The organism is Gilliamella sp. B3464, from assembly GCF_026536145.1.
GTDB lineage: Bacteria > Pseudomonadota > Gammaproteobacteria > Enterobacterales > Orbaceae > Gilliamella.
Window position 1 is genome coordinate 1 of sequence record NZ_JAFNOQ010000003.1, and the last position, 57,671, is coordinate 57,671.

The window sequence follows — 57,671 nt, forward strand, 5'->3', positions numbered from 1 at the left end:
GGGGCCTTTTTTAAGGAAATATCATGATTAATAGAGATTTTATTAATATTAAAACCAAAAACAGATTTGACAAAGATTATCAATTGACTAAACACGAAATCCGATTTATCTACTTTGCCAATCTAATATTAATCTTTATGGGATTGGTCGCCTTGTTAATTGCTTTTTATTAATGACAATTGGGTGAATCATGCGTCAGTTGCAACAATTAGTCGAAAATAGCTACGAAGCGAGTTATTACAAAATGCTCGATAAAATCGAACAACAAGATGCTCAAGAGGAATGGATTGATAAACGTGCTGATGAGCTAATGGGCAATTTTAGTAATGAGAATGATTGGCAAATATTGGCATTACTTAAATTAAAATTAGACAACCATAGTGTTGATGCAAAGATATATCACCAATTTATTATTGATATTTGTTATTCTCAAGCACAGTTTGAATTTAAACAACATTCACTAATGTTATTAAATAAAAATGCTTATTAATGTAGCTTAATTAAATTAACAGAAAATAAATTAGATGATAAACAACTCAGTATTCATGCTAAAAAACAGAGACAGATATAAAAGAATAGGTTGATATTAAAACAGATATACAATACAGATTACATTAACTTACAATTTTCCTTATTAGCAAAAATACCAGTCTTTTATCAAACAGTTAATCTGAGCGAGATACTGAATAACAAAATAAAGTTATTAAATCATCGTTGAATTTGAAAATCTTATTTCATTATTGAGGATAATTTGTATGGTAATAAAAAACAGTCCTGAAAAGGATATAGAATCAATCTTAAATGATTCTAATGTATTTGCTCAAAAAATTAACAAATACTGCCGTAATTGCAACAATCCAACTCCTGATGGATTAGCATATTGCAACCAGAATTGTAAAAATGAATTTGAAATCAAACATCGCAATGATTTTAAAGATTAACTACCTCATTATTTATATAAATAAAAAACATTAAAATTGTGAAAAATAATGGCATTTATTCAATAGATGAATTATCAAATTAATCTATTAAAATAATACATTCAATCTTTACATTATGTTCTAAAATAATTTTTTGATCTTTTACCATAAAAGTACTTAAAAATAATAATTATAAAGAATAGCAAAACTAAAAAATAACCATAACGTTACGCAATAACAAAAAAAGTCATAACATAATTGGTAAGCTAATAAAGTAGAGCATAATTGAATAAGTAATAAATATTTTTCAATTTTAGATAAATCAATTGCTTTCAATAAAACGCCCTGAAATTGATTTAATCTTGTTTTAATAATAGATAAGACCTAGATATTATCCAAACTTAGTACACAATGATAACGAAGTATCAAAAAACATCGCCCAATGACAACGCAATAGATTTGAATTTTCTGATACAGATATGTTTATCATCACATTTAACGCAGTTTTAAACACTCTATAAATTTATAGTTATTGTCGAAGACGGACACACAAATTGACGTTTGATACTAATATCGATTCAGAGTAATTTTTTAAGATTTTAAAAAAATCTATAATATAATTTTAAATGAAATAAAAAATATAACTGAATACAGACAATAAAAAAGCCCTAACTATCAAGTCAGGGCCTAACACTGTTAACTTGTTAAGATTAAATTGATGTTATCAGTTACTTACTTTTTGTTTTATACTCATCATAATATTCCTGAGCCAGTTTACGCATTGATAAACCGATTGCGGCATATTGATACTCATTTAAATTGGCCAAGGAAGCACGCGCAGACGGATGCTGCACCGCAAATCCTTTACCTGGAAGCAATACCACTCCCGCTTCATCGGCAATTCTAAATAGCATTTCAGAAGGATTTTTATTTTTTAAGATCCATTTAGCAAACTTATCATCATAAAGTTCTCGACAAATATGTTCTAAATCAATTAGCGTATAGTAATCGACATTGTTTTCATCTGTTTTGTGTTTCAAACCTAAATGCTGATAAAGTGAAGCCGCACGGCGACGAATAATCGTCTTTAACGTCGCCTTATAACTTTGATCGGCATCCATCATTTCACATAACGCAAAAAGAACCATTTGTACTTGCTGTGGCGTTGACAAACCAGCAGTATGATTTAAGGCAACCGCTCGGCTATCTGCTACTAAGCGATCAATAAATTTGAGATTTTCAGGATCGGTAACAATTGAACTGTAACGTTTATCAAGAATCTTTCTTGTCTTACTTGGTAATGCTCTAATAGTTTTGTCGATAACATTATCATGGCTAAGCGCAATTACTCCTAAACGCCAACCTGTCGCGCCAAAATATTTAGAAAATGAATAAACTAAAATGGTATTTTTAGGGCAAATAGCAAATAAAGATTGAAAGTTATCAGCAAAAGTCCCATAAACATCATCAGTTAAAATGATCAAATCAGGGCGTTTTTTCACAATATCAGCAATAATTTTTAAGCTTTTATTATCGATTTTAACTGAAGGTGGGTTAGACGGATTAACAAGGAAAAAAGCTTTAATGGATGGATCTTCTAATTTACGTAATTCAGATTCAGGGTATTGCCAATTTAGATTTGGATCTGAATTGATTAGTACCTCAACGAGTTGATAATCATTTAAACTCGGTATTTCAAGATATGGGGTAAAAATAGGCGCGCCGATAGCTATTTTGTCCCCTTTTTCAATTAATCCATTCTCTTTCATTGAATTAAATATATAGGCCATAGCAGCTGTGCCACCTTCAACTGCAAAAAGGTCTAATTCATCACGATGTAAATACTGCGCACCCATTTGCTCAAGCACATAAGATTTTACCACTTCCTCACTTAAGGTTAACATTCGATCGGGAACGGGATAATTACATCCTAAGATGCCTTCAACCATTTCTTGCAAAAACTTATTCTCATCAAGACCTAACTGATCACGAATATAAGAAAACGCTTTACCTAAAAAAGCAACACCAGGCGTTTGGTAATTTTGTCGAATAAAATGCTCAAAACGCCCAGTTAGACCGGCTTTAATGGGAAAGCCACCTACCCCTTCATTCAAGTAAGAATAAGACATTTCTGATTCTTGAATAGCAAACACGCCTAATTGAAAAAACGCCTGACGAGGAAAAGTAGCAAGAAAATTAGGATTACCACGGCCGGCATTTAACATAACGCGATCTGCACGACTTTGTGCAAGTTTAATTAAATTATCTTTTAACTCAAAAGGACTCAAATTGGCATACTTTGAAAAGTCTGTTGTGTTTTTCATGATCTGTACCTTTACTTTTATATTCCAATTAAACAAAAGCCACAACTAATGGACCTAACAAAGTTAGGAAAACATTAGCTAAAGCATAAGTAATAGCAAAAGAATTGGTTGGTGTAGAATTTCCTGCCTTATTTAGCACTTCACCGAAAGCTGGATTAGCACTACGAGCTCCCGCCAATGCACCAGCAAATACCGCTACATTTTTATAGCCAAGGACATATTTACCAAAGTAAATAGCTAATAACATAGGCAAGACAGTAACAACCACTCCAATTAAAAATAGCGATAATCCTTGTTCTTCAATGGTATTAATTGCCTGTAAACCAGAACTTAAACCAACTACAGCAACAAAACCAGCTAAGCCAAAATCTTTCAATAATTGAATAGCACCACTTGGAATGTTACCAACAGTTTGATGAATTGAACGGTACCAACCAAATAACAAACCTGACAACAAAGCCCCACCACCAGCGCCTAATGTAATTGGGATATCGCTCACACGGATAACAATTAAACCGATAATAAGACCAACAACCAATCCTAAACCATGGAAAATCCAGTCAGTTTTTTCACTACGAGTAATCGGCGCACCAATTTTATCAACAACACGTTTAAGATCACCATCAGAGCCATAAATGGTTATCACATCGCCTAATTTTAAATAAATATCATTATTTAATGGCAATGACTCGCCATCTCGATGAATTGCAATTAGATAAATACCATGCTTTAATTGAATAACCTCTTCCGATGATAGGACTTGTGTTAAATTTTCGCCAACATAACGTGAATTACGCATCTCAACGTCTTGAGTATTCATCACAACATCCATACCCGATACTGAATTAATTTCAGTGCCAAGAAGATCACTTGCTTGAATCATTGCATCACGGTGGCCAACAACTAAAATAATATCCCTAACTTCAATAACTGTGTCTGGTGTGGCTTCAATAATTTTATTGCCACGCTTTATTTTTTCAATACTTATACCATTAACTGTTTTCTCAATTTCGCTAACATTCTGATCAATTTTATTCGTCACGCGATATAAACGACCGGTAATATCTGATAGTGCTAAATTTTGATTAGAACCTAACAATAAAGAACCATGCAATTGTTCTGCTTGTGCTTTTATAGCGTCATCAGCAATATCTTTTCCCATGATTTTTGGCAAAATATTGACACAAATAATAATGGCGCCTAAAGAACCAAAGATATAGGTTACTGCATAACCAATAGTGACATTAGCTTGCATTTTATGAAGTTCTTCAACACTTAACCCTAATTGACTTAATGCATCAGATGCGGTGCCCATAATGGCAGATTGAGTAAGACCACCAGCAGCAAGTCCCGCAGCTAGACCTTTATCTAAATTAAACACTTTAGCTAACACAACAACTGTCGCTAAACCTGCAACGGCAATAAATAACGCTAAAAAGATTTCACGCAAAGTTTTGACACCAAGCGAACGAAAAAACTGTGGTCCGCTTTCAAAACCAACCGCATAAATAAAGAGCGCGAAAAGAACCGCCTTAACGCCAGCATCAACTGTCACGCCAAAAACACTCAATGCAACGGCAACCAGTAACGAACCTGCAACACCACCCAGTTGGAATTTACCAATCCGAATAGCACCAATTAAATATCCTAAACTCAAAGAAAGAAATAAAAGAATTTCGGGTGAGTGTTGAATCCCATTTAAAATCCAGTGTGAAAGCCATTGAAACATAATAATTGTCCTCAAGTGCTAAAAAGATGAATTAAGAATGTAAGAAAAGAAATAAAAAGGGACTTAAAGAATATTCATTCAATTTTATGAATACGTTTATATATTAAACTGCTATTGCAAGAATAGAAAGTTAATTTTTATAATTGATATTATTTATAAAAAAATAACAATGCAATGTCTTATTTTTTTATAACACTACGATATTTATAAGATCTACACTTTTGCTTGTTTGCCCGTCGTTAATCGTTAGGCAACTATAACCCTATAAATACAACGAATAGAAATATTTTCTTTGATACTTTACATAAAAAAGAGAATGGGAAAAGTTTTCACTCAGTCAGTATAAACAATTAACATAATCATAATTGTTTATTTCCAAAAATGTTTTATCCGAAAAACTATTTTCAAAAAATATTATTTGAACAAATAAGTTAAATATAAATATCTTACTTTTGAAGTTTCCCTTACATATAAGGCTAACTCGTATGTAGTTTTTTACTATGCGATATATTTTTGTTGAATAATAAAAATTGTAGAAAATAAAAAGGGCTTTACAGCCCATTTCCTTGTCTAAAAAATAGTCTTTCCATACTTTTTACCACGTTTTTTGACAATTTTTCAGAGAGTTTTTGCTTACGTTGATAACTGACCGAGATAATTTTATGGGTATCTAAATGCGATAAGATAAAGTCATCACTGGTACTAATTTCGTCAACTAAACCTTTATCTTTAGCTTGAGTAGCAAACCAATGTTCGCCGGTAGCAACTTCATCTATATTGATATTAGGCCGATATTCTTTCACAAAATCCTTAAATAATAGATGCGTTTCTTCCAGCTCTTGCTTAAATTTTTGACGACCTTCATCCGTATTTTCACCAAACATCGTTAATGTACGTTTGTATTCACCTGCGGTCTGTAATTCAATATCGACATCATGCTTTTTAAGTAAACGGTTGAAGTTTGGAATTTGCGCAACCACACCAATTGAACCAACGATTGCAAAAGGTGCCGCGACTATTTTATTGGCGGTACATGCCATCATATATCCACCACTTGCTGCGACTTTATCGACAACGGCGGTGAAAGGAATATTACGTGTTCTAAAACGTAATAGTTGCGAAGCCGCTAAACCATAACCATGAACGACCCCGCCTGGGCTTTCAAGCTTAACGACAACTTCATCTTCGGGTTTAATAATGGCTAAAACCGCAGTAATTTCTTGGCGTAATTCGTCAACTTCATGTGCATCCATACTGCCATTAAACGATAACACAAATAGTTTTGGTTTGGACTTTTGCGGTGGTTCGCTTGAGGCTTCAATAGCTGAGCTATCTACAGCCGTGGTATCTACCGTTTGTTCACTGCTTTTTGTTTGTTGTTTCTTTTGTTTTATCGCTAATTTTGCTTGTTTTTTCTCATTTTTTTTCTGTTTTTTTAGATCTTTATTAAACTCTTTAGCCTCAACTTCATCCATGCTAGAGATTAACATATCATCTTTAATTTGTTCGTATTCTTCACTGATATCTTTAACAGATAGGCGTCCTGCTGCCGTTACCGATTTTCGACGTTGACTGATAATAAAAATCAGTACCGCTAAAATAGCGACTACCACTGTCACGGTCTCAGCTAAAAAAAGTGCATATTGTGAAAAAAAATTCATTTAACAATTATCCTTAGAGTGAATGTTACAATTATTATAACAATATAATAAAGGAATGTGCCGAAAATTAACAAAGATAAAATTGTTGCTTTATTCGGCAAATCAAATTATTTATACTGATAGCCTAATTTACTGTTATATGAGAATTAAAATGTCTTTACGTCCAATTACCGAAATCGCCAAGCAAGCTAATATTCCTGAGGAGTTTGTACTACCTTACGGCAAATATGTCGCAAAAATTGACTTATCACTTATAAACGCCAACCAAAATAGAGAAAATGGTAAATTAGTCCTTGTAACAGCCATTACGCCAACGCCTTTAGGTGAAGGGAAAACCGTCAATACTATTGGACTAAGTGAAGGTCTAAACTATATTGGGAAAAAAGCAATTGCTTGTATTCGTCAACCAAGTCTTGGTCCCGTTTTTGGCGTTAAAGGTGGGGCCGCCGGTGGTGGGCAAGCCGAAGTATTACCCATGGAAACCTTAAATCTACATTTGACAGGTGACATTCATGCAATTACTGCAGCTCACGATTTAGCCTCTGCTGCATTGGACTCTCGTTTATATCATGAAGATCGTTTAGGTGATGAATTTACCGCACAAACAGGGTTAGCTCGATTAAATATTGATGTCAATCGTATCGTTTGGAAACGTGTTATCGATCACAACGATCGTGCTTTACGCAATATTACTGTTGGAGTTGGTGGAGGCTTAAATGGCGTTGAAAGACGTGATGGCTTTGAAATCACAGCTGCATCAGAATTAATGGCAATTTTAGCGTTAGCTTCAGATTTACATGATATGCGCGCTCGTATTGGTCGCATAATCTTAGCTTACAATACGCAAGGCGAACCAATCACTGCCGAGCAGCTTGAAGTAGCTGGCGCAATGACTGTATTACTAAAAAATGCTATTAACCCAAATTTAATGCAAACAGTTGAGAATACGCCGGTGTTAATTCATGCAGGTCCTTTTGCTAACATTGCACATGGAAACTCCTCGGTGATTGCTGACCGCATTGCATTAAAACTTGCCGACTATGTGGTTACTGAAGCTGGATTTGGTTCTGACATGGGAATGGAAAAATTCTTTAATATCAAATATCGTCAAGCAGGTATCAAAGCCGATTGCGTGGTATTAGTGGCAACTGTTCGAAGTTTAAAATCTAACAGCGGTAAATATAATATTAAACCGGGTCAAGCAATTCCAAAAGAAATCTCTGAATCTAATGTTGAATTACTTGAAATTGGCGCCGCTAACTTAGCATGGCATATCAAAAATGCCAAAAGTTATGGGCTACAAGTCATAGTTGCGATTAACCGTTTCCCACATGATAGCGAAGAAGAACTCGCATTCTTACAAAAATATGCCGTTGAACATGGCGCATTTGCTTGTGAGGTTAGCGAAGTGTTTACTAAAGGTGGCAAGGGTGCTGAAAAATTAGCTAACCATGTAATTAAAGCGTGTGAGATGCCAAGTGAAATTAAATTACCTTACCCTAACACAATGCCACTAATTGATAAAATCCAAACTATGGTGAAAAAATACGGTGCTAACAAAGCTAACCTATCAGCTAAAGCAATCGAAAATATCAAAGAAATTGAGGCATTAAAGCTCGATCATCTACCGCTATGTATTGCTAAAACACCAATGTCAATTAGTGCTGATGCCAACTTAAAAAATGTGCCAACCAACTTTGACGTTGACATTAGCCATTTAGCAATTTCAGCAGGGGCGGGATTTATTCGTGTTTACGCAGGCAATGTGATGACTATGCCAGGGCTTGGGACTAATCCGGCTTATCGACAAATCGATATTGACAAAGATGGTAATATTGTAGGTTTAAGTTAATGCAAGAAGTGATTATGCAAACCAAACAACAATATAAAGCGTTTATTGATGAACAAAACTGTATAGGTTGTGGCAAATGCATCCGCGTCTGCCCGACAGATGCAATTGTTGGCAGCAAACAAGTATTACATACCATTTTGCCGAAGTTATGTACATCATGCAGTAATTGCATCAATACCTGCCCTACCGACTGTATTACGCTAAGTACTTTAGGTGAGGCATTAACCGAAAGTGAAGAGTTACAATTAACACAAAAAAAACAACAACGGTTAAATCACAATCAACTGGTACCACCAACGATCTTATTTCCGCGCACAATGGAAGTTAAAAACACAAGTGATACGAGTCAAAAAGATCGAAAACAATCCATTGCTGATGCAATAGCCAGAGTTAAGGCAAGAAAAAACCTCGCTAATTAGCGAGGTTTTCAATTTAAGCAGAATAAATGCTAACAACCCATTGAGCTGTTAGCATTCTCAACAATTAGTCTTTATTGTTACTTCTAAATGCGCGCTTACGATCATTTTCAGTTAAATGACGTTTACGTAAACGAATAGACAATGGCGTAACTTCGACTAACTCATCATCATCAATAAACTCTAATGCTTGTTCTAATGACATTTTCACTGGTGGTGAAAGCGTGGTTGCCTCATCAGTACCTGATGCTCGCATATTAGTTAGTTTTTTACCCGTTAAACAGTTAACAGTTAAATCATTAGAGCGTGTATGAATACCAATAATTTGACCTTCGTACACTTCGGCACCATGACCCAAGAACAACTTACCACGGTCTTGCAAGCTATAAAGTGCATACGCTAATGCTTTACCGGTACCGTTAGAAATCATCACACCATTATTACGTTGACCAATTTCGCCAGGACGAACATCATCATAATGACTAAAAGTCGAATAAAGTAAACCAGTACCTGAAGTCATGGTCATAAATTCAGTTCTAAAACCGATAAGACCGCGGCTAGGAATAACATAATCTAAACGCACACGCCCTTTACCATCAGGTAACATATTGGTTAAATCACCTTTACGCAAACCAAGTGCTTCCATCACTGAACCTTGATGTTGTTCTTCAATATCTAGCGTTACTTGTTCAAAAGGTTCTTGTTTTTTACCGTCGATTTCACGATAAATAACTTTAGGGCGCGAAACACCTAATTCATAACCTTCACGGCGCATATTTTCAATTAACACAGATAAGTGCAACTCACCGCGACCCGACACTTTAAATGCATCAGGATCAGGCGTTTCCTCAACACGAAGTGCCACATTATGAACCAGTTCTTTTCTTAAACGTTCTAAAATTTGACGAGAAGTGACAAATTTACCTTCCTTACCGGCAAAAGGTGAACTATTAACATTAAAGAACATGGTAACCGTTGGTTCATCTACGGTTAACGCAGGTAGAGCTTCAACACAACTATTATCACAAATCGTATCAGAAATACCCAATTCACCAAGACCAGTTAAAGCAATAATATCACCCGCTTCGGCAACTTCAGCTTCATAACGTTGCAAGCCTAAATGACCTAAAACTTGACCCACTTTACCAGTACGTTTGTTGCCCTCACTATCAACAATTGTTACTTGTTGATTTGGTTTGACCCGACCACGTTTAATACGACCAATCCCGATAACACCAACATAATTATTATAATCAAGTTGTGAGATTTGCATTTGGAATGGACCATCTAAATCGACTTTTGGTGGCTCAACATATTTCACAATTGCTTCAAATAATGGTGTCATGTCTTGCGCCATATGCTCATGATCAAGACCTGCAATACCCATTAATGCTGAAGCATAAACTATTGGGAAATCCAACTGTTCATCAGTTGCACCCAAATTAACAAATAGATCAAAGACTTGATCAACAACCCAATCAGGTCGTGCACCTGGACGGTCAACTTTATTAATAACAACAATTGGTTTTAACCCATAAGCAAACGCTTTTTGTGTTACAAAACGGGTTTGTGGCATAGGGCCATCCATTGCATCAACCAGCAATAATACCGAATCAACCATCGACATTACGCGTTCAACTTCACCACCAAAATCAGCATGTCCTGGGGTATCAACGATGTTAATGCGATACCCATTCCAATTAATAGCTGTATTTTTGGCTAAAATAGTAATTCCACGCTCTTTTTCAAGCGCATTTGAGTCCATTATTCGCTCGTTATCATCACCACGCAAATTATCAAGCGTGCCCGATTGTTTCAACAATTTATCAACCAATGTTGTTTTACCATGGTCAACGTGCGCAATAATGGCTATATTTCTTAAATTTTCAATCACAATTAAAATCCCAATTAGGAGACAGATTCTTTAGGCGCAATATTGTACACCTTTTTACTCGAAATGTTGATCTATATCACAAAGTTTATTTATCAGACTATTTATTGGTAAAAAATCAATAAAAATCTTATTGTTTTACACCATCTAAAACTGATGGAGCACAGACTTGCTGATAAAATTGTGCGGCAAATTCATCAACCTTTGCCCAATTGGTATATTCAATCACAGGTTTAGTCACATCAGTATCGCCCTTTCCTAACCACATAATAAAGCGAATCATATTACGATCGAACCAATTATATTGAGGATAATAAAGTGCACCAGCAAAAACCGCTTTAATGGTCGGATTCCAGGCAATTTTAGCTAAAAACTTTTTAGTATATAAATTGGTTTCTGGCGTATTTTTATTTGGCTTACGAGCCACCACATTGACACCAAAAAAACCAGATCGAATGGTATTTAATTGCTGATAATTATCATCGATAAATTGCTTCATCACTTTACTATAAAAACCATAACGTATTGAAGATCCCAACAAAACTGCCTGATATTTAGTTAAATCAATATGGCTATCAGGCAAAAGTTGAATAACATCACAGTCGCATTTATCACCAAGCTGTGTTTTTATGCGTTGCATGATTTTGAGGGTTTGCTTTTCATGCGTAGTATAAAGTAATAAAACTTTCACAACATGACTCATAACATTGCTTCCTTATCTAATAAGACATTGGCAAATTTCACTATTACTTTTTTCATGATAAAAATTAATAAATTCGGGGTGATTTCATTAAAAACTTTGATTATAGTAATAAACAAATTTACACAAAATTAAAGAAACCGGACAGATTATGACGATTTCAGTTCCAAAACTTAGTGCTATTATTTTGGCGGCAGGGAAAGGCACACGGATGTACTCCAACCTACCTAAAGTTTTACATAAAATTGGCGCTAAACCGATGTTACAACATGTTATTGACACAGTTCAACAACTAAATATCGATCAGATCAATATTGTTTATGGTCATGGAAAAGAGCAATTAGAACACGCACTCAAAAATCAACCTGTGCACCTTATTTATCAAGCAGAGCAGCTCGGTACGGGACATGCAGTACAACAAGCTATTCCTCATATTGCAGATAACCAAGACATTTTAATTTTATACGGTGATACCCCGCTCATATCACAACAAACTTTAGAAAACTTAATTACCAGCAAACCAGAACAAGGCATAGCACTATTAACGGTTATACTTGATGATCCAACAGGTTATGGCAGAATAGAACGGAAAAATGGTCAAGTCGTTGCCATTGTCGAGCAAAAAGATGCGTCACCAGAGCAACAAAAAATAAATGAAGTCAACACCGGCATAATGCTTGTTACTGGTAAACTACTTAAAAAATGGCTATCGCAAATAACCAATAACAATGCCCAAAAAGAATATTACCTAACTGATATCATTGCGCTGGCACATCAAGATGGCTACCCTATCCTGACATCTCACCCCGTGCAACAATTTGAGGTAGAAGGTGTAAATAACCGCTTACAATTAGCCACTCTAGAACGCCAATACCAGCATCAACAAGCACAAAACTTATTACTAGCGGGTGTAACATTACTCGATCCTAACCGCTTTGATTTACGCGGTACACTTACCCACGGTAAGGATGTCACCATCGACAGTAATGTTATCATTGAAGGGCAGGTAAAGTTAGGCAATAACGTCACCATTGGTGCAGGTTGTATTTTAAAAAATTGCACTATTGACGACAATTCAATCATAAGTCCTTACAGCATAATCGAAGATTCAACCATCGCACAGCAATGCACTATAGGTCCATTTGCTCGACTCAGACCCGGTTCACAGCTTGATGAACAAGCCCATGTAGGTAACTTTGTCGAACTCAAAAAAGCTCATCTAGGCAAAGCAAGCAAAGCGGGGCATTTAAGTTATCTTGGTGATAGTGAAATCGGCAACAACGTCAATATTGGCGCAGGCACCATCACCTGTAATTACGATGGCGCAAACAAATTTAAAACCATTATACAAGATGACGTATTTGTCGGCTCCGACTCTCAGCTAATTGCTCCAGTTAACATTGGTAAAGGTGTCACTATTGCTGCCGGCACAACTGTCACCACCAACGTTAAGGATAATGAATTGGTAATAAGCCGAGTAAAACAAAAACAGATTTCTGGTTGGAAACGTCCAACAAAGTTAAACAATAAGGAATAAATTATGTGTGGAATTGTGGGTGCTATCGCCAAACGTGATATTGCTGAAATATTACTGGAAGGATTAAAACGTCTGGAATACCGAGGATATGACTCAGCAGGACTTGCTATTATCTCACCAACAGGCGAACTGCAACGCGTTCGGCGTGTAGGAAAAGTACAAGCATTAAAAGATGCGGTTGAAGCCCATCCACTTAAAGGCAGTACAGGAATAGCCCATACCCGCTGGGCAACTCATGGTGAACCTGTCGAACGCAATGCCCATCCACATGTATCAGATTTTATTGCTGTTGTTCACAATGGTATCATCGAAAACTTCGAACCTTTACGTGAAAAACTCATTGCCAAAGGTTACCAATTTCGTTCAGAAACTGATACAGAGGTGATTGCCCACTTAATTCACGACATCATATCAACTGAAGGTTGCTCATTATTTGAAGCAGTACAAAAAGCCATACCTCAATTAAGAGGTGCTTACGGCACCGTTATAATGGATACACGTAATCCCGATATTTTGGTTGCGGCTCGTTCAGGCAGCCCTCTCGTGATTGGCTGTGGTGTTGGTGAAAACTTCATTGCTTCCGATCAACTTGCCTTACTGCCGGTTACACGTCAATTCATCTATTTAGAAGAAGGTGATATCGCACTAGTAACACATCGCACCGTGACCATATTAGATAAAAACTTTCGCGAAACAACGCGCCCTTGTGTTGAATCTGATGCTAGATACGATGCCGGAAGTAAAGCTGGTTTTAATCACTATATGCAAAAAGAGATTTATGAACAACCAAACGCCATTAAAAATACCCTTGAAGGTCGTATGCAACATGGCAAAGTTGACTTATCCGAACTGGGTGAAAAGGCTGAAACCATTTTAAAACACGTAGAACATGTACAAATTGTTGCATGTGGAACAGCGTATAATGCCGGCATGGTTGCGCGATATTGGTTCGAAGCTTTAGCGGGTATACCTTGCGACGTCGAAATCGCTTCAGAATTTCGTTACCGTAAGCCTGCTCGTCGCAAAAACAGCCTATTTATCACCCTATCCCAATCAGGCGAAACCGCAGACACTCTAGCAGCACTACGGTTAGCGAAAGAAAATAACTACCTAAGCACATTAGCTGTTTGTAATGTGGCGGCATCAACACTAGTACGTGAAGCAGATTTGGTACTCCTTACCAAAGCAGGGGTTGAAATTGGCGTAGCATCGACTAAAGCCTTCACGACGCAATTAACCGTACTCCTTTTATTAGTTGCCAAACTTGGGCGACTCAATGACATGGCCGAAAGCACCGAGCAAGCAATAGTCCATGCACTACAAACCTTACCAAATCGTATAGAACAAGTTTTAATGACAGAGCCAGAAATCAAAAAACTTGCGGGGCAATTTGTCGATAAGCATCATGCGCTATTTTTAGGACGTGGTGACGAATACCCAATAGCCATGGAAGCGTCCTTAAAGCTAAAAGAAATATCCTACATTCATGCCGAGGCTTACGCAGCAGGCGAGCTCAAGCACGGCCCATTAGCACTCATTGATGCAGATATGCCTGTCATCGTGATGGCACCAACGAATGAAATGCTAGAAAAATTAAAATCCAATATCGAAGAAGTTCGAGCGCGAGGCGGTCAACTATACGTATTTGCCGAACAAGAAGCAGGATTTGTCAGTGATGACACAATGCACATCATCAACCTACCACATATAGAAGAACTCACTGCGCCAATCTACTACACGGTTCCAACACAGCTACTGGCGTATCACGTAGCATTAATTAAAGGAACTGACGTCGATCAGCCAAGAAATCTGGCAAAATCGGTAACAGTAGAGTAAGTTTCGCTATATAAAATGTGAGGAATTAATGTAGGTTTTGATATCATCATCAAAACCTATGTTTCCACATTAAACAAATCAGATAAAGATTGAAAACACTTACCCAAAAAAATCTTTATAACAATTAAACCACTTTTTCCCCTGATAAAAACGCATATTTGACTGCTACAAAGCCAAAATTGAATTGGTCGTTAACCAATCAGTGAGTCATTAAAAATAACAAAATCACCAATATTCTAACTTACGATAAAAAGTAGTATTGGTCACACCATCGGGCGTTATGCAATACCCATATGTCCAATCACCGTGTTGATTATGTTTAGCAAATGTACATTTGATATTGTATGAATTCGAATTGTCAGTTTGATTATTTTTAGATTGACCATTATTCACATCATCATCAATGCTTTTACTTTTGACTCTTATCAACCAACCAGCTGGATTATAGAAATATTCACCTAAACTACACCCATCATCCCAGCATTCAGTATAACGAACAACTTTATTATTTGCGTATTCATATCGCCTTTTTAACGGTTGTTGCCAAACCGCATCATCAGTATTTTTTTCAATAAGTTGACCTGATTGATTATAGATAAGTGAACTGACATTTTGTTGCTTATCATCAACAATCGAAGTAATGTTCTGCTGTTCATTTAATTTAAACCAAAGTTTTTTATTAAGATATTTGATTGAATGAACGGAATAATCAACATCAATATTATACTGTGCATCACTGGTAATAGCTTTTTCAAAAAAACCTTGCTCATTGGCATGATAAATTGTTTTTAACGGGCCATCATTATCTTGAGCGTAAGTTGTAATTATCTGTTTTTTTATTATTTTTTCAGTAGGCATGAATTCAGGATCGGAAAAGATATTATAACTATTATTAATATGGATAGGATTAATTTCGTTTGCAAAGCACAATCCATTAAATAAAAAAAGACAACTTAAACTGATTAAAAATTTTTGCATAATTCGATTCTGATTATTTTTTGTTATTTAAATTTATAAAAATTATACAATTAATCTTAACGGTTTAGAACTATTAATCTTACAAAGATGCATTAATAAAACTTACGCTTTAAACATAGTTTACCGATACCCCTTATGGCTTCCGCAAAAATTGTGATCTTAATCACAAAAATAAAAAATAGCCCCATACAAACACTGTGACCCTGATCACATTTGTCAATTTTTTTGGATGAATCAAATAACGATATCCTTCTACAATAGCTGCATAATGATTATATCAATCAATAAGGAAAGATTTAAATTATGACAAGTGCAAACATCAAATTGAAAGTCCAAAATTTTGGGCGATTCCTAAGTAATATGGTGATGCCCAATATTGGCGCATTTATCGCTTGGGGCTTTATCACCGCGATTTTTATACCTACCGGTTGGTTTCCAAACGCGACCGTAGCTAAATTAGTTGAACCTATGATTACCTATTTATTGCCACTGTTAATTGGATATACAGGCGGTAAATTAGTCCATGGTGAACGAGGTGCGGTTGTTGGTGCAATCACAACGATGGGCGTTATAGTCGGTTCGTCAATTCCAATGTTTTTAGGTGCAATGATAGTCGGTCCACTTGGAGGATGGGTCATTAAACATTTTGATAAAGCTGTTGATGGTAAAATCAAAAGTGGATTTGAAATGTTAGTGAATAACTTTTCGGCCGGTATTATTGGCATGTTACTCGCTTTATTGTCATTTTTTGCAATTGGCCCTTCTGTTGTTGTCGCATCAAGTGTATTAGCGCAAGGTGTCGATTTTATGGTCCAGCATAATTTGTTACCATTAACTTCAATCATTGTTGAGCCAGCTAAAATATTATTTTTAAATAATGCCATTAACCATGGTGTATTTTCACCTTTAGGAATTCAACAAGCAGCTGAGCACGCTCAATCAATATTCTTTTTGATCGAAGCAAATCCTGGTCCTGGTTTAGGTTTGTTAGTTGCTTATATGTTATTTGGTAAAGGCGCGGCTAAAGGCTCAGCAAGTGGCGCGGCAATTATTCATTTCTTTGGTGGTATTCATGAAATTTACTTTCCCTATGTGTTGATGAATCCTCGCTTAATTATTGCCATGATTTTAGGTGGCATGACTGGTGTATTTACATTGACGTTATTTGGTGCTGGATTAAGTTCTCCCGCTTCACCTGGATCTATTATTGCGGTTCTTGCTGTAACACCCAAAGATTCGATTGTTGGTGTAAGTGTTTCAGTACTTGCGGCGGCGGCTGTTACTTTTGTGGTTGCATCAATTCTATTAAAAACGACTAAATCTGCAACGAAAAGTCTTGATGAAGCAAAATCCGATATGTCGGCAATGAAAAGTGAAGCAAAAGGTAATAAAAATAGTGAATTAGATTTAACTCAAGTGAAAAAAATCATTGTTGCCTGTGACGCTGGAATGGGCTCAAGCGCAATGGGTGCTGGCGTTTTACGAAAAAAAATTCAGGATGCTAATTTAGATATTAATGTCAGCAACACCGCGATTAATAATTTACCGATTGAAGTCGATATTGTTATCACTCATAAAGATCTCACCGATCGAGCCAAACAATATGCCCCTAACGCACATCACATATCATTAACTAATTTTTTAGATAGTGAATTGTATACTCAATTAGTTAATGATTTAATCCATGCTAACAATAAAAAATCATCGACTGTATCAAGCGACAACTCACAATCGTTTGGGCATAAACCCTTATTTAAGCTAAGCGAAAAAAACATTTTCCTAAACTTAACAGCCAACACCAAAGAAGAAGCGATTCGTTTTGCAGGTCAAAAACTCGTGGATAATGGATATGTAAAACCCGCTTACATCGAAGCAATGCTTGAACGTGAAAAATTAACTTCTACTTATTTAGGTGAATCGATAGCTGTACCACATGGTACTATCGAATCCAAAGATGAAGTCATTACAACAGGTATTGTATTTTGCCAATATCCATCGGGTGTTCAATTTGGTGAAGAAGAAAGTGATAAAGCCAAAATAGTCATTGGTATTGCGGCTCGCAATAATGAGCATCTAAGTGTCATTGCAAAACTAACTAATGCACTTGATGATGAAAGCATTATTGCTAAACTGGCTAGTACAAATAGTATTGAAGAAGTTTTAGCGATATTAAGCTAAAACAAGGTGTAATTCATTTATTATGAAATTACAACTAATAAATTGATTATTAAATATATTGTTAAGGGTTATTATTATGCAAGCATTACACTTTGGTGCCGGCAACATCGGCCGAGGTTTTATCGGAAAATTACTGTCAGACACAGGCATACATGTTACCTTTGCTGATGTAAATCAACAAATTATAGATGCCATTGCTGAGCGCCATGAATATCCGGTAAATGTGGTTGGCGAGCAATCGACGACAGAAATAGTTAAAAATGTCGATGCTATTAATAGTACATCAGCAGAAGTTATCGACTACATTACTAAGGTCGATTTAATTACGACAGCGGTTGGCCCACAAATTTTAACAAGAATTGCCCCTGCTGTTGCCCAAGGTATTATTGCCCGACACCAACAAGGTCAGACAAAACCACTCAATATCATTGCTTGTGAAAACATGGTACGCGGTACTAGCCAATTTAAGCAAGAAATTGTTAAAGCCCTACCTCAGCACCTACATCAATGGGTAAATAGTCATATTGGTTTTGTGGATTCTGCTGTTGATCGCATAGTACCGCCTGCAACATCAAAAACAGGCGATATACTCGAAGTTACCGTTGAAACTTTTTCTGAATGGATTGTGGACGAAACCCAGTTTGTTGGCACCATTCCATCAATTAACGGAATGCAACCAGTTGATAATTTGATGGCTTTTGTCGAACGCAAACTATTTACGCTAAATACGGGACATGCTATTACCGCTTACTTAGGCTTTTATAATAATATTAGCACCATTCGTGATGCAATTTTAGATGAACGAATTCGGTTAATTGTTCGCGGAGCAATGGAAGAAAGTGGTTTAGTATTAATCAAACGTTATAATTTTGATGAACAAAAACATATGGCGTATATCGAAAAAATCTTAACCCGTTTTGAAAACCCTTATTTACACGATGATACTGCTCGAGTAGGACGCCAACCAATACGCAAATTGGGTGCCGGCGATCGTTTAATTAAACCGCTTCTTGGAACCGTTGAATATCAAGTTAAAAATACGAATTTACTTATTGGTATTGCAGCAGCACTTAACTACCGTAACAACGATGATGAACAAGCAGTCGAGTTGGCCAAACTTATCCTAGAAAAAGGTGTGAAACAAGCTTTTTCCGAGCTCTCAGGTATTGATGCTAATAATCCTATTGTTAAGCAGATTGAAGAAATTTATACTGCAATGCAAAATCATCAATTTATTTAACTTCTAATGCCCGAATCGATATTACAAGAAGATACGATACTTGAAAAACTTAACCAGCAAGCTGATATTTACAACTTGCTGGTAGTTGCAATTAAATTAATTAATGACAGTGTTAATCAATTGATTCTAAAGGTTTTTCGTAAAGAGCCGCATGCTATAAAATTTGTGATCCCCTCGTTAGTGGGTAAAAATGGACCGCTTAATGATACCTCTGTATGCTTAAAACTACTGTATGCTTTAGGCATTATCAGCCGTGAAGATTATGAAGACATAGAACTATTAATTGCCATTTTAGAAGAACTTGAACAAGATGATAAAAGCTACTCCTACCTAGATGATGAAATTCTAGGACCAATTAGCTTATTACATGACATGGTACTGCCACCTAATTGGGCATCACAACACGAAAAGGCCAAGCAATCGGGTATTGTTGACACCTTAAAATCGTCCATGTTTCACAATCGCTATCAACAAATGATTCGTTCAGCATTAATCATCGCGATCACAGATTTGACACTTCGAATTGTTAATAAACAAAAAATTGATTATTTCCCATAAATTTTGCAGTGATTTGACTTAATTTACCTGAAAAAGTAATGCGTTTTAATCATGGCTTTTGTTATTACATTCAATGTTGGCTAAAAGCTTATAACTAACGATTTAATTGAGTGATTATTTTTTTCATAAAATTATCGATTATTTAGTCATTTTATTATTCTATTTGAGCTTTATTTCCCTCAGTTACTATTAGTCGGTATAATGCCTACAATTTTATTGTTAAGTGGATTATGCATGAAAACATTATTTGCCAGTACTTCACGAGGTCTGGAAGAGTTATTAAAAAAAGAGTTGGAACAAATTGGCGCTAGCGAGTGTAAAATTGTGCAATCGGGCGTCTATTTTAATGCTGACGAAACAACATTATATCAATCGTTATTATGGTCTCGTTTAGCATCACGTATTTTATTACCTATTGCCGAATTTGATATTTATAGCGATTTAGATCTTTATTCGTGTGTAGTTAATATTAAATGGACGGATATTTTTGCGGTCGATAACTCGTTTGTGATTAATTTTATTGGCGTAAATGATTTTATTCGCAATAGTCAATATGGTGCCTTAAAGATTAAAGATGCCATAGTTGACCATTTTACAAGACATACTAATGAGCGACCTAATGTAGCTAAGCAAGATCCTGATATTCGTCTTTATGCTTATCTTAATAAAAATCGCGTTACACTTTCTTTAGATTTAAGTGGTGACAGTTTACACCAGCGAGGCTACCGCCAACAAACTGGGCAAGCACCGTTAAAAGAGAGTTTAGCTGCGGCAATCATTATGCGCTCTGGCTGGCAAAACGATGAACCATTAATCGATCCTATGTGTGGATCGGGCACACTTCTAATCGAAGCGGCAATGATCGCATCAAAAATTCCACCAGGATTATACCGTAAACAATGGGGATTTTTTGCTTGGAAAGGATTCAACCCAACACGCTGGAATGAACTACTTTTTGCCGCTAAACACAATGTTTGCAAAAGCACGACCCCATTTATCGGTTACGATAATAATTCGGTTGTTCTTCAGCGCGCTGAACAAAATGCAATTCAAGCGGGAGTAGGTGAATTAATTACTTTTGCTATGCAAGATGTCACTCAACTCACTAACCCTTTGCCTACAGCGCCTACAGGGATGATTATTAGTAACCCACCTTATGGAGAACGCTTAGAAAGCGAACCTGCACTTATTGCCTTACATACGGCATTAGGTCAACGAATTAAACAAAACTTTGGTGGGTGGCGATTATCATTATTCAGTGGTGCACCACAATTATTAGATTGCTTACAGATGCGCGCCGATAAACAGTTTAAAGCCAAAAATGGACCTTTAGATTGTGTGCAAAAAAATTATGTTATTGCTAAACGAGATAATTCACAATCACTCAATTCACCAACTTTACCAGCTTTGGATTTCACTAATCGATTACGTAAAAATAAACAAAAACTGGAAAAATGGGCGGCACAACAACAGTTAGAATGTTACCGTCTGTATGACGCTGATTTGCCGGAATATAATGTTGCAATCGATCGATATAAAGATAAAGTCGTGATTCAAGAATATGCTGCGCCGAAAACTATTGAAGAACAAAAAGCCAGACAACGTTTGTTTGATACTATCAACGCCACGATGTCAGTACTTGAACTTAATGCCGATCAATTAGTGTTAAAAACCCGTGAAAAACAGAAAGGTAAACAGCAATACCAAAAACTTGCACAAAAACAAGATTACTTTTTAGTGCATGAATATGCTATTAACCAACGTCGTACCCAATTTTGGGTCAATGTCACTGATTACTTAGATACGGGTCTATTTTTAGATCATCGTTTAGCACGTAAAATGATTGGCGAAATGAGTGAAGGTAAAGATTTTCTCAACCTATTTGCTTATACAGGCAGTGCAAGTGTTTATGCTGGGCTTGGCAACGCTAAATCAACAACTACAGTTGACATGTCTCGCACCTACTTAGAATGGGCGGATCGTAACTTAAAACAAAATGGTTTAACAGGTAAAAAGCATCGTTTAATTCAAGCTGACTGCTTGCTTTATTTAGCACAAAGTGAAGAACAATTTGACTTAATTTTTATCGATCCACCAACGTTTTCAAATTCAAAAAGAATGCATGATACGTTTGATGTGCAGCGTGATCACCTAAAATTGATGACTGATTTAAAACGCTTATTACGACCTAACGGCACGATTGTTTTTTCCAATAATAAACGCGGATTTAAAATGGATGCTGACGGCATGCTAAAATTAGGACTGACCTATCAAGACATTACCGACAAGACCCAGTCGCTAGATTTTAAACGTAACAAACATATACATTGCTGTTTTATTGTTAGACATAAAAAATAAAATATTCCGGAAGGTGACAAATTTAGGATGCAGTCTAATCTGCATCTCTTTACTTAAAATTTTTAAAACGTGAATGTGAAAATTTACGACTTTACAATGTGTTAATTACAGAATAACGGTCTAAAAATTAAAACTAAACGTGGAAGTTCGATACAATGGTGATGCTTTGCCTATTTGCAAATAAAACTTGTTTTGTGCTTGTTGATGCATAGGTTATCTTCGTTGAAGATGATGACTGCCCGTTCAAAATATCCAAAATGTGCTGAACTTGAAATTTGTGTAATACAAAATGTGAAGCAATAAACTTTTTTAGACACAAAAATTGAGGAACAGTATTTTTGGACCAAAAAACACAGATGTCCTCATCAAAGGACATCATAAAATAAAACTAACGAACTACTAATACTGAAGTCTGAGCGCCTCGTACCACGCCCGATGCATTGGATCCTAAAAGGTGAGTGGTAATATTTGGTCGCCTTGATCCTAAAATAATAAGATCAGGTTTGATTTCGTCAGCTAAAGCTAGAATTTCATCTCGTGGATTACCAAAAGCAATTGAAAATGATAAATTTTCACGCGGTAAATTAATCGAATCAATTAACCTGTGTAGTGCTTGCTCGGTTTGTACGGTTGCTTGATCTTTAAATTCATCAAATCCAAATGAATAGGCATTAACTATGGCCGATGCGACAGGTAAAGTATGAAAAAAAATAACTTTGGCATTGGATAATTTCGCTAAACATTCTAAATGCGGAATGACTTTTTGGGTTAATTCGTCCTCAAGGATATCAATAGGAACCAAAATTTTTTTATACATAACTGTTACCTCGCTGTGTAAAAATTTATAACTTACCTATTTTTTTTAATAGCTCTTGATTCATTCATCATACTCGCTTTTAATTGATTAACGAATGATTTTTTGCATCAAAATCACTTCCTTAGCTGAATTAAGGTTATGAGGCTTGCACAGTTGAAATCCAAGTTTTCGATACAAAGCAACGATATCTGTCATTGCCGATAAAATGTTGGTACAAACTTTTTCATAACCAAGTAATTTTGCTTGTTGCACAGCAAGTTTAATCAACTCTTGGCCAATACAAAGTTGTTTATATTCATTTTTTACATATTTATGTATTAATTCAGCAGTGGAATTATCATAATGGCGAAGACCAATACAACCTGCAATGCTTGCCGAAGTCGAAACACCGATGTGAGCAAGTATTAACATTCCTTTAGGGTATAATGCAGTGTGTACAATGGATTTAAATGCATTCTCCATAGTTAACGTGTACAAACTTGGACAAAAAAGATTAGCATATTCAGAAAAAAGTTGTTTCCCTTGTTCAAAATCACATGCTGTTTTAGCAATCTTATAAGTAACTAAAGGCATAAGACATTTCCTGAGCATTTACAATGACTGTTCAATAAACTTACACCTATTTTTCGATTAAATCATATTCATTATTTTTATTAATGCCATAGGTAACGTCATTGTTATAACAGTGTAGATGTTACTTTAAACTTTAAGCTGGTTTAGTTAATTGATTGTTAAATAATAAAGCGATAACATAACAAGCAATCAATGGTTAATGATAATTACTTAGTTAACTCTCTAAATCATAAGTCGTTATCATTATCTACGTATGATCGAATTAAAATTGGAAGCATATGACTAATATCATTTACAGATGTAATATTAAACCCACATTAACACAAGCTATTACGCTATATAATAATTGCAGTTTAGGTGAACGCCGCCCTATTGATGATCATAAGCGGTTTCAAGCTATGTTAGATAATGCAAATCTAATTGTTACTGCATGGGATAAGGATACCCTTGTTGGTATTGCCCGTTGCTTAACCGATTTTGTTTATATTACTTATTTAGCTGATCTTGCAGTTGATAATAGATACCAAAAACAAGGTATTGGTAAACAATTAATCAAAGAGGTACAAAATTATACAGGTTTAGATTGTGCGATTACTTTGCTGGCAGCACCGCAAGCGGTAGAGTATTACGGTCATATCGGTTTTAATTGCCATCCCTCAGCTTGGATAATAAAAGAAGAACTTAAATGAGAATAATCTTAGCATCAACGTCACTTTCTCGAAAAAAAGTATTAGAAAAGTTAGCTATTGCTTTTCAATGTGTTCCACCTATTTGTGATGAAACGCCATTACCGAATGAATCAGCAGAACAACTAGTCATACGCCTATCAAAACTTAAAGCACAATCATTGATAACTCAATATCCTAATTGTTTAATCATAGGATCTGATCAAGTGGGAGTTTTAGAGGATAAAATTGTTTGTAAACCCCATACTGTTGAAAACGCCCGCCAACAATTACGTAACAGTAGTGGTAAATCCTTCTATTTTTACACGGGTATGACGGTTATTAACACCGCTAGTGGACAATCGAACACAATATGTGAACCTTTTAAAGTGACGTTCCGCCATTTAACCGATGCAGAAATTAATGCCTATATAGCAAAAGAAATGCCACTACAATGTGCCGGAAGCTTTAAATGCGATGAATTAGGGATTACGTTATTTGATAAGTTAGAAGGTGATGATATTAATTCATTGGTGGGATTGCCACTATTAAAGCTCAATAAAATCATGATAGAAATGGGCTGCAATCCACTTTTCATGTAATACACATATTTTATGTTATATATGCAAACTATTCGACCAATCGACCAGCTGCCATTTTCATTATTTTTTGGCTATAATTTGCAACATCATGGTCATGTGTCACAATTAATAGCGCTGTTCCTTGCTGATGAATTTCGGTTAATAGTTGCATAATTTCAGTCGAGCTTTCGTCATCTAAATCACTTGTGGGTTCGTCAGCAATCACGATTTGTGGCTGACAAATCAAAGCACGTAAAATAGCAATACGCCGCATTTCACCACCAGACATATTTGCTGGATAAGCATCTTGCAGATGGCTCACGTTTGCTTTCTCTAACAGTTGTTGTGCATAAGTTAGGCTTGTTTGATTGGCGCGCTTAGTTAGATAAAAAGGTAATCGTATATTTTCAAGCGCAGTCAAATTAGGTAATAAACTACTGCCTTGAGGAATATAACCAATATTCTGATTTCGAAATGCTGAAACTTGCTCATCATTAAGTTCAAAAAGATTAGTATCATTAATGGTAATTTTGCCCTGAGTTGGCGTCAGTAACCCTGCAATCATATTAAGTAAAGTCGTTTTACCACTACCGGATTTACCCATAATACAAACAAAATCACCCTGTTCCATATTGAAGCTAATATTATCCACAGCTGAAAAAGTTTGTTGTGCGCGACGATAATCTTTTCGCAGATTTTTAACGCTAAGTAACATTATTCCCCCTCTCTTAAAGTGCTGTAAGTATCAAATTTAGTCATAGATAAGGCAGAATAAATACAAGATAGCGGACCAATAATCACTGTGAGAATAAACACAATTACGGCATATATTATTGCATCAAATAACGAAATATTGACACATGGCAAACCAATTGATTGACAAATTAATAAACTAAAAGCATAAATCAATATAGCAGCAATCACAATGCCAGCAATACCACCTAATGCACTAATTATTAATGACTCTTTTAATAACATTTTAATCAAATCACGGCGTGATGCCCCAAGTATGCGTAATAAACTGATCTCGCGTTTACGTTCGTTTAATGAGGATGAAAAAATAACAAAGATCACAATAATAGCTAACACCCAAAAAATAGCCGATAAACTGTACACAATAGTTGAAAATCCACTTAACCATTTTGCAATATTACTTAACATACCTTTAGTTATGACAAAATCGATATTATAGTCCATAGCAAATTTTGGCATGATTTGATTGATAATATCTTTAGGTTGATAGTCATGATTCACTTTAATAAAGATAGAAGAAGCATAATCAGTAAAATGATCAACATCACCTTCTATTAATTTAGCCTCTTTCATTAGTTTTTGCGCAGCTGACATTGTCATAAAAACTGAAGTGTCAAAACCCATGCCTGTGCTATCCATTTTAGCTGCTATTTTAAAAGGCTGATTGAAAAATAGGATCTCATCTCCTACTTGTGAAGTAATTTTAGCACCCACAACAACTTGATTGTCGGTTAATGGCTGGCTTAGTTGGGTTTGTAACCATGGTTTAATAACAAAATCACTTTGCTCATCAAAGCCAATTAATTGTACTTTAGTCGTACAACATCCCGCATTCAATGAAGCAATAAAAAGCTGCGGTGAAATAGCTTCAATCCCTTTAATATTTTTAATTTTATCAATTAAATCCACTTTTAGATAAAAACTACTTGGCTCACCCCGTAATAAAGCAACTTCCATATTCTTTTCATAACCATAAGGCACAATAAGAATATCAGCCCCTAACCGATCGGCCATGCCTGAAATGCCTTGACTAAGATTTTTCATTAATACACTGCCACCAAATAGTGTGGCTGAAAAAAGGGTAATAACAATAATCAAACAACAACTACGAAAAGGTCGTCTTTGAATATTTTTCCATGCTAAATGAGAAATAGTAATCGGCTTTTCTTGCATGTTAATTTCCTGCAATTATTGAGCTCTTTATTTATCTATTAATATTTATAATGATAAATTCTAAGCGTTAACTTGTTTAAACTAGTCATGATTTTGCTAGCTTATTTGTTACTCGTATCTTTTGGATATTTTATTTAAATAGACTAAATTGATGATTGATACCACAAATGATAATCCAGAGAGTAAAACCAAAGCAGGTTTAGCGCCCATATTGCATCGCATCATCTCGTTAGGGCAAACACCAATTAAAATAGTTGGAATCGCGGCTGCTAATAACGAGATGCAAGCTAATGACATTGTTAATCCCATACGGACAAATATCGTGCGGCTAAATAGCATTAAAACTCCAACGGCTATGACTAAACTACCGATGCCAAGTTCTGCTCTTAAGGTCCAAAAACATCTCATAATTTTAGCGGGTGCACTATGCATATGTTCACTACCTGCTGCTTGGCTCATTGCATCAACCGGCATAGCTGAAGGTTCTGGTAATGGGCAAACAGGTAAAATATACATTGGAAACAATATCAATAATACGCCTAGCATGATAAAAAACAGGGATGAAATCATGCGATTTTTCATATAATAAACCTCATTTAATGGTTAATTATCAATAATACTTGCCACTTTACCGTGTTCAAGTACAACTGTAGTTTGAGCATGCCGAGATACCTCAGGTGAGTGAGTCACCACTATAATAGTGCTCCCTTCTTCATGCAGTTGATGTAATAAATTCATAACCATTGCTTCATTGTTTTCATCTAAATTACCGGTTGGTTCATCGGCTAAAATTAGTTTAGGATAGTTAATTAATGCTCGAGCAATACAAACACGTTGCTGTTCACCGCCTGATAATTGTCTAGGTAAATGTTTTGCTCTGGCCGCTAAACCAACGCGCTCTAGAGCCTGTAATGCTTCTTTTTCGTCAACCATACTATGATAATACTGCGCTACCATTACGTTTTCTAACGCTGTTAAGTATGAAACCAGATGAAATTGTTGGAAAATCAATCCAATTTTATCACGACGGATTTCGGTCAACTGGGGTAGAGAAAGCTGGGTAATATCTTGCCCATCAAAAATTACTGAGCCTAATGACGGTTTATCCATACAACCGATAATATTCATCAATGTCGTTTTACCACTACCTGAAGGTCCCATAATAGATAACCATTTACCTTCCTCAACAGCTAAATTCACGTCTGAAAGTGCATGTAGTGAGCCATATATTTTTGATACATTCTTTACTTCGAGTATATTCATACTTAGATCCTATTCACCTCGCAATACGAGTGCGGGTTCAACTTCAAGAGCACGTTTTACCGGAATTAAACATGCTATTACCGTAACAAGAGCAGAAATAATAATTGTTGTTGGAATAAGATAAAACTCAATAATTATTGATCGCCCAAAGACATTAGTACTAATAACTTGTGCAAAAACAAGCCCACAAACTACACCTATCATGCCACCAATGATACCTAATACCAACCCTTCAGCTAAAAACTCTTTAGCTATGCTTTGATTATTTGCCCCAATTGCTTTTTTGAGTCCAATTTCTTTACGGCGCTCCATCACAACAGTCATCATCGTTGTCGCAACGCAAATCATAGTAAGCACTAACACCACAAAAGTGACCAAATAAAGTAATGATGAGAGTTTACCTAAAACTGAAGACTCTGATTGTGTTACCCATTTTATTAAATGGGGATCGATAGTATTAATGTGGCTTTTGATTGTTTCAACATAGCGTTTTAATTCTGCTTCAGTAGCAGTTATACTCACTTCAACCACTTCAGCCTGATCGGATTCTTCAAGTAGCACTTCTAAATCATGTAAATCAATAAATATAAATCCATCTTCGGCTCGCCCTGTTTTAATAATGCCTGTAATTTTAAGATCTTCATCAAAGCGCGAATCTTGTTTAGATTTACCCGAAATCGGCATCGTACTGCCAATTTTCAGTTTGGTAAAATTAGCAATATCGGTACCAATCATGATTTCATTCGGATTTTTAGGTATGCTTCCTTCGATTTGCCAATAAGGGCTAGTTTTGGTCACTTGTTCGAAGTTAGTACCCACAATCGTATAAGGATGCTGATTGCTACGAATAGCATCATAACGGAAAGGCGTGACGCCTAAAAGCTTGTCTTGAGGAAGTAAATTTACTGCTTGTTTCACATCAGCAAGTGGCATAGTCGGTTGATTATTAGCGGGCATAAATAATAAATTTGCGCCATAAGAACGAAACTCTTGCCCCATTTGACGCGGAATATCATAGCATAATGTTATCATTCCAAGTAAAACGGTAGCACCGATAGCAACCCCTAGCAATGCAATCATAATTCGCGATCGGCGACGAATGAGTGAGCTAAAAATGGTTTTGATAATAAAGCGTCTATTTTTATTCATCATAAGCGAGTTACCTTTGTTCTTATCGACCATGTAATACATCTGTTGGACGTAAAAACATCATTATTCGTAAAGCGGGTAAACTACCGACAAAGGTAATTAAACCGACCATAATTAATACTAACGGAATAATAATCATTTTCGGCTCGACAAATGAACCAAATACCGTGTGACCAATAATTTGAGCAAACCCCAAGCCAATAAAGTAACCAAAAACTCCACCTAACAAGGCAATAATCAATATTTCAGTTAATATCAGCATTGCGACCGCTGTATTTGTTGCCCCTAATGCTTTAAGTAAACCAATTTCAGTGCTTCGCTCAATAACATTGGCAGTAACTAAATTTGAAATCGCCAACGCCGAGCAAATTAACGATAAAATGGTTAATAGCAACATAAGTAATTGTGTTTTTTGCAGTATAGAACCTTCAGATTCAGCGACTTGCATAATCGCTTTAACCCGAACATCAGGCATTAATTCTTCAAGTTGATAAGCAATTGAACTAATGTAAGCGGTACAATACCAAGTATCCCATTCAGTTCTTGATAAACTATTTGGATCTTGTGCTGCTTTACGTGCCAATTCGTTTTCTGGTGTGGTTAATGCACTCACTTCAACTCGTTCAACAAGCCCTTCTTTATTTGCTAACTTTTGGACCACCGGCAGGGAGACATAGAGCTGTGAATCTTCTACTCCACCACTGTGGAAAATATTATTAACTGTTAACGTTAATGAATTATTTGTTTGTGGAGAGGTAATATTGATGGTATCACCTAACTTTAAATTCCACTGTTTAGCGACAGTTTCGCCCACCATGACACCTTGTAAATTATCATCTTTCATGGTGTTACCTTCAATTGTCCACCATGATTTCATGGCTAACATACCGGTATCAACTTCATCCCCAGTTGGAATAGTCAGGTGTTTATTAAACCAAGTGCCCACAATGGTAATAGGTTTACCATTCAAATTGGCTTGAGCTGTAAGATAGGGAGCAAAATCGACAATGTTATAAGCCCAGAAGATCATCTTAATTTTGACTAAATCATCTTGTTTAATGTACTGCATAGCTTGTTGTTTGCCATTATTATCGTCGAGTTGGTACATTTCACTAACAAGCGCTGTTCCGCGTGGGACAATATTTAAATTAGCACCATAAGCCTTTAACTCTTGATTCACTTTATCACCAACATCAAACATAACATTTAACATGGCTGTTGCAAGTGAAACACCGAGTGCTACTGTCAAAGCAATTAAAAATAATTTCTTTTTTTGACGCACTAATACACTAATTAACATTCTGAGAAACATAAACTCTTCCTTTGGTAACCTTTACTTAAAGCGTGCTTTTTCCGCTTCTAGGTTTGCGGGACGAATAACCATATTCCCATTAATAATTTCATACTTAAGTGGAACAGGATTACAACCACCTGAAAAACCAATCGTTGCAATATTCATCACCACATCACATAAAATACAGACAACTTGATTACCGCGTTGATAGTAACCACTTGCACCGCAAATATCACAGGCATCAAAACCCACACCATAGGCGTTTTCGCTTTTTTTAATCACAATAAAACGAACTAATGTACCATCGGTAGCCTTGTAACCATATCGATGTAAATTACCATCATTGACATTATCTAATGGAATAACAATTAAACCATCCGCATTAGGTGAAACTGGTTCAGCAGGCGTAAGTTCAACACCTTTTTCAAAAATGTAACGTGCTCTTGTTACCGTATAAGCAGTTATTGCTGCACCAGCAATTAGTAATAACGAAGTGCGTCTATCACTACGTAACTGTGCGTTAAGTTTACGAATTTGCGCTGGATTGCTGCCAACTAATGACGTTGTTTTGGATTGGATATATAACGCTATGGCTAATAACAACACTATTGCCATAAAAATAAAGATAAAGAAATTAACGTGACCTAATACAAAAATCACCAATTCCATCATCCATTTTTGTGGTTTAATAAATCGCCTTACAATTAAAATTTGGATCAGATTGATACTATTTTGAATCGTAAATATAAGCAAAGCGATCAGAATTGTTGTTTGAACGAATTTATTTGATAAACGCCTACATAGACGGAAGGTAAATACAGCGATTAATCCAGCAATGAGTAAAGCAAAGCAATAACCAACCCATTTGAATAAATAATCGTTATTAAAGATAGACTCCATCCCAACTGAAAATTCGAAGGGATAAAGCATTAAATTCGGTAAAAATTGTGCAGCAATTAATCCAATAGCAAGCACAGATAGTAGGGTAAATAAAATTTTGCCGAGCTGGCAATTGATTGGTGTTTTTAGTATTGCGCAGATAAACAACGGTATCGCAATTATCATCCACAAGGTGATGATGCCAAGGTCATAAAACTCACGAACAGCAAAACCTGTATTTCGCTTCAAAATAGCATAAATTAATGCTGCAAGTAGTCCTATTATAAAACCGAAGGTAAAAATTTTGTTATTATAATTAGGTATTGCTCTAACTATCATCGCACTTAACAGTGCTAATACAACAATGGGAACAAAAGTATTATCGGTGATTTTTATAAGGTATTGAAGCATATTAATTGCCTAATGGTTACAACCTATTATGGCGAGTGAAAACCTCGCCATAATAAATACTACAAAATATTAAGTATAACTGATACTATTTTTTAAATATCATTACCATGCTCGAGGAATATAATCAAAATCCCAAGAAACTTCAATTGGTTTAGTCCAAAAACGTCCTTCGACTCCGGTTTCTTTATCTACATGCAATAAATAACCTTGTTTTTCTGGATTTTCGATAGTAAATGTGACTTTATATTTACCTGCACCATCAAGTTTAATATTGTTACCATAATGCGGACCATCTGATGCGTTCATTGGCATAAAGTTACCTTCGATGGCTTTATCACTACCTTGTTTTTGGATCTTATATTTAACCGTTAAGTAAGGAACAAAATCGCCAACACCATAACCAAGTTTATTGCCTTCTGCTGCTGAAATATCTGCTTCAATGTGCATATCAGATTTTGATGCAGGTAAACCACCCATGCCAGCTGGCTCCATATCTACAGGTTGAAAATAAACCGCACCAATATGTAATGGTCCAACTGTCACTTCATCACCGATTGGAAACTCTTCAAAACCTTTTTGTTCACCTGGAGCAGGTGCTGCTGCATACGCAACAGATGATAATGCAAGTATTGACGAAATACCCGCAACTAGTACTAATTTTTTCATTGAAAACTCCTTTACTTTTATTTAATTACTTATCATTAAAGCAATCACTACTTTCTTTGCTATTTAAATTGACTTCGAAATATCATTAATCAACATCTAACCAACTTTTAAGCAACAAATTAAATGGATCAAACGTTTTGTTTATTATGTTTAGCTTTTAAATAAACCACTGATATGATAACAACTAATATCATAAATATTTGTGGTATTAACGTTTCAATGGTTGGATAAATCCCTAAAATATCGATTGAATGCACAAAATCAACCGGCGTTACAGGAATTATATCGGCTTCTTGTAACTCTTTTACTCCACCTCCAGCAAAAGCTATAGCCATAATATACATTAGTGTACTTGTGCCAATAAAAAATGGTCTAATTGGTAATTTCATGGTACCAAAACGAATTAGCATAAAGATAATAGCAAGCACAATACAACCTACAGCTAAACCATACCACACCATATCCATATGATCTTTAGCTTCAGCCAACATTGCTTGGTAAAATAAAATAGTTTCAGCACCTTCACGGAAAACAGCTAAAAAGGCGGCAAATCCCAATGCAAAACGACTACCCGATGAAACTGCCGTTTGCACTTTACCTTCAACATAGTTTTTCCATGCTTTTGCTTCAGCCTTTGAAAACATCCAATTACTGACAAAAAATAGCACGACGGTGGCAAGTAACATTGCAACACCTTCTATCATTTCTTGATTAGCGCCACTAATATCAAAAATAGAGTGAAGCGCAATTGCCGCTAAAACACTGGCAAATATTGCAAATAACGAGCTCATGTAAACAACTTTAACCATAGGTAAGTTGCCTGAACGCACTAAATAGGCCGATATAGCAGCAATAACTAAAATAGCCTCTAATCCTTCACGGAAAATAATAATAAATGAAGCTAATAAAATACTCCAACCGCTCTCTTTTTTACCATCGAGCTCATTGGCATCTTCATGTAGCATTTTTAATAAAACGTCGATTTCTGCTCGTACTGTTTTATTTGGTGCACCATCAGTCATTAAACGTTTTATTTTAGCAAATTGGTATTCGGTATCGGTACCACGTTTGCCAGAAATATATGACATCACAGCCCTTTCGACACCATGCTTTTCATAAAAACCAAAATAGGCGTTATTTACGCGCTCTTTTGCTCTATCACTGTCTTTCATAAAATAGATATCGTAGGAATCATTGAGTATGCTATCCATTTCATCAATGATAGCATTCCAGCTTTGATATTTTTTTTCAGCAGCGTAAGAAGAGGGAGCAAAAACAATCACACTTGTAATTATCAACAATACTACTGCAAGAAATCGTTTCACTTTTTATTCCTTTTATTTTCCTAGTAACATAATACCAATTGGTTTACTATTTTCAGGCAATTGCAACGCTTGGGATATGGCATCTGGTTTAATAGAATGGATATATCTGGCGCTTAATTTTAACGCAGCAGCACTAAGGTAGATGTTTTGACTCATTGCACCCACAGCTATTTGGGCAAAATCATTAGCTTGATCTGCTGGCGTATCTGTAAGGGAGTTTTGATCGAACACAAAAATTAAAGAATAAGCTGCACGCTTGGTAAAGTTTTGCATCGCAATATCGGCACGGATGTCTTTATTATTAATTTCACGTAAATATTGACCATCCCATTCATATAAAAAGGTCCCTTTTTCACTAGCAACATACAAACGAACATAAGGCGCTTTACCATTCGCCATTGGTACCGTCCACCCTGTTTTACCACGATTTAAGCCACTTGCAGCCCAAAGCACTGTGGATAATTCATCATCGGATAAATTACCTATAGGAAAACCACCACCGGGGGTTGAAGCTCGTTTTTTTAGACTTTCAAATAGCCCCATTCCATCTTTGGTTTGAGGATTGGGTAAAGAAATATCTCCATAACATAACGATATTGAAAATATTGATGACAATAAAACAATAACTAATTTGCGCATCATGCAAGGCACAGTCCACCTCTAGCTAACTTGTAATGATTGCGATATCTTATTGCTAATAATGTTAATGATCAACAACAAATAATAATAATTATCATTTGACAATCAAAAAATAGTTATAATTTATTTTTAATAAGATAACTTCATATTTCAGTGGGAATTTTTATTTGATTTGATTTTCAATGTTTTACTTATACCTATCAATACTTAAATTGGTTATATTTTAACCTTAATTTGCGATTTGCTCCGACGCCAATATGGCTTTTATACCAATTTTTGCTATGCAAAAATTGGTATAACGTCGCAAATAAACCGATAGATAATGTAACTAAATTAGCTAAATTAAAAGAAATAACATAACTATTGAATTACCAATCCATCCAATCTGGGGTAAAACAAAAAGTAGAATAAATAATTGTTTGACCTAACTGCGCCGATATATTTCCATCTCTTGGACGAACAACTAAATAGTCCCAATCATCAATAGTTTTTTGTTGAAGCCTTCTACCTGTCCAATAATAATTATCTAAATTAACATTTAAACCGTAATTGGTTAAATTTCCCCATTCACTAAAAACACCACCATTAATATGACGCCAATAACGCCCACCATCTGTTGTTGTTTGAATATTCGGATTATTTAACCCAGATATATATCTTGTTACACCTTCAAACATGAAAGAACCAGATGCAGTCGTAAAGTCAACCGGATCGGGTAAACGATATTCTTGAGCCGTTATTGTTTCTTGGCGACCTGGTTGACCATCAAGCGCAAAACACCAGTTAGCTTGTCCAGCACTCGTTTCTAGTTTATCTTTATCGCGAACAACAAACCATTTTTGTAATTCAAATCCATATTCAACCACCTTCACACCATTCAAATTACCTTGTATTTTAAAATTCGCAGGTAACACCGAGGGTTTACGTGCAGTTGCACCATGTTCACTAGAGGTCGGTGCAGGCCCATTTAATGTTACCCTTACACTGTCTTTTGTAATATTACTTACAGTTGCAGTAATATCACCCACTTTTACTGTTGGCCAATTTAAATTATCCATCCCATTGGTTATTAATAAATCGAAATACACACCATTTCCAGCTAAAGTAGGGAAATTTTGATTAAAATTTCTTGATAAACCCGATTGTGTTATAAATCCTTTTGATGTATCCCACATATTGATTGGACCAGCAAAAATACCCGTGCTATTTTCCATACTACCCGGCCTAGCATAACAAGCATATGGCTGAGTATCATGAGGATAGATATAATATACAGCAGAGTCTTTTACATACGTTTTTTGATTTGGAATTCCAAAAGCAGTTTTTAGTTGAACACCATCATTCGAATCAATTGTTATGGTCAGTTTATAAGGGGCAAAACATTTTGAAGGTAATTCATTTAAATCAGAGGCTTGTAATTGTAAACCATTTTTATCTTGCCAATTGGCATTTATCGCACCTGATATTGTAAAATCGCCATCACCATCAATATCTTGTGCTAAATTGGTGCCTAAAGTATAGTTTACCGTATCGGGTGTTACAATGGTTTGAACACTTTTAAAGGTATCACCTGGATTATTAAAATAAATGGCTTGGACTCTATCCCAATTACCATTTTCGTTTAATTTCATCATATTTCCAGCTGGATCACTTAAATAAACATCATTACCAATTTTGATAGTTAATAAATTATCATTAATACCGTTAAATAAAATGAATGGAGAAGATCCTCTGATAGTGGAAGAAGTTTTAGCGGTTAATGCATCGACAATTGGCGTATTAAACATCCATAAACAAAAACAAATAACAAGTGAAACTATTTTAAGGGTAGACCAACTAACTGAGAATGCTAATGTGTTGAAAGAGGAATGAAAATTTGTTGTTTTAACAATTTGATTACGACAAATTACTAAAAAGATTAAATCATCAAAATTAACGATGCCCGATGCCCGATGCCCGATGCCCGATGCCCGATGCCCGATGCCCGATGCCCGATGCCCGATGCCCGATTTTGAATATATTTTATCATACTTTTCCCAATCAGTATATTTATTTAATATTTCTTATGAAAATTCAAGTAAGTAAATTGAAGGCAATATTATCGTTTTAATACAAAATAATTAAATAATCATTTTGAACTATCATAAATCAAACTAAATTTATTGTAATAAACTTTTGTGTAAAAATTTGTAAGCTATTTTGTAATCTACCTTATTATTCATATAATTCGATAATTGGCTTTATTTCATATTGATTAGTTAAAAAATTTTTAATTTTAAGACTTATATTGTTAATGAACTTTTTCGATGAATAAAATGTTTAACATCGTTAGTAACAGCAAGCAATATATTGGTTAACTCGTTGTATTATAAAGCCATAACGAACTCCTCACGTTTCTGTACTTATAAATCTCATTTGTGACTTTTTTAATTGATTTATAAAAATTCTTTGTTTTTAATACTGATTATATTATCTAAATAAACTCAAATCTGCCTTTGACACAAGCTTTAAGTAACGCTCATTGGTTAAGTAAAATGGGTTAGAGCTAACCAGATTATTACATTGGGATTTTTGTTATATCTTGATGTTCAATAGCTATCTTCGTAGAATGGGCAAAATTTTTATTTTGGGTTTGTTATGCAATTACATTTAGTGGTTAATACCTTTGGCGCTGATTTGCAGCGACGTTATGGTGAAAAAATTTACAAACTCACGTTACATGGTGGATTTACCTGTCCTAACCGTGACGGTACTATTGGTCAAGGAGGGTGTACATTTTGTAATGTCGCCTCCATTATTGATGAGTCAATTCAAGTTAAGTCGATTGCAGATCAGTTAACTTCACAAGCTCAGCAAATGAAAAAATCGAAACGTTACCTTGCCTACTTTCAAGCTTATACCAGTACTTATGCCGAAGTTGAAATCTTAAAAAATATGTATGAAGAGGCGCTAAATAGTGCTGATATTGTTGGGCTTTGTGTGGGAACCCGCCCTGATTGTGTACCCAATGAAGCACTTAATTTATTAGCTAATTATCAAGCTAAAGGCTATGAAGTTTGGCTAGAGCTAGGTTTACAAACCGCACATGATAAAACGTTGCATGCAATTAATCGTGGACATACCTTTAATGATTATCAGCAAACAGTACAAAAAGCACGTAAGCTGGGTATTAAAGTGTGTACCCATTTAATTATTGGTTTACCAAAAGAGAGTAAACAAGATAATTTAGTGACTTTAGATCAAGTACTTAATTCTGGTGTGGATGGTTTAAAACTGCATCCGTTACATATTGTCGAAGGCAGTATTATGGCTAAAGCGTGGCGTGCAGGCCGGCTTGATGTATTATCTTTGGAGCAGTATGTCGATATTGCAGGTGATGTTATCAGGCAAACCCCAGCGGATATTTTATATCACCGCATCTCGGCTAACGCCAGAAAACCGACCTTACTTGCCCCTGATTGGTGTGAAAACCATTGGCAATCGATGAATGCTGTCGATCAAAATTTACGTCAATTTGGCGTGCAAGGAAGTGCCATTGGTGACAGTTATTGTTTTAAAGCATAAAAGAGTTTAATGGATAATATCCAGATAGTTAAACATGCATTAAGTGATTTACTAACCGAAAATATTGCTATTAATTAATTGTAAAATATTTTGCCAGCAATTATCAGTAAACCATAGATGGAAAACGATTAGCTACAGTGAATTTATTGCCCATAGGCAATTACTGCATAGTGTAGTCAAATAATTGTCGTTATAGATGCAATAAGTCAATCCGGGGATCAGGTTTACACCCATCATTTTGTTAAAGTGACAAAATAGACAAACGTATCAGTAAATTTGAGGTTTTTACTTTATTTGAGATCGCCAATCACAAAATCATCATTTGTAATGAATAAACTCGGTAATTTTGTGGTAATAGTGATGATAAAGATCTAGGTGCCTAACATTGATTTTAGGTTGGTTAAAATAATGAGTTCAATCACCATAAAAATAACTAGGCGGCGAGTTATCTTTTTCTGTTAATCAATGAGATCCGCTTAAGGCAATTATGTTTAACAATTGGTATAAAACATTCGGCACATAGGCCGAATGAGTATAATGCTTCAATTCCAGCAGTATAACTATCTCAAATTTTATTGAAAAAATTCGTTAATCTTTATTGATTATCTTCTGTTTTTCCTCGCGTTATTAACTTTTTAAAAATGCTGAGCGGTAATTTAGTTATAGCAAAACCACATAACATAATGATTGTACAAATAATAAAACGGGTTGAAATGATTTTATGCTCATAAATAGAGGAAATCAAAATTGCAACGACTGGAAAAATAATAAAAATGAATGATAAAACAACAGGGCTCATTCTTTTCAACAAAAAGAAATAAGCGATAAAACCAAACACCGAAGCAAAAATACCTAAATAAATTAATGCGAGCCAACTAGTTAAAGAAATAAGTTGGAAATTGTTTTCTTCAAACAAGAAACTTAACAAGCACAGTACAATTCCAGCGACGCCGATAGGTAAGGTATTAAAAGTAAATACATTGATGCCTGCACCTGCTTTTTTGGAATATACATACAAAAAACCATGCATCAATGCTGCTAAAAGTATTGATATAACACCTAAAAAATCGGTATACGAAAGAATAAATCCTTCAGAAACTAAAATATATATTAAGCACAAAAAGCCTACTGTAATACCGATTAATTGATTCAAATAAATCTTATCTTTTAAAATTATTTTAGCAAAAATAATAGAAAAAATAGGCATAGTACTAAATAGAAGTGATGTTAAACCTGACGATACATACTGTTCACCAAAACTAATTAAGAAATAAGGAATAGTAAAGTAAAATAGGGTTAATAACAGGAAAAAATGTAATGATTTTCGAGGAAACAATATTGGTGATTTAGCGATAATAGTAATTAATACTAAAAACGGAAATGCAATAACAAAACGTAAACCAGCCGCTAACAGTGGGTTAACGGTTTCAACAGCAAACTTAATGCCAATCCATGTTGTTCCCCATGTAAAACAGACAACAATAAATAACAATAAAATAATATATTTATTGTTAAAAAAAACGTCCTTATTCATTTTAAATTTTACTAACCAGATTATATGTAATAGGTTTGGCAATATAATATAAAATGCATAAGATTGTAAACATCAAAGTATCTCAAGAATTAATAAGCATTTTTTACGGTCAAACGTTTTACTTTCGTTAACTTTGTATCGATAAGCAAATGGTGATTGAGTTATTTTGTTTTTAAATATTTGGCAATTAAAATTCTTTCACTAAATTAGTGGATATTTAGATCAACTGAGAATAAACAAGATAAATCGTCTAAAAGCAAGTCTTGCTTTAACCAGATTCAAGCTAAATATACGTTCATTTTAATTAGATATTAATCATCATTAACTTCTTTTTACCCGTTAAAAATAACTGATTTTTCAATACCAATAAAAGATTATGGTTAAGTTTGATCATAAGCTGCAACATAGAATGACACTGATCCTATAACAACTATCATTATTGATTTAACGTTACCTCTTACCTCTATTTTTTGCTTATAGGATGAAGTAATATTAATAATATTGAATTTTTTGTCGATAACAGAATGTTCAATAAACGTGATGAATCTTTGTGAAAAAGGATTCATCATTCAAATGATTTACACTTATCGATTATTTCGCTATGAATAAGATTACTCGATACTTATAAACTCGTCAGTACTAAGCATTGTGATAAGGCTCACTACTAAAAATCAAACTTTGCGCAACAATCAATACTGAGTATATAATACCCCTTTATTACTCGAGGCAATTTGCATGCAATTAGCTTTTTGTATCTATAAATATTTTCCTTATGGCGGTTTGCAACGTGATTTTTTGCAAATTGCTAAGGCTTGTTGTGATCGTGGTCATAAGATCCGTGTTTATGTCATGGAGTGGCAAGGCGATATACCTGATGAATTTGAAGTTATAAAGGTCGCCAAAAAGGGCTTTTCAAACCACAGCCGAAATCAATCTTATTATAATTGGGTTAAAGCTCATCTTGAGTCCAACCCTGTTGATTGTGTTGTCGGTTTTAACAAAATGCCTGGCTTGGATGTCTATTTTGCTGGCGACACATGTTTTGCCGAAAAAGTAGCACACAAAGGTTTGCTTTATAAATTATCTAAACGATGTCAACACTATTTAGCTTTCGAAGATGCAGTATTTAATGCCGCTCATCATACAAAAATAATGGTGCTAACTAAACAGCAAATTAGTGATTTTGAAAAATATTATCAGACTCAACCTTCACGATTTTATCTGTTACCACCGGGCATTGCATCGGATAGAAAATACCAGTTAGCATCGCCTCTTAAAGGTCAACAATTTAGACAAGCCAATCAAATTGCGCTTGATGCTTTTGTGATAGTGCAAATTGGATCTGACTTTAAACGTAAAGGGGTTGATCGTTCGTTAAATGCTATTGCCTCCTTACCCATTGAGTTGAGGCAAAAAGTAATTTATTTAGTCGTTGGGCAAGATAATGCGCAACCTTATCAAAAAATGGCTAAAGCTTTGAATATTGGCAATCAAGTCAGGTTTTATTCTGGCCGTAATGATATCCCTGATTTTCTTTTTGCAGCCGATCTATTATTACACCCAGCAAGGCAGGAAGCTGCTGGCATGGTATTAATTGAAGGTTTAGCCGCAGGTGTACCAGTCATTGTCTCTGGTATTTCTGGTTATGCTTATCATGTCTACGATGCCGATGCTGGTTTTGTACTGATTGAACCTTTTGTGCAAGCAGATTTAAATTGCGCGCTTGACAATGCGATAACCAATCAAGCGCAACGATTGATCTGGCATAATAATGCTATATATTACGGTCAAGCTACTGATTTATACCACTTAGCTGAGCGTGCTGCCGATATTATTTTAGATTGTGATAATCATGAACGAAATTAAACTTAAATCACCTTTTGCACAATTATGGAAAGATAAAGATCCCTTTCAAGAAGTTGAATTAATATCGGGAAAAGTTTATCGGGAAGTAAAACAACGTAAAACATTAAATTTCCAATTTAATGATGAATCTTATTTTATTAAGATTCATCGAGGTACAACAGTTAAAGAGATTGTTAAAAATCTTTTATCACTACGTTTGCCTGTTTTAGATGCTAAACAAGAATGGGATGCGATTGCTCGTTTAGAACAAGCCAAAGTTAATACTATGGATGGACGAGCATTTGGTCGAAAGGGCCTAAATCCCTTAACTCGCCATTCATTTATTGTTACTAAGGATTTAAACCCAACCATTAGTTTAGAAGACTTTACAAAAACATGGCTAACTTCGCCACCCAATTATCATTTAAAACGTTCACTAATTATCTATTTAGCTAATATGACAGCAAGAATGCATGCAGCTGGTGTTAATCATCGTGATTGTTATTTATGTCATTTTTTACTTGATATACCATTATTTGAACATCAAAAACAGATTAAGTTATCAGTGATTGATTTACACCGAGCTCAAACACGTAATAAAGTGCCTAGACGCTGGCGTGATAAAGATCTGATCGGACTTTATTTTTCATCAACGAATATTGGCTTAACAAAGCGCGATATTTGGTTATTTTTGAAAGTCTATTTCAATAAACCCCTAAAAACCATTTTGCTTGATGAGCATAAATTAATTAGCAATACAGAACAAAAAGCAGAAAAAATACGTAAACGCACCGAGAAGTATAATCTTTAACAATAAGGAAATACGATGTTTATTGAACAAATTGATATAGTAGGATTTAGGGGTGTAAGTCAATTATCGTTAAAATTTAATACAGAAGCAAGTGTGCTGATTGGTGAAAACCGATGGGGGCGATCGAGTTTAATTAGCGCTTTAATGTTATTGTCGCTAGACAATAAATTTTATGAATTTGTTGATTCTGACTTTTATCGTGATAAAGATAAACCTAATGACAATCATATCAGTATTAAAGTAACGTATTGTCAATCCTATGCCAACGAGTTCAATAATCAAGCTTATCAAGCATTATTGCCTGTTACTTATCAATCTAAAGAAGATCAATTACGACGGATAACTTATCAAATCACCGCCAAACAACAAAATAGTAAAATTGTAACTCAGCATCTGCTAGTCGACCAAAACAATAATCCTTTTACTATTGAAGATCATAAATTGCTGATTGCTATTGTTCTTAATCTTAATCCTGTAATGGCATTGAAAAACACCTTAAGTGCAGATGATTTACCCATCACTAACCAACCTTTATCAGAATACTTCATTAATGAACTGTCTAATCAATTAAAGCAACATTCAGCCTCGATTAGTGAAGAGGAATTACAACGAGGATTAAAAGCTGCACGTGCTTTGTTAGAATACTATTTTATCGATCCAGCTCAACGTTATCGTTATAAACATTTACCACAAAAAACAAGCCCACATCGTGAAGATTGGAATTCACTTGAACGTATCAATAATGCTTTAGATAATATTAATGATAATTATTTACGAACCGCTTTATTAGGTATTTTTGATTCAATTGTTTACGCTAAAGGTGACAATCCCCTTTCACCTAGCTCGATGCCAATTCTCATTTTAGAAGAACCTGAAAGCCAATTACATCCCATTATTTTATCGGTTGGTTTTCGCCTGCTTAAACACCTGCCAGCACAAAAAATTATTACCTCAAACTCCAGTGACTTAGTATCATTATTTCCATTAGAGAGTATTTATCGGTTAATCCGTCTACCCGGTCAAATTGTGACAAAATATGTTGCCCCTCATTCACTGAGTGCTGATGATAGTCGCCGTATTTTATTTCATGTACTTTATCGTCGACCATTAGCGCTTTTTGCTCGTTGCTGGTTATTAGTTGAAGGTGAAACAGAAGTATGGTTGTTGCGTGAATTAGCCGAACAAAGTGGTTATCATCTAGGTTCTGAAGGTGTGCAATTACTAGAATTTGCGCAATGTGGTTTAAAACCTTTAATAAAATATGCTAATAAGATGGGGATCCATTGGTATGTGATTACTGATGGCGATATGGCTGGAAAAAAATATGCCGATACGGTTAAATCGCTCACCCCACAAAATGAAGATTCGAATGACTATCTTACGATATTACCGGCAAAAGATATCGAGAATTTTTTGTTTAAACATGGCTTTAGTCATGTGTACAAACAGGCAGCTTATAATACAATTGAACATATCGATATGCCTGTATCTAAAATTATTCAAAAAGCCATCCATAAAAGCTCAAAACCGGATTTAGCTATTGCTGTTTGTGATGATGCAAAATCTAGAGGTATAGATGCGATACCAAGCTTATTAACCCATACTTTCGCCAAAATAATTCAGTCATCAAAAGATTTTATTCAACGTTGAAAACAATAAGCTCATAAATTAGATAAAACGCCACCAAATTTGATTGGCGGCGCAGTTAAATTATGAAAAAACACTGTATTATAGCGTGAATAAATTATTTTACTCATGCTTTCAAGGAGACACACAAACAACACGATGTGTTAATGTTGATGGCATATTATAGCCGATATAACCTTGTGAATACATTCCATTATTAATATCATAAATCAAACCATACATATTGGGTACAGCAAGTGATGTCCAGTATATACCTGAACCATCCCAATTTTTTGCAGCAGGATAATCAGTAGACGTGTTACTCAGATACCCCCATTCATTCATTAAACCACCAACCCACTTATCACCATTTTTATAACTGATTTGACGACGATAAGAGTTACCCTGACCTGGAATTCCATTCTCCCAGCCATATCCATTTCCATTAGTAAAATCTTCAACTCCTGGTATTCGATAGGTAGCCCCCAGATTATTACAAAATGCTTTGGCATTTTCGTAACCATTTGCCTGTTCAATCTTAGTTATGTACCAACGCTCGATTTTAAAATTATAAAGCAACTGACTATGATTATTATCAGAATAGAGTTTAAACTCTGAGGGAGTGAAAGATTTATTAGTAGAATCTTGGGTTGGTCCATTTAATAGAATTTTTAATGCCAACTGTGGCTGCCCATTCCAATTCTGTGTCTGTTCTACAGTTAATGACAAATTAACGGTTTTATTACCATTTTCAGGGAAAACGGTAGCACCATTTGCAGCAATAACTTGATTTGGCGTAATACCTGCTAATAATAAATAAAAATGAAGACCATTTGAACCGGTTGTAGGAAAGTTATTTGCAACATTATCAATATTATCGACTCTAAATCCTTTCTTACTCACCCAATTTGGTCCATATGACTGATCCATAGAAAAGTTGGGCTGAGCATAACACACATAAGGCATATCTATCTTTGGGGTAATATAGTAAACACTTGTTGCAGCATTAAAACGCGTAGTATTCGGTATGCCATACTGGGTTGATAATAGACCATCAGTTGTTTGAATATTGAGTTGATAAGGTGCATCACAGGGATCTAATGCTGTAATTGTATTATTACTAATCATACTGGTAACATTTTGCCCTTGCTTATTTATCCATGAAAGCGTTAACGATCCGGTAGCCGTTACGTTGCCATCACCATCATCATCCCCCCAATAGTTATATAATTTGATTAAACTGTTTAAAGCAACACTCGGATAATTACTATTCCCCTCTTTTTTAAGTGGAACAAATGTTTTTATATTAACAAAATCTAACTCTCCTTTATTTAAAATAATTGGATTTGTCATAGTTGAATCATTAACGATCGCATTTGGATATAAATGTGCCATATCACCGGATGACACATACTGACGACCATCTGGTAACGTTACACTTAACAAACCTTCTGTACTTGTTACTTTCGTTTTACCTTTATCAAAAGTTAAATAAGGTTTACTACCATTAATCTTGTTAATGGTCACCGCAGTTAACGCATTAGCGTTAACCGTAAAAATCATAGATATTAAGCTAACAACAGCAATATAAGAGCTAAAATTGTTTTTTGCTAATGGGATTTTTTTAAAAAGAATAATCCATCTAAAAAAGATAAATAACACTAATTGGTGAGAAAAAGTTAAGATAATACTGATGAAAAATAAACAAACTAGTTTGATACTATTCATTGGCAACCTATTATTAAAAAGTTTTTATTCAGAAAAATATGGTGTTTTCCTCTATATTAATTTTAGATATCCTTATCATAACCTGTTCAATATCGACCAAAATTTAAATATCTTTAATTTTTTTTCAAATTATTTTGAGAATCAAAATTTACATTACGTTTTAGCTATGATTATTTGAGCGTTAATATTGAAAATCATTATGTGTTAATCATTCAATATGATGAAAAAATGGATAAAATTTCAATAGATAGATGAGGGCAAAAAAAGTTAGAAACTATCTTTTAAATTAATTAAAAGACACGTTTGGTGAAAAATGCTTGGAAAGTATTTGCTTAACGAATATGGATATAGTTGATATCAATGCTAAAGGATTTCCACTGCAGTAAACAGCAGAAATCCTGCAAAACATGATTATTTTGTGATTTTTTTGTATTTGGCACGTCTCGGCTCTAAGGCTTCTGCACCTAAGGTCCGTTTTTTCCACTCTTCATATTCGGTAAAGTTACCTTCAAAGAACTCAACATGCCCTTCGTCTTGGTAATCGAGAATATGGGTTGCAATGCGATCTAAGAACCAACGGTCATGCGAAATCACTAATGCACAGCCCGGAAACTCCAATAACGCATTTTCGAGTGCTCGCAGTGTTTCGACATCTAAGTCATTGGTTGGCTCGTCGAGTAACAGTACATTGCCACCAACTTGTAATAACTTGGCTAAATGCACTCGTCCACGCTCACCACCAGAGAGTTCACCGACTCGTTTTTGCTGATCAACGCCTTTAAAATTAAAGCGTCCAACATAGGCTCGGCTTGGGATTTCAAAATTACCAATACGCATAATATCTTGCCCATTGGATATTTCGTCCCACACTGTTTTTTTATCATCCATGCTGTCACGAAACTGATCGACTGACGCCAATTGCACCGTATCACCTAAAGTAATGGTACCTGAGTCAGGTTGCTCTTTACCCGATAGCATTCTAAACAGTGTTGATTTACCCGCACCATTTGGACCAATAATCCCAACAATCGCGCCTTTAGGAATACTGAATGAAAGATTATCAATCAATACCCGATCACCATACGACTTGGTTAAATTACTCACTTCGATCACTTTATCGCCTAAACGTGGCCCAGGTGGAATAAACAGTTCGTTAGTTTCATTACGTTTTTGGTAATCATTACTGTTTAATTCTTCAAAACGCGCTAAACGGGCTTTACTTTTTGCTTGGCGGCCTTTCGGGTTTTGGCGCACCCATTCCAGCTCTTTTTCAATCGATTTGCGGCGCGCTGATTCGGTTGCGGCTTCTTGAGCCAATCGCTGATCTTTTTGTTCAAGCCATGAAGAGTAGTTACCTTCCCATGGAATGCCTTCGCCACGATCAAGCTCTAAAATCCAGCCGGCGACATTATCTAAGAAATAACGGTCGTGGGTTACAGCCACCACTGTACCTTCATAGTCATGTAAAAAACGCTCTAACCAAGCCACCGATTCAGCATCTAAATGGTTAGTCGGTTCGTCGATTAATAACATATCGGGTTTTTCCAGCAATAACTGACAAATGGCAACACGGCGACGTTCACCACCGGATAAATTCTCAATTTTGGCATCCCAATCAGGCAGGCGTAGCGCATCGGCAGCGCGTTCTAGTTGGTTGTCCAGATTATGTGCATCTTGCGATTGTATAATTGCTTCAAGTTCAGCTTGTTCTTTAGCAAGTTTATCAAAATCGGCATCAGGATCAGCGTAAGCTGCATAAACTTCATCTAACCTTGCTAATGCCTTTTTGGCATCGCCAACGGCTTGTTCAATTGCATCACGCACAGTTTGTTTTGGATCTAATTTCGGTTCTTGTGATAAATAACCGATTTTAATACCTGGCTGTGGACGCGCTTCACCCTCAATTTCGGTATCAACGCCCGCCATAATACGTAATAACGTTGATTTACCTGCCCCATTCAAACCCAGCACACCAATTTTTGCGCCAGGGAAAAAACTTAAAGAAATATCTTTTAAAATATAACGTTTAGGAGGAACAATCTTCCCCACTCGATTCATTGTATAAACATATTGCGCCATAAAACATCATCCGCTTATTGGGTTAAACCTAGTAAAAGAGACCTTTTACTATAAAAGTATGGCGTATATTGTAACGATTCTGACAATAGGGTCTAGGGTTATTTATAACAATTAACTGATTAACTAGTGATGGAGCGAGTTATTCACCGCAATTGATAGGCTACTTATTATTGACAATATTTATCTGACTTAAATAATAACAAGTTCATCAATAGGTTAACAAAAAAACAACTCTTTCACATAACAATTTTACCCGTTTGACGACTCAGCAAAAGTAAAATCTGAGACAATGGGGCTGGATTTTCGAAATAACAGTTTTACGACCTAAGTGGTATTTTGACTATAATTGTAATGTAGTTAAATACCACGTTATGGGCAATTTGTCAGATTATCAATATCTAACCTGACAAACGACTAACAACATATAATTTATTAGGTAATTCTTTTATCTTGTAGGGAGTGTGCTAATTCCATTTTCGCCCCGGCAGAAAATTTGTGCTGATTGACCTTGACCAAGATCAAAACCGTCATCCTTAACGCTTCCCAACAAACCATAATCGATTACAGCAAATGGCTTGTTTGTACGATACATTTCAGCTGTCCAAAGATAGGTTCCGAAGTAATAAGGCCCGCCCCATTCACTCATAAAAGTACCTAAATCTCGAGCAGCGGGATATTTGTTGGAATCAACACTTGCGTTAGCTGTCCATTCTGGTGTGTTAGCTTGTAAAGAGTTGGTCAATTCATCTCTTCGATACAGATATTTTTGTCGCCAAGCTTTGCCTGCTTCTGACATATCATTAACCTGAGCGGATGTTGTTTTCGGTATTGCTTGACCATCTATTATTCTTCTACATTCATCGTAGGCTAAATACCCATCAAATATATCTAAAAATCCTTTTACTTTCGTAGGTATTATTGCCCATTTTTGTGGTATAGGGAGCGTAATTTTACCGATGTTTTGCCAAGTTTTGCCTTTATCAGCACTATATTCCATATTAATCGTTAAGGGTGTTGTGGGCTTAGTGACACTGTCATAACGTACTTGGCAATTTGCACCTAAGTCTTTACTTGCGACCGGAGATTGCAATGTAACCCAGTTAGTACTATTGCTGCTATCTAGTTGACAGCGATACAGACTTTGATCGGCTCCCGAGCCGATTAACATGAAAGCTGCATCTTTAAAACCGGTTATTGGTTTAAATTGTTCAGCTTTAAATCCACCACCTTGTTGCAAGTTATTCGACGATGGGCTTGTGCCAGGATCCCATACCTCTGGGTTATAACCATTAGGATACTTAGTCATGTAAGAACTATTCTTATAAACATTCATATTTGGTTGAACAAAGCATAACTTAGGTCCCCCATCAAGCATAAATTGGTAAGTAATAACGGGTTGGCTACCATAAATGTTTTTATTAGGTTGACCGTATTTAGTCGATACCGCAACGTTTTGAGCACCCATTTTTAAAAAGTAAGGTCCTCCACACACATTAAGTTCACGACTTAAATCAGTTATCACGTTATTATTATCATACCAGGTTGCTGTTAGTGTGCCTTCGATGGTTGTGTTTTCAGTAAGGGAGGCATCACCATCATCATCACCAACGTTGAATTGTGATAATGCACTTGCCTGACCATTAGCTGGAACCATCGTAATGATATCAGAAAATTTAGTTCCTTCTGGTACTTGCAAGGGTTTACCACCAAAAGAGATCGATTCACTTACATCAACGAATTTTAATGCGTTATTATTTTCTGTTGTAGGCATTCTAAAACCAAGTAATTCATTCAATCCTTTGATTTTAGTCCCTACATTTCCGTCTTGATCTGATTTTAATTGTAAATAAGGTGCACTACCTACAATGGTTTTAGCTGTCACATTTGATAATGCTTCAGTATAAGGTGAAAAAAGAATAAATAAAAAATGAATACCAATAATAGATAACGTTGAGTTAAGTTTTAGGTGTATAACCTTATTGGAAGGATTGATCCGTTTAAAAATTAGATGCCATATTAATTGATTAAAAATATTAAATTTAAAATTAATAAAGAATAAGAAAATTAATTTTCGCTTCATTATAAATAACCTATAAATAGGATATTTATCATCTATGAAAAATTTCCTAATTTTAAACATATATCAAACCTATAACATTAGTTATCACTTAACGGTATAACAACACAGTGTTGATTGTTTTTAATTTTCACATATTTGAATATAATAATCTATAAATAATTGTTTAAATTTGTAAATCAATAAATTAATTGACAAGCATAATTCAACACACAATTGATATAGATTATAGTGATATGGAGTTGAATGACTATAAAGGATTAAAGCCATATCAAAAACGATAATAATATTATTTTTTATGAAGAATTATTGCGCCGAATGAATGAATCGACATAACAATTTTACCCATTTGACGTTTGACGACTCAGCAAAAGTAAAATCTGAAACAATAGGGCTAGATTTTCGAAATAACAGTTTTACGACCTAAGTGGTATTTTGACTATAATTATAATGTAGTTAAATACCACGTTATGGACAATTTGTCAGATTATCAATATCTAACCTGACAAACGACTAACAACATATAATTTATTAGGTAACCCTTTTATTTTGTAGGGAGTGTGCTGATTCCATTTTCGCCCCGGCATAAAATTTGTGCTGATTGAACCTCACCAAGAAAAGACACGACATCCTGAATGCTTCCCAACGAATCATTTGATGGGTGTCCGTATACAGCAAATGGCTGGTTTGTGCGATACATTTCAGCTGTCCAAAGAAAGCTTGCAAATTCTTGAGCGCCCCATTCGCTAAGAAAAGTACCTAAATCTCGAGAATAGGTATATTTTTTGGCATTATCTATTGGTTTAGCTGTCCCTTCTGGTGTGTTAGCTTGTAAAGAGTTGGTCAATTCATCTCTTCGATACAGATATTTTTGTCGCCAAGCTTTACCTGATTCTGACATATCATTAACCTGAGCGGATGTTGTTTTGGGTATTGTTTGACCATCTATTATTCTTCTACATTCATCGTAGGCTGTATAACTATCCTTATCATTTAAAAATCCTTTTAATCGCGTAGGTATTATTGCCCATTTTTGTGGTATAGGGAGCGTAATTTTACCGATGTTTTGCCAAGTTTTGCCTTTATCAGCAGTATATTCCATATTAATCGTTAAGGGTGTTGTGGGCTTAGTGACACTGTCATAACGTACATAGCAATTTGCACCCAAGCCTTCACTTGCGACCGAAGAGTGCAATGTAACCCAGTTGATACTATTGCTGCTATCTAATTGGCAACGATACTGACTCTGATCGGCTCCCGAGCCAATTAACTTGAAGGTAATATATTTAAAACCGGTTATCGGTTTAAATTGTTCAGCTTTAAATCCCCCACCTCGTTGATAAGTCGACGATCGGCTTGTACCAGAATCCCATACCTCTGGGTTATAACCATTAGGATACTTAGTCATGTAAGAACTATTCTTATAAACATTCATACCTGGTTGAACAAAGCATAACTTAGGTGCTCCCTCAAGCATAAATTGGTAAGTAATAACGGGTTGACTACCATAAATGTTTTTATTAGGTTGACCGTATTTAGTCGATACCGCAACGTTTTGAGCACTAATTTTTAAAAAGTAAGGCCCTCCACACACATTGAATTCACGACTTAAATCATTTATCACGTTATTATTATCATACCAGGTTGCTGTTAGAGTGCCTTCGATGGTTGTATTTTCAGTAAGGGAAGCATCACCATCATCGTCACCAACGTTGAATTGAGATAATGCATTTGCCTGACCATTAGCTGGAACCATCGTAATGATATCAGAAAATTTAGTTCCTTCAGGGATTTGCAAGGGTTTACCACCAAAAGAGAGCGATTCACTTACATCAACGAATTTTAATGCGTTATTATTTTCTGTTGTAGGCATTCTAAAACCAAGTAATTCATTCAATCCTTTAATTTTAGTCCCTACATTTCCGTCTTGATCTGATTTTAATTGTAAATAAGGTACATTGCCTGCAATGGTTTTAACAGTAATATTTGATAACGCTTCGGTATAAGGTGAAAAAAGAATAAATAAAAAATGAATACCAATAATAGATACCGTTGAGTTAAGTTTTAGGTGTATAACCTTATTGGAAGGGTAAATCCGTTTGAAAGTTAGAAGCCACATTAATTGATTAAAAATATTAACTGCAAAATGAGTAAAAAATAAGAAAACTAGTTTTTTCTTTGTTATAAAAAGTTTACAAATAGAATATTTACTATATATGTGAAAATCCTTAATTCTGAACATACACAAAACCTAAAATCCAAGTCCTTTTGAAGTTTAAATAAACAATCATTTTGATTATTCGTTATTTTTTATTTTTACATATATAAAAAAAATAATCTATAAATAACTTTTTTAAATTGAACAGACAATAAATTAATTTATACGAACAACTCAACACAACAACACAATATCGATATAGCGTAGAAAAAGTATAAAAGGATTTGTGAGCATATCAAAAACGATAGTAATATTATTTTTTATTGAGAATTATTGCGTCGAATGAATGAATCGACACAACAATTCTTAATGTCAAAGCGGCAAATTATAGAAAAGTGAAAAGTTGTTCTTTCGGTAAACGTGATTTTGGTCGATGTGCGTTGCCATCATCAGCAGCGCGATAGCCTAATGTCGCAACTACAACACTTTTCAATCCCTTACTTTTAAGATCTAAAATTTCGTCAATTTTAGCTGAATCATATCCTTCGATAGCCGTAGAATCAACACCAATTGCCGCAGCAGCAAACAAAAGTTGCCCCAATGCAATATAAGTTTGCTTTTCTTCCCAACACTGTTGCGATTCAGGGGTTGCACTATTTAAATTAACAAAATAACGTCGACCTTGATCTTGCGATACTTTTAAATCTTCAGAAGGCAGACGACCGTCTTTTTCTTCTTGATTCAGTAGATTCACTAAATGACTTTCATCCAATGGCACTTTTATACAAAAAACAATAGTATGTGACGATCCTGTCACGCGTGGCTGATTAAAATCAGGAAAAGCAGGCAAAATCTTATTTTTTGCTGTGTCTGACTCAATCACATAAAAATGCCATGGTTGAGAATTTACCGATGATGGACTGTTTCTTAAAACAGTTAAAAGTTGCTCAATAATAGCTACAGGTATCTTTTTAGTAGGATCATAATGTTTAGTGGTATAACGTTTTTGCGAAATTTCGACGATATTCATATTTTTGACTCCACCTTATTGGTTAATGATGAACGATAACTTATTTTTTAACTAAATTAATGATTTTCTATTCATTTTAGAATACTATTAATTACCACTTGAATAACAAATTCAACCGATCTTTACTTATCTCTATGCTCCTATATAAAAATGCGTATTATTACACTTCATTTTTTTATAAAAAAACAAATAATAATTATAATTTTCATTTATATCATAGAGTTATTTAACAACAAAACGACACCAATATCTTTACAATAAAAAAAATAGAGAATATTATCTAGCACAATTTTAAAGGCTTTACAGTTTATAGTGATATAAAAGTACCGTTACGGAAAATGTGATGTTTAAAAGTAAACATATATTAACAAAATTATGTGCAGCAGTCTTTTTTTCAAATATTTTTTATTGTTTTTCAGCCAATGCATTAAGTGCCACATCTGTTCAAGTCATAAATGGCACAGAACCTTATATTTCAATAGATAATAATCACACACCAGCAAACATAACTGATTTACTTTGGATTGCAGTAGAAAACGATCAAACTAATGGGACAGAAGAAGTTAACAATGAAAATTCAACTCAGATCGACACGCGAATAAAAAATCCTAATTTAACTTATTATATTCCTGATTTTGATTCATCCCCCGATAAATTAATTGTACTTCCTAAGTCTGTTGAAACTTTTGAAAATATAATAACTTTATTAACTGATTATAATGCAAAAGAAGTGGATATTTTTACTATTCTAAACGATCATCAATATGTTAAAGATGACGATGGTGATAATGGATTTAATGCTAGTGGAACCATGTCTCTCACTATAAAAGATAACAATAATAATACTATTGAGCCAAGCGAAAAATTAAATAACTGTATTGGTTACTACGCGGTAACATTAGCCACAACAGAATCACAGCTTTCAACCACATTTGGGGTACCTAATATTAGGACTTATCCAAGTGTAAATAAAACCTATTATGTCACATCTTCCTCCAAGGATGTGCCTACGATTTGCTGGCTACAACCATCTTTAGAAAAAGGTAATCCACCAGAATTTGCTTATACAAAAGAAGAATACGAAGCGAATTATATTCAGAATACTTGGGAACAAGATATGCCTTGGTGGGATGCCAATAAAGGTTTTTTGCCTCGAGGTTCGTCTGAAGAAAGTTATAATAAGTTTCCTACAACTGCTGCCAATAAATTATATTTTAATGTCGTACTTGCCGGTGCAAACTGGAGTCAAATTTCTTATACTAAAAACCCAACAACATCGCCTATTAGTTTAAAGCTTAGTGGAAAAGATAACGTGCTTCGAGTTGAGTTTACAGGACCCAATTTTTCAGAAAAATTAAAAAATAATATTTCAGCTGCAAATAATACAGTATTTTCTTTAACTGTCGGCAATAAAACTATTTATAGTTTTACTATCACTCAATGGTACCTGATTTCTGAAAATGTAGTTTTTAAAGATCAAAAATCTGCCAAACATTATTGTAGTTGTCAAAACCCAAGAGTCGCGCTGACTTATAGGCGATCATTAACTAATGCAAAAAGTTGGGATTATTTTTTTGGAGAAAATGAAAGAAATAATTACAAACGCACGGTTGGAACGCTTTTATCTGAATGGGGGAATACGGTAAATGAGGTTTATCCAAGCGATTCAACACTTTCAAATGCGCTATCTAATTACGCTTGGACAGATGAACAAGACTACGATATGGGTATAGCTGAGCCGCTAAAATCTAAATTACGAAATTTTAATCCTTTTGATGAAGATAATGGTGATGATGATGAACAAGGCACCTTATATCCCCCACCAATACCTGATGATGGTGACGATGAACTATTTCCAGAAAACGAATGTGATCAAGACCCCATAGATTGGTCTTTCGAAGGAACAAAATTCTATGGTGTTGATTTAACCAACGGAAGTATTGCTTCATTCGATAAAGATACTCAAGGCTTAAAAGCTATCTGCTTTATCGATTAACTGAATTTTGCTGATTAAAATCATAATATTTAATGACCTTTTAAGATTAGATATTGACATTAACTATGTTCTTTGATAAAAATATTGGCATTATTTTGACCAATATAAATTTAGAGATTCGTTTTAATGATTAGAACAACTACTCTCCTCACTAGCTTACTCCTCGCATTATTTTGCGCGGATTGCTTGTGTGTTGAGTAATGAGATAATTTATTAAACAACTCGACAAATTAACAAGAACCCGCGCTAAAGTGCGGGTTTTTTGTTTTCATAACTTGAAATACCGTAATAGCGCTAAAATATAGATAAGGAATAAACAATGAGCGATCAAGTCATTATTTTTGATACCACACTACGTGATGGCGAACAAGCTTTACAAGCAAGTTTAAGTGTCAAAGAAAAACTACAAATAGCGCTAGCTTTAGAAAGAATGCGGGTGGATGTGATGGAAGTTGGTTTTCCTATCTCATCCCCTGGTGATTTTGAATCAGTACAAACGATTGCTAAAACAATTAAAGATAGTCGTGTATGTGCATTATCTCGCTGTATAGATAAAGATATTGATGTTGCAGCAGAAGCGTTAAAAGTTGCCGATCAATTTCGTATTCATACTTTTATGGCAACTTCAACCTTACACGTGCAAGACAAATTAAAAATGACATTTGAAGATGTCGTTGAAAGGGCTGTGCACTGTATTAAACGTGCACGTAATTATACTAATGATGTGGAGTTTTCTTGTGAAGATGCAGGCCGTACCCCAATTGATAACTTATGTCGGATTGTTGAAGCAGCAATTCAAGCAGGGGCAACAACGATCAATATTCCGGATACTGTCGGTTATACTGTCCCTTATCAATTTGGTGGCATTATTCGTACCTTATTTGAACGTGTCCCGAACATTGATAAAGCGATTATCTCTGTTCATTGTCATGATGACTTGGGCATGTCGGTGGCTAACTCGATTAGCGCGATTCAGGAAGGTGCTAGGCAGATTGAAGGCGCGATGAATGGTTTGGGTGAACGCGCAGGTAATACAGCTTTAGAAGAAGTCATTATGGCAATTAAAGTTCGTCAAAATATTCTAAACGTTCACACCAATATTAATCATCAAGAAATCTATCGTACCAGCCAAATCGTCAGTCAAATTACTAATACACCAATACCGGCCAATAAAGCGGTTATTGGTAGTAATGCTTTTGCCCACTCCTCCGGCATTCACCAAGACGGTGTGCTTAAAAATCGTGAAACCTACGAAATCATGACACCTGAATCTATTGGTTTAAATCAAATCCAATTAAATTTAACTTCACGCTCGGGTAGAGCCGCGGTAAAACACCGACTTGAAGAGTTAGGTTATCATGATAACGATTATAATTTAGACCAAGTATACGAAGCATTTTTAGAGCTTGCAGATAAAAAAGGACAAGTGTTTGATTATGATTTAGAAGCCTTAATTTTTATCAATCAATTAAAAGATGAACAAGAACATTATGTGTTGGACTATTTTAATGTTCAATCAGGCTCTACTGTTGTTTCAACTGCATCAGTAAGTTTAATTATTGGCGATCAAAAATTTTCAGATGCAGCAACGGGTAATGGTCCAGTTGATGCAGTTTATCAAGCAATAAATCGTATTACTGGCGAGCCAATAACGATAGTTAAATACCAATTAGCGTCAAAAGGGCAAGGTGAAAATGCTTTAGGGCAAGTTGATATCGTTGCCGATTATAAAGGTCGCAAATTCCATGGTGTGGGATTAGCAACAGATATTGTCCATTCATCTGCATTAGCATTAATTAATGTATTAAATAATGTTTATCGGGCAAATCAAGTTGCACAACAAAAACAAAAATTGCATCATGATTAACATATTAAATTATGTTGTTTTATAAATACTAAATATACCAATTAAATTGTTAAGGAATAAAAATGTCACAAAATTATCATATTGCAGTGTTACCTGGTGACGGTATTGGCCCTGAAGTAATGAAGCAAGCTTATAAAGTACTCGACGTTATTCGCCAAAAATATAATCTTTCAATAACTACCAGTGAGTATGATGTTGGTGGCGCCGCTATTGATATCCATGGCTGCCCATTACCAAAAGAGACGCTTGAAGGTTGTGAAAAAGCTGATGCGATTTTGTTTGGTTCAGTTGGTGGTCCAAAATGGACAAACTTACCCCCTGATCAACAACCAGAACGCGGCGCATTATTACCATTACGAAAGCATTTTAAATTATTTGCTAACATGCGCCCTGCTAGTTTGTATCAAGGTTTAGAAGAATTATGTCCTTTACGTGAAGATATTGCAAAACGTGGTTTTGATATTTTATGTATGCGTGAACTAACTGGTGGTATCTATTTTGGTTTACCTAAAGGTCGTGAAGGTTCTGGCCCTCAAGAGCGCGCCTTTGATACGGAAGTTTATCACCGCTTTGAAATTGAACGTATAGCTAAAATGGCATTTGAAGCTGCCAAAATTCGTCGCAAAAAAGTCACTTCTGTTGATAAAGCAAATGTATTACAAACATCAATTTTATGGCGTGAAGTTGTAAACGAAGTCGCTAAACAATATCCAGATGTCACACTTGAACATATGTATATCGATAATGCAACCATGCAACTTGTAAAAGATCCCTCACAATTTGATGTCATTTTATGTTCAAATTTGTTTGGTGATATATTGTCTGACGAATGTGCAATGATTACCGGTTCAATGGGAATGCTACCATCAGCAAGCCTTAACGAGCAGGGGTTTGGGTTATATGAGCCTGCTGGAGGGAGTGCACCGGATATTGCTGGTAAAAATATTGCTAATCCAGCCGCACAAATTTTATCGTTAGCATTACTAGTGC

Annotated in this window: 45 protein-coding genes (1 of these 45 running past the window's edge); 20 read left to right on the top strand and 25 right to left on the bottom strand. The window is 35.1% G+C overall.

Features of this window, described 5'->3' with window-relative positions; genetic code table 11:
- Positions 1–23: 23 nt before the first annotated feature.
- From J3U57_RS04015 to J3U57_RS04025, 3 genes are all read left to right on the top strand, one after another.
- On the top strand, positions 24–173 hold the full coding sequence (locus tag J3U57_RS04015) for a hypothetical protein (RefSeq protein ID WP_179854744.1): 150 nt from the start codon (positions 24–26) through the stop codon (positions 171–173).
- Positions 174–190: 17 nt separating this feature from the next.
- On the top strand, positions 191–490 hold the full coding sequence (locus tag J3U57_RS04020; RefSeq protein WP_267343907.1) for a hypothetical protein: 300 nt from the start codon (positions 191–193) through the stop codon (positions 488–490).
- A 265-nt stretch (positions 491–755) separates the two neighbouring features.
- Complete coding sequence (locus J3U57_RS04025) at positions 756–941, top strand: hypothetical protein (protein WP_065798700.1); 186 nt, start codon at positions 756–758, stop codon at positions 939–941.
- Between the two features lie 707 nt (positions 942–1,648).
- On the opposite strand, the gene J3U57_RS04030 is transcribed toward J3U57_RS04025, so the two are convergent.
- From J3U57_RS04030 to sohB, 3 genes are all read right to left on the bottom strand, one after another.
- Positions 1,649–3,244 carry a bifunctional aspartate transaminase/aspartate 4-decarboxylase gene (locus tag J3U57_RS04030; protein WP_267333466.1) on the bottom strand — a complete coding sequence of 532 codons (1,596 nt, stop codon included), beginning with the start codon at positions 3,242–3,244 and terminating at the stop codon, positions 1,649–1,651.
- Between the two features lie 28 nt (positions 3,245–3,272).
- Positions 3,273–4,973: an aspartate-alanine antiporter gene (gene aspT / locus J3U57_RS04035; RefSeq protein WP_267333467.1), complete on the bottom strand. Its 1,701-nt coding sequence runs from the start codon at positions 4,971–4,973 to the stop codon at positions 3,273–3,275.
- A 551-nt stretch (positions 4,974–5,524) separates the two neighbouring features.
- Complete coding sequence (gene sohB / locus J3U57_RS04040) at positions 5,525–6,634, bottom strand: protease SohB (protein WP_267343908.1); 1,110 nt, start codon at positions 6,632–6,634, stop codon at positions 5,525–5,527.
- A gap of 139 nt (positions 6,635–6,773) precedes the next feature.
- Between sohB and J3U57_RS04045 the strand changes: the two genes are divergently transcribed.
- Both J3U57_RS04045 and J3U57_RS04050 read left to right on the top strand, forming a co-directional pair.
- Positions 6,774–8,486 carry a formate--tetrahydrofolate ligase gene (locus tag J3U57_RS04045; protein WP_416379651.1) on the top strand — a complete coding sequence of 571 codons (1,713 nt, stop codon included), beginning with the start codon at positions 6,774–6,776 and terminating at the stop codon, positions 8,484–8,486.
- Complete coding sequence (locus J3U57_RS04050) at positions 8,486–8,905, top strand: RnfABCDGE type electron transport complex subunit B (RefSeq protein ID WP_065634698.1); 420 nt, start codon at positions 8,486–8,488, stop codon at positions 8,903–8,905. Before J3U57_RS04045 ends, J3U57_RS04050 begins: the two co-directional genes overlap by 1 nt.
- A gap of 64 nt (positions 8,906–8,969) precedes the next feature.
- Here the strand turns inward: J3U57_RS04050 and typA are convergent, their stop codons facing one another.
- Both typA and hemG read right to left on the bottom strand, forming a co-directional pair.
- Positions 8,970–10,796 (bottom strand): translational GTPase TypA, encoded by a 1,827-nt coding sequence (typA, locus tag J3U57_RS04055; protein WP_323849443.1) that lies wholly within the window; start codon positions 10,794–10,796, stop codon positions 8,970–8,972.
- Between the two features lie 127 nt (positions 10,797–10,923).
- Positions 10,924–11,496, bottom strand: a complete 573-nt coding sequence (gene hemG, locus J3U57_RS04060; protein ID WP_267333470.1) for a menaquinone-dependent protoporphyrinogen IX dehydrogenase — start codon at positions 11,494–11,496, stop codon at positions 10,924–10,926.
- A gap of 148 nt (positions 11,497–11,644) precedes the next feature.
- Between hemG and glmU the strand changes: the two genes are divergently transcribed.
- Together glmU and glmS are read left to right on the top strand one after the other, a co-directional pair.
- Entirely contained in the window at positions 11,645–13,030 is a 1,386-nt protein-coding gene (gene glmU, locus J3U57_RS04065) for a bifunctional UDP-N-acetylglucosamine diphosphorylase/glucosamine-1-phosphate N-acetyltransferase GlmU (RefSeq protein ID WP_267343910.1), read from the top strand.
- A gap of 3 nt (positions 13,031–13,033) precedes the next feature.
- A complete protein-coding gene (glmS, locus tag J3U57_RS04070; protein WP_267333472.1) occupies positions 13,034–14,866 on the top strand; it encodes a glutamine--fructose-6-phosphate transaminase (isomerizing) in 1,833 nt (610 codons plus the stop codon).
- 225 nt (positions 14,867–15,091) lie between these two features.
- On the opposite strand, the gene J3U57_RS04075 is transcribed toward glmS, so the two are convergent.
- Entirely contained in the window at positions 15,092–15,844 is a 753-nt protein-coding gene (locus J3U57_RS04075; protein WP_267343911.1) for a hypothetical protein, read from the bottom strand.
- 303 nt (positions 15,845–16,147) lie between these two features.
- Here J3U57_RS04075 and J3U57_RS04080 point away from each other — a divergent pair, with 303 nt between their 5' ends.
- The 4 genes from J3U57_RS04080 (at position 16,148) to rlmKL (ending at position 22,178) form a co-directional block, all read left to right on the top strand.
- Complete coding sequence (locus tag J3U57_RS04080; RefSeq protein ID WP_267333474.1) at positions 16,148–18,022, top strand: PTS mannitol transporter subunit IICBA; 1,875 nt, start codon at positions 16,148–16,150, stop codon at positions 18,020–18,022.
- Positions 18,023–18,098: 76 nt separating this feature from the next.
- Positions 18,099–19,262, top strand: coding sequence for a mannitol-1-phosphate 5-dehydrogenase (locus J3U57_RS04085; protein WP_267343912.1), 1,164 nt, complete (start codon positions 18,099–18,101; stop codon positions 19,260–19,262).
- Positions 19,263–19,268: 6 nt separating this feature from the next.
- Entirely contained in the window at positions 19,269–19,820 is a 552-nt protein-coding gene (locus J3U57_RS04090; protein ID WP_267333476.1) for an MltR family transcriptional regulator, read from the top strand.
- Between the two features lie 234 nt (positions 19,821–20,054).
- Positions 20,055–22,178, top strand: a complete 2,124-nt coding sequence (rlmKL, locus tag J3U57_RS04095; RefSeq protein WP_267343913.1) for a bifunctional 23S rRNA (guanine(2069)-N(7))-methyltransferase RlmK/23S rRNA (guanine(2445)-N(2))-methyltransferase RlmL — start codon at positions 20,055–20,057, stop codon at positions 22,176–22,178.
- A gap of 388 nt (positions 22,179–22,566) precedes the next feature.
- On the opposite strand, the gene J3U57_RS04100 is transcribed toward rlmKL, so the two are convergent.
- Complete coding sequence (locus J3U57_RS04100) at positions 22,567–22,995, bottom strand: universal stress protein (RefSeq protein WP_267333478.1); 429 nt, start codon at positions 22,993–22,995, stop codon at positions 22,567–22,569.
- An 87-nt stretch (positions 22,996–23,082) separates the two neighbouring features.
- Complete coding sequence (locus tag J3U57_RS04105) at positions 23,083–23,568, bottom strand: GNAT family N-acetyltransferase (RefSeq protein WP_267343914.1); 486 nt, start codon at positions 23,566–23,568, stop codon at positions 23,083–23,085.
- Positions 23,569–23,846: 278 nt separating this feature from the next.
- Here J3U57_RS04105 and J3U57_RS04110 point away from each other — a divergent pair, with 278 nt between their 5' ends.
- Both J3U57_RS04110 and J3U57_RS04115 read left to right on the top strand, forming a co-directional pair.
- The gene (locus J3U57_RS04110) at positions 23,847–24,257 is read left to right on the top strand and encodes a GNAT family N-acetyltransferase (RefSeq protein WP_267343915.1); all 411 of its coding nucleotides are present in this window, start codon (positions 23,847–23,849) and stop codon (positions 24,255–24,257) included.
- Positions 24,254–24,835, top strand: coding sequence for a Maf family protein (locus J3U57_RS04115; protein ID WP_267343916.1), 582 nt, complete (start codon positions 24,254–24,256; stop codon positions 24,833–24,835). Before J3U57_RS04110 ends, J3U57_RS04115 begins: the two co-directional genes overlap by 4 nt.
- Before the next feature lie 28 nt (positions 24,836–24,863).
- Here the strand turns inward: J3U57_RS04115 and J3U57_RS04120 are convergent, their stop codons facing one another.
- The 11 genes from J3U57_RS04120 to J3U57_RS04170 all read right to left on the bottom strand — a co-directional run bounded on the left by J3U57_RS04120 (position 24,864) and on the right by J3U57_RS04170 (position 36,153).
- Entirely contained in the window at positions 24,864–25,529 is a 666-nt protein-coding gene (locus tag J3U57_RS04120; RefSeq protein WP_267343917.1) for an ABC transporter ATP-binding protein, read from the bottom strand.
- The gene (locus J3U57_RS04125; protein ID WP_267343918.1) at positions 25,529–26,740 is read right to left on the bottom strand and encodes an ABC transporter permease; all 1,212 of its coding nucleotides are present in this window, start codon (positions 26,738–26,740) and stop codon (positions 25,529–25,531) included. The genes J3U57_RS04120 and J3U57_RS04125 overlap by 1 nt, the downstream gene beginning before the upstream one ends.
- A gap of 108 nt (positions 26,741–26,848) precedes the next feature.
- Entirely contained in the window at positions 26,849–27,322 is a 474-nt protein-coding gene (locus tag J3U57_RS04130; RefSeq protein WP_267343919.1) for a DUF4418 family protein, read from the bottom strand.
- 21 nt (positions 27,323–27,343) lie between these two features.
- Positions 27,344–28,003 carry an ABC transporter ATP-binding protein gene (locus tag J3U57_RS04135; protein WP_065634679.1) on the bottom strand — a complete coding sequence of 220 codons (660 nt, stop codon included), beginning with the start codon at positions 28,001–28,003 and terminating at the stop codon, positions 27,344–27,346.
- Positions 28,004–28,012: 9 nt separating this feature from the next.
- On the bottom strand, positions 28,013–29,155 hold the full coding sequence (locus J3U57_RS04140; protein ID WP_267343920.1) for an ABC transporter permease: 1,143 nt from the start codon (positions 29,153–29,155) through the stop codon (positions 28,013–28,015).
- A 19-nt stretch (positions 29,156–29,174) separates the two neighbouring features.
- Positions 29,175–30,464 (bottom strand): ABC transporter permease, encoded by a 1,290-nt coding sequence (locus J3U57_RS04145; protein WP_267343921.1) that lies wholly within the window; start codon positions 30,462–30,464, stop codon positions 29,175–29,177.
- A 21-nt stretch (positions 30,465–30,485) separates the two neighbouring features.
- Positions 30,486–31,736: a Fe-S-containing protein gene (locus tag J3U57_RS04150; RefSeq protein ID WP_267333487.1), complete on the bottom strand. Its 1,251-nt coding sequence runs from the start codon at positions 31,734–31,736 to the stop codon at positions 30,486–30,488.
- Between the two features lie 102 nt (positions 31,737–31,838).
- A complete protein-coding gene (locus J3U57_RS04155) occupies positions 31,839–32,402 on the bottom strand; it encodes an iron transporter (RefSeq protein ID WP_065634676.1) in 564 nt (187 codons plus the stop codon).
- A gap of 128 nt (positions 32,403–32,530) precedes the next feature.
- The gene (locus J3U57_RS04160) at positions 32,531–33,727 is read right to left on the bottom strand and encodes an FTR1 family iron permease (RefSeq protein WP_267333488.1); all 1,197 of its coding nucleotides are present in this window, start codon (positions 33,725–33,727) and stop codon (positions 32,531–32,533) included.
- Positions 33,728–33,739: 12 nt separating this feature from the next.
- Entirely contained in the window at positions 33,740–34,369 is a 630-nt protein-coding gene (locus J3U57_RS04165; protein ID WP_267333489.1) for a nitroreductase family protein, read from the bottom strand.
- Between the two features lie 365 nt (positions 34,370–34,734).
- A complete protein-coding gene (locus J3U57_RS04170; protein ID WP_267343922.1) occupies positions 34,735–36,153 on the bottom strand; it encodes a hypothetical protein in 1,419 nt (472 codons plus the stop codon).
- An 850-nt stretch (positions 36,154–37,003) separates the two neighbouring features.
- Here J3U57_RS04170 and J3U57_RS04175 point away from each other — a divergent pair.
- Complete coding sequence (locus tag J3U57_RS04175; RefSeq protein ID WP_267343923.1) at positions 37,004–37,930, top strand: TIGR01212 family radical SAM protein; 927 nt, start codon at positions 37,004–37,006, stop codon at positions 37,928–37,930.
- 595 nt (positions 37,931–38,525) lie between these two features.
- Here the strand turns inward: J3U57_RS04175 and J3U57_RS04180 are convergent.
- Positions 38,526–39,464, bottom strand: a complete 939-nt coding sequence (locus J3U57_RS04180) for a DMT family transporter (protein WP_267343924.1) — start codon at positions 39,462–39,464, stop codon at positions 38,526–38,528.
- A gap of 735 nt (positions 39,465–40,199) precedes the next feature.
- On the opposite strand from J3U57_RS04180, the gene J3U57_RS04185 reads away from it, so the two are divergent.
- From J3U57_RS04185 to J3U57_RS04195, 3 genes are read left to right on the top strand one after another with little or no spacing between them, the layout of a single operon-like run.
- A complete protein-coding gene (locus J3U57_RS04185; RefSeq protein WP_267343925.1) occupies positions 40,200–41,330 on the top strand; it encodes a glycosyltransferase family 4 protein in 1,131 nt (376 codons plus the stop codon).
- Complete coding sequence (gene rfaP / locus J3U57_RS04190) at positions 41,317–42,120, top strand: lipopolysaccharide core heptose(I) kinase RfaP (RefSeq protein WP_267333494.1); 804 nt, start codon at positions 41,317–41,319, stop codon at positions 42,118–42,120. The genes J3U57_RS04185 and rfaP overlap by 14 nt, the downstream gene beginning before the upstream one ends.
- A 15-nt stretch (positions 42,121–42,135) precedes the next feature.
- Complete coding sequence (locus tag J3U57_RS04195; RefSeq protein ID WP_267343926.1) at positions 42,136–43,770, top strand: DUF2813 domain-containing protein; 1,635 nt, start codon at positions 42,136–42,138, stop codon at positions 43,768–43,770.
- A gap of 111 nt (positions 43,771–43,881) precedes the next feature.
- On the opposite strand, the gene J3U57_RS04200 is transcribed toward J3U57_RS04195, so the two are convergent.
- The 5 genes from J3U57_RS04200 to nfsB form a co-directional block, all read right to left on the bottom strand.
- A complete protein-coding gene (locus tag J3U57_RS04200; RefSeq protein WP_267343927.1) occupies positions 43,882–45,474 on the bottom strand; it encodes a hypothetical protein in 1,593 nt (530 codons plus the stop codon).
- Between the two features lie 411 nt (positions 45,475–45,885).
- Positions 45,886–47,553, bottom strand: a complete 1,668-nt coding sequence (gene ettA, locus J3U57_RS04205; protein WP_267343928.1) for an energy-dependent translational throttle protein EttA — start codon at positions 47,551–47,553, stop codon at positions 45,886–45,888.
- Positions 47,554–47,998: 445 nt separating this feature from the next.
- The gene (locus J3U57_RS04210; protein ID WP_267343929.1) at positions 47,999–49,633 is read right to left on the bottom strand and encodes a hypothetical protein; all 1,635 of its coding nucleotides are present in this window, start codon (positions 49,631–49,633) and stop codon (positions 47,999–48,001) included.
- Positions 49,634–50,174: 541 nt separating this feature from the next.
- Positions 50,175–51,749 carry a hypothetical protein gene (locus J3U57_RS04215; protein ID WP_267343930.1) on the bottom strand — a complete coding sequence of 525 codons (1,575 nt, stop codon included), beginning with the start codon at positions 51,747–51,749 and terminating at the stop codon, positions 50,175–50,177.
- Between the two features lie 424 nt (positions 51,750–52,173).
- Positions 52,174–52,818, bottom strand: coding sequence for an oxygen-insensitive NAD(P)H nitroreductase (gene nfsB / locus J3U57_RS04220; protein WP_267333500.1), 645 nt, complete (start codon positions 52,816–52,818; stop codon positions 52,174–52,176).
- A 343-nt stretch (positions 52,819–53,161) separates the two neighbouring features.
- Between nfsB and J3U57_RS04225 the strand changes: the two genes are divergently transcribed.
- The 3 genes from J3U57_RS04225 to leuB all read left to right on the top strand — a co-directional run.
- Positions 53,162–54,814 (top strand): hypothetical protein, encoded by a 1,653-nt coding sequence (locus J3U57_RS04225; RefSeq protein ID WP_267333501.1) that lies wholly within the window; start codon positions 53,162–53,164, stop codon positions 54,812–54,814.
- Between the two features lie 319 nt (positions 54,815–55,133).
- Positions 55,134–56,681 carry a 2-isopropylmalate synthase gene (gene leuA / locus J3U57_RS04230; RefSeq protein ID WP_267333502.1) on the top strand — a complete coding sequence of 516 codons (1,548 nt, stop codon included), beginning with the start codon at positions 55,134–55,136 and terminating at the stop codon, positions 56,679–56,681.
- Between the two features lie 62 nt (positions 56,682–56,743).
- A protein-coding gene (gene leuB, locus J3U57_RS04235; RefSeq protein ID WP_065633829.1) for a 3-isopropylmalate dehydrogenase crosses the window boundary here: on the top strand, positions 56,744–57,671 show its 5' portion. 152 nt of this gene lie beyond the right edge of the window; the window shows 928 of its 1,080 coding nt (coding positions 1–928); its start codon is at positions 56,744–56,746; the stop codon falls past the right edge of the window.

What these genes read in the sequence shown, in the direction of transcription:
- J3U57_RS04015 (WP_179854744.1), top strand. Translation starts at nt 24, where the DNA reads ATGATTAATAGAGATTTTATTAATATTAAAACCAAAAACAGATTTGAC.
- J3U57_RS04020 (WP_267343907.1), top strand. Translation starts at nt 191, where the DNA reads ATGCGTCAGTTGCAACAATTAGTCGAAAATAGCTACGAAGCGAGTTAT.
- J3U57_RS04025 (WP_065798700.1), top strand. Translation starts at nt 756, where the DNA reads ATGGTAATAAAAAACAGTCCTGAAAAGGATATAGAATCAATCTTAAAT.
- J3U57_RS04030 (WP_267333466.1), bottom strand. Translation starts at nt 3,244, where the DNA reads ATGAAAAACACAACAGACTTTTCAAAGTATGCCAATTTGAGTCCTTTT.
- aspT (WP_267333467.1), bottom strand. Translation starts at nt 4,973, where the DNA reads ATGTTTCAATGGCTTTCACACTGGATTTTAAATGGGATTCAACACTCA.
- sohB (WP_267343908.1), bottom strand. Translation starts at nt 6,634, where the DNA reads ATGAATTTTTTTTCACAATATGCACTTTTTTTAGCTGAGACCGTGACA.
- J3U57_RS04045 (WP_416379651.1), top strand. Translation starts at nt 6,774, where the DNA reads ATGAGAATTAAAATGTCTTTACGTCCAATTACCGAAATCGCCAAGCAA.
- J3U57_RS04050 (WP_065634698.1), top strand. Translation starts at nt 8,486, where the DNA reads ATGCAAGAAGTGATTATGCAAACCAAACAACAATATAAAGCGTTTATT.
- hemG (WP_267333470.1), bottom strand. Translation starts at nt 11,496, where the DNA reads ATGAGTCATGTTGTGAAAGTTTTATTACTTTATACTACGCATGAAAAG.
- glmU (WP_267343910.1), top strand. Translation starts at nt 11,645, where the DNA reads ATGACGATTTCAGTTCCAAAACTTAGTGCTATTATTTTGGCGGCAGGG.
- glmS (WP_267333472.1), top strand. Translation starts at nt 13,034, where the DNA reads ATGTGTGGAATTGTGGGTGCTATCGCCAAACGTGATATTGCTGAAATA.
- J3U57_RS04075 (WP_267343911.1), bottom strand. Translation starts at nt 15,844, where the DNA reads ATGCAAAAATTTTTAATCAGTTTAAGTTGTCTTTTTTTATTTAATGGA.
- J3U57_RS04080 (WP_267333474.1), top strand. Translation starts at nt 16,148, where the DNA reads ATGACAAGTGCAAACATCAAATTGAAAGTCCAAAATTTTGGGCGATTC.
- J3U57_RS04085 (WP_267343912.1), top strand. Translation starts at nt 18,099, where the DNA reads ATGCAAGCATTACACTTTGGTGCCGGCAACATCGGCCGAGGTTTTATC.
- J3U57_RS04090 (WP_267333476.1), top strand. Translation starts at nt 19,269, where the DNA reads ATGCCCGAATCGATATTACAAGAAGATACGATACTTGAAAAACTTAAC.
- rlmKL (WP_267343913.1), top strand. Translation starts at nt 20,055, where the DNA reads ATGAAAACATTATTTGCCAGTACTTCACGAGGTCTGGAAGAGTTATTA.
- J3U57_RS04100 (WP_267333478.1), bottom strand. Translation starts at nt 22,995, where the DNA reads ATGTATAAAAAAATTTTGGTTCCTATTGATATCCTTGAGGACGAATTA.
- J3U57_RS04105 (WP_267343914.1), bottom strand. Translation starts at nt 23,568, where the DNA reads ATGCCTTTAGTTACTTATAAGATTGCTAAAACAGCATGTGATTTTGAA.
- J3U57_RS04110 (WP_267343915.1), top strand. Translation starts at nt 23,847, where the DNA reads ATGACTAATATCATTTACAGATGTAATATTAAACCCACATTAACACAA.
- J3U57_RS04115 (WP_267343916.1), top strand. Translation starts at nt 24,254, where the DNA reads ATGAGAATAATCTTAGCATCAACGTCACTTTCTCGAAAAAAAGTATTA.
- J3U57_RS04120 (WP_267343917.1), bottom strand. Translation starts at nt 25,529, where the DNA reads ATGTTACTTAGCGTTAAAAATCTGCGAAAAGATTATCGTCGCGCACAA.
- J3U57_RS04125 (WP_267343918.1), bottom strand. Translation starts at nt 26,740, where the DNA reads ATGCAAGAAAAGCCGATTACTATTTCTCATTTAGCATGGAAAAATATT.
- J3U57_RS04130 (WP_267343919.1), bottom strand. Translation starts at nt 27,322, where the DNA reads ATGAAAAATCGCATGATTTCATCCCTGTTTTTTATCATGCTAGGCGTA.
- J3U57_RS04135 (WP_065634679.1), bottom strand. Translation starts at nt 28,003, where the DNA reads ATGAATATACTCGAAGTAAAGAATGTATCAAAAATATATGGCTCACTA.
- J3U57_RS04140 (WP_267343920.1), bottom strand. Translation starts at nt 29,155, where the DNA reads ATGATGAATAAAAATAGACGCTTTATTATCAAAACCATTTTTAGCTCA.
- J3U57_RS04145 (WP_267343921.1), bottom strand. Translation starts at nt 30,464, where the DNA reads ATGTTTCTCAGAATGTTAATTAGTGTATTAGTGCGTCAAAAAAAGAAA.
- J3U57_RS04150 (WP_267333487.1), bottom strand. Translation starts at nt 31,736, where the DNA reads ATGCTTCAATACCTTATAAAAATCACCGATAATACTTTTGTTCCCATT.
- J3U57_RS04155 (WP_065634676.1), bottom strand. Translation starts at nt 32,402, where the DNA reads ATGAAAAAATTAGTACTAGTTGCGGGTATTTCGTCAATACTTGCATTA.
- J3U57_RS04165 (WP_267333489.1), bottom strand. Translation starts at nt 34,369, where the DNA reads ATGATGCGCAAATTAGTTATTGTTTTATTGTCATCAATATTTTCAATA.
- J3U57_RS04170 (WP_267343922.1), bottom strand. Translation starts at nt 36,153, where the DNA reads ATGTTTAATACGCCAATTGTCGATGCATTAACCGCTAAAACTTCTTCC.
- J3U57_RS04175 (WP_267343923.1), top strand. Translation starts at nt 37,004, where the DNA reads ATGCAATTACATTTAGTGGTTAATACCTTTGGCGCTGATTTGCAGCGA.
- J3U57_RS04180 (WP_267343924.1), bottom strand. Translation starts at nt 39,464, where the DNA reads ATGAATAAGGACGTTTTTTTTAACAATAAATATATTATTTTATTGTTA.
- J3U57_RS04185 (WP_267343925.1), top strand. Translation starts at nt 40,200, where the DNA reads ATGCAATTAGCTTTTTGTATCTATAAATATTTTCCTTATGGCGGTTTG.
- rfaP (WP_267333494.1), top strand. Translation starts at nt 41,317, where the DNA reads ATGAACGAAATTAAACTTAAATCACCTTTTGCACAATTATGGAAAGAT.
- J3U57_RS04195 (WP_267343926.1), top strand. Translation starts at nt 42,136, where the DNA reads ATGTTTATTGAACAAATTGATATAGTAGGATTTAGGGGTGTAAGTCAA.
- J3U57_RS04200 (WP_267343927.1), bottom strand. Translation starts at nt 45,474, where the DNA reads ATGAATAGTATCAAACTAGTTTGTTTATTTTTCATCAGTATTATCTTA.
- ettA (WP_267343928.1), bottom strand. Translation starts at nt 47,553, where the DNA reads ATGGCGCAATATGTTTATACAATGAATCGAGTGGGGAAGATTGTTCCT.
- J3U57_RS04210 (WP_267343929.1), bottom strand. Translation starts at nt 49,633, where the DNA reads ATGAAGCGAAAATTAATTTTCTTATTCTTTATTAATTTTAAATTTAAT.
- J3U57_RS04215 (WP_267343930.1), bottom strand. Translation starts at nt 51,749, where the DNA reads ATGTGGCTTCTAACTTTCAAACGGATTTACCCTTCCAATAAGGTTATA.
- nfsB (WP_267333500.1), bottom strand. Translation starts at nt 52,818, where the DNA reads ATGAATATCGTCGAAATTTCGCAAAAACGTTATACCACTAAACATTAT.
- J3U57_RS04225 (WP_267333501.1), top strand. Translation starts at nt 53,162, where the DNA reads ATGTTTAAAAGTAAACATATATTAACAAAATTATGTGCAGCAGTCTTT.
- leuA (WP_267333502.1), top strand. Translation starts at nt 55,134, where the DNA reads ATGAGCGATCAAGTCATTATTTTTGATACCACACTACGTGATGGCGAA.